The sequence below is a fragment of the Actinospica durhamensis genome (assembly GCF_018139695.1).
GTDB lineage: Bacteria > Actinomycetota > Actinomycetes > Streptomycetales > Catenulisporaceae > Actinospica > Actinospica durhamensis.
On record NZ_JAGSOG010000033.1, the window covers coordinates 1 to 48,476 of the forward strand.

Annotated in this window: 28 protein-coding genes and 1 riboswitch; of the genes, 12 read left to right on the forward strand and 16 right to left on the reverse strand. The window is 70.5% G+C overall.

Going from position 1 to position 48,476, the window contains the following annotated elements; genetic code table 11:
• Nucleotides 1–142 precede the first annotated feature (142 nt).
• Nucleotides 143–260: riboswitch (SAM riboswitch) on the reverse strand.
• A 105-nt stretch (nucleotides 261–365) separates the two neighbouring features.
• From KDL01_RS09635 to KDL01_RS09645, 3 genes are all read right to left on the reverse strand, one after another.
• A complete protein-coding gene (locus KDL01_RS09635; protein WP_212528047.1) occupies nucleotides 366–1,253 on the reverse strand; it encodes a sulfurtransferase in 888 nt (295 codons plus the stop codon).
• A 66-nt stretch (nucleotides 1,254–1,319) separates the two neighbouring features.
• Nucleotides 1,320–1,709: a PPOX class F420-dependent oxidoreductase gene (locus tag KDL01_RS09640; protein ID WP_307846207.1), complete on the reverse strand. Its 390-nt coding sequence runs from the start codon at nucleotides 1,707–1,709 to the stop codon at nucleotides 1,320–1,322.
• A gap of 148 nt (nucleotides 1,710–1,857) precedes the next feature.
• Nucleotides 1,858–3,042, reverse strand: coding sequence for an acetyl-CoA C-acyltransferase (locus tag KDL01_RS09645; RefSeq protein ID WP_212528048.1), 1,185 nt, complete (start codon nucleotides 3,040–3,042; stop codon nucleotides 1,858–1,860).
• Nucleotides 3,043–3,556: 514 nt separating this feature from the next.
• Between KDL01_RS09645 and KDL01_RS09650 the strand changes: the two genes are divergently transcribed.
• The 4 genes from KDL01_RS09650 to KDL01_RS09665 all read left to right on the forward strand — a co-directional run bounded on the left by KDL01_RS09650 (nucleotide 3,557) and on the right by KDL01_RS09665 (nucleotide 19,405).
• A complete protein-coding gene (locus KDL01_RS09650) occupies nucleotides 3,557–15,631 on the forward strand; it encodes a polyketide synthase (protein WP_212528049.1) in 12,075 nt (4,024 codons plus the stop codon).
• A gap of 75 nt (nucleotides 15,632–15,706) precedes the next feature.
• Nucleotides 15,707–17,026, forward strand: a complete 1,320-nt coding sequence (locus KDL01_RS09655) for a hypothetical protein (RefSeq protein WP_212528050.1) — start codon at nucleotides 15,707–15,709, stop codon at nucleotides 17,024–17,026.
• A gap of 12 nt (nucleotides 17,027–17,038) precedes the next feature.
• Nucleotides 17,039–18,460 carry an MFS transporter gene (locus tag KDL01_RS09660; RefSeq protein ID WP_212528051.1) on the forward strand — a complete coding sequence of 474 codons (1,422 nt, stop codon included), beginning with the start codon at nucleotides 17,039–17,041 and terminating at the stop codon, nucleotides 18,458–18,460.
• Between the two features lie 84 nt (nucleotides 18,461–18,544).
• Nucleotides 18,545–19,405 (forward strand): SCO6745 family protein, encoded by an 861-nt coding sequence (locus KDL01_RS09665; protein WP_212528052.1) that lies wholly within the window; start codon nucleotides 18,545–18,547, stop codon nucleotides 19,403–19,405.
• Nucleotides 19,406–19,481: 76 nt separating this feature from the next.
• Here KDL01_RS09665 and KDL01_RS09670 read toward each other — a convergent pair whose 3' ends face one another.
• Nucleotides 19,482–20,312, reverse strand: a complete 831-nt coding sequence (locus KDL01_RS09670) for a MerR family transcriptional regulator (protein WP_212528053.1) — start codon at nucleotides 20,310–20,312, stop codon at nucleotides 19,482–19,484.
• A 140-nt stretch (nucleotides 20,313–20,452) separates the two neighbouring features.
• Entirely contained in the window at nucleotides 20,453–21,574 is a 1,122-nt protein-coding gene (locus KDL01_RS09675; RefSeq protein WP_212528054.1) for a DUF475 domain-containing protein, read from the reverse strand.
• Between the two features lie 360 nt (nucleotides 21,575–21,934).
• On the opposite strand from KDL01_RS09675, the gene KDL01_RS45185 reads away from it, so the two are divergent.
• Complete coding sequence (locus tag KDL01_RS45185) at nucleotides 21,935–22,147, forward strand: YnfA family protein (RefSeq protein WP_212528055.1); 213 nt, start codon at nucleotides 21,935–21,937, stop codon at nucleotides 22,145–22,147.
• On the opposite strand, the gene KDL01_RS09685 is transcribed toward KDL01_RS45185, so the two are convergent.
• Entirely contained in the window at nucleotides 22,047–22,823 is a 777-nt protein-coding gene (locus KDL01_RS09685) for a group II truncated hemoglobin (protein WP_212528056.1), read from the reverse strand. The two genes, KDL01_RS45185 and KDL01_RS09685, sit on opposite strands and share 101 nt — an antisense overlap.
• A gap of 99 nt (nucleotides 22,824–22,922) precedes the next feature.
• On the opposite strand from KDL01_RS09685, the gene KDL01_RS09690 reads away from it, so the two are divergent.
• Nucleotides 22,923–23,588, forward strand: a complete 666-nt coding sequence (locus KDL01_RS09690; RefSeq protein WP_212528057.1) for a TetR/AcrR family transcriptional regulator — start codon at nucleotides 22,923–22,925, stop codon at nucleotides 23,586–23,588.
• A 19-nt stretch (nucleotides 23,589–23,607) separates the two neighbouring features.
• Here KDL01_RS09690 and KDL01_RS09695 read toward each other — a convergent pair whose 3' ends face one another.
• Nucleotides 23,608–24,006 (reverse strand): hypothetical protein, encoded by a 399-nt coding sequence (locus KDL01_RS09695; protein WP_212528058.1) that lies wholly within the window; start codon nucleotides 24,004–24,006, stop codon nucleotides 23,608–23,610.
• Between the two features lie 124 nt (nucleotides 24,007–24,130).
• Between KDL01_RS09695 and KDL01_RS09700 the strand changes: the two genes are divergently transcribed.
• The gene (locus KDL01_RS09700; RefSeq protein WP_212528059.1) at nucleotides 24,131–24,988 is read left to right on the forward strand and encodes a MerR family transcriptional regulator; all 858 of its coding nucleotides are present in this window, start codon (nucleotides 24,131–24,133) and stop codon (nucleotides 24,986–24,988) included.
• A 59-nt stretch (nucleotides 24,989–25,047) separates the two neighbouring features.
• Here KDL01_RS09700 and KDL01_RS09705 read toward each other — a convergent pair whose 3' ends face one another.
• The 7 genes from KDL01_RS09705 to KDL01_RS09735 form a co-directional block, all read right to left on the reverse strand.
• Entirely contained in the window at nucleotides 25,048–25,971 is a 924-nt protein-coding gene (locus KDL01_RS09705; protein ID WP_212528060.1) for a quinone oxidoreductase family protein, read from the reverse strand.
• A gap of 273 nt (nucleotides 25,972–26,244) precedes the next feature.
• Nucleotides 26,245–27,564 carry a carbohydrate-binding protein gene (locus KDL01_RS09710; RefSeq protein ID WP_212528061.1) on the reverse strand — a complete coding sequence of 440 codons (1,320 nt, stop codon included), beginning with the start codon at nucleotides 27,562–27,564 and terminating at the stop codon, nucleotides 26,245–26,247.
• 262 nt (nucleotides 27,565–27,826) lie between these two features.
• Nucleotides 27,827–30,025: a carbohydrate-binding protein gene (locus tag KDL01_RS09715; RefSeq protein WP_212528062.1), complete on the reverse strand. Its 2,199-nt coding sequence runs from the start codon at nucleotides 30,023–30,025 to the stop codon at nucleotides 27,827–27,829.
• Nucleotides 30,026–30,453: 428 nt separating this feature from the next.
• Complete coding sequence (locus tag KDL01_RS43230; protein WP_246576204.1) at nucleotides 30,454–33,843, reverse strand: carbohydrate-binding protein; 3,390 nt, start codon at nucleotides 33,841–33,843, stop codon at nucleotides 30,454–30,456.
• A 375-nt stretch (nucleotides 33,844–34,218) separates the two neighbouring features.
• On the reverse strand, nucleotides 34,219–35,091 hold the full coding sequence (locus KDL01_RS09725) for a carbohydrate ABC transporter permease (RefSeq protein WP_212528063.1): 873 nt from the start codon (nucleotides 35,089–35,091) through the stop codon (nucleotides 34,219–34,221).
• Nucleotides 35,084–36,070 carry a carbohydrate ABC transporter permease gene (locus tag KDL01_RS09730; protein ID WP_212528064.1) on the reverse strand — a complete coding sequence of 329 codons (987 nt, stop codon included), beginning with the start codon at nucleotides 36,068–36,070 and terminating at the stop codon, nucleotides 35,084–35,086. The genes KDL01_RS09725 and KDL01_RS09730 overlap by 8 nt, the downstream gene beginning before the upstream one ends.
• A gap of 103 nt (nucleotides 36,071–36,173) precedes the next feature.
• Nucleotides 36,174–37,517: an ABC transporter substrate-binding protein gene (locus KDL01_RS09735; RefSeq protein ID WP_212528065.1), complete on the reverse strand. Its 1,344-nt coding sequence runs from the start codon at nucleotides 37,515–37,517 to the stop codon at nucleotides 36,174–36,176.
• Between the two features lie 215 nt (nucleotides 37,518–37,732).
• On the opposite strand from KDL01_RS09735, the gene KDL01_RS09740 reads away from it, so the two are divergent.
• From KDL01_RS09740 to KDL01_RS09755, 4 genes are all read left to right on the forward strand, one after another.
• Entirely contained in the window at nucleotides 37,733–38,977 is a 1,245-nt protein-coding gene (locus KDL01_RS09740; protein ID WP_212528066.1) for an ROK family protein, read from the forward strand.
• Between the two features lie 57 nt (nucleotides 38,978–39,034).
• The gene (locus KDL01_RS09745; protein ID WP_212528067.1) at nucleotides 39,035–40,237 is read left to right on the forward strand and encodes an ROK family transcriptional regulator; all 1,203 of its coding nucleotides are present in this window, start codon (nucleotides 39,035–39,037) and stop codon (nucleotides 40,235–40,237) included.
• Nucleotides 40,238–40,789: 552 nt separating this feature from the next.
• Complete coding sequence (locus tag KDL01_RS09750) at nucleotides 40,790–42,058, forward strand: ricin-type beta-trefoil lectin domain protein (RefSeq protein WP_246576205.1); 1,269 nt, start codon at nucleotides 40,790–40,792, stop codon at nucleotides 42,056–42,058.
• 183 nt (nucleotides 42,059–42,241) lie between these two features.
• The gene (locus KDL01_RS09755) at nucleotides 42,242–43,852 is read left to right on the forward strand and encodes a lectin (RefSeq protein WP_212528069.1); all 1,611 of its coding nucleotides are present in this window, start codon (nucleotides 42,242–42,244) and stop codon (nucleotides 43,850–43,852) included.
• 80 nt (nucleotides 43,853–43,932) lie between these two features.
• On the opposite strand, the gene KDL01_RS09760 is transcribed toward KDL01_RS09755, so the two are convergent.
• Nucleotides 43,933–45,054: a glycoside hydrolase family 19 protein gene (locus tag KDL01_RS09760; protein WP_246576206.1), complete on the reverse strand. Its 1,122-nt coding sequence runs from the start codon at nucleotides 45,052–45,054 to the stop codon at nucleotides 43,933–43,935.
• Nucleotides 45,055–45,397: 343 nt separating this feature from the next.
• Between KDL01_RS09760 and KDL01_RS09765 the strand changes: the two genes are divergently transcribed.
• Complete coding sequence (locus KDL01_RS09765) at nucleotides 45,398–47,317, forward strand: arabinofuranosidase catalytic domain-containing protein (RefSeq protein WP_212528070.1); 1,920 nt, start codon at nucleotides 45,398–45,400, stop codon at nucleotides 47,315–47,317.
• On the opposite strand, the gene KDL01_RS09770 is transcribed toward KDL01_RS09765, so the two are convergent.
• Nucleotides 47,304–48,476 (reverse strand): CocE/NonD family hydrolase (locus KDL01_RS09770; RefSeq protein ID WP_212528071.1); only part of this gene is annotated, 1,173 nt, incomplete at its 5' end. The two genes, KDL01_RS09765 and KDL01_RS09770, sit on opposite strands and share 14 nt — an antisense overlap.

Sequence of the window (48,476 nt, forward strand, 5' to 3'; positions counted from 1 at the left end):
GAACGGATCAGCGACAGAGGGCGCTGGCCCGGCGGGCCAGATCCACGTCCAGACGGGAGACGAGCAGCGGCAGGCGGGGGACGGCGGTGGCGGGGTGTACGCGCTGCACGGCGCCGGGTCTCCCTCCGCGGTAAGTAAAGGAACTCTGCTCGTGCCGGGGGAGGGCCTCCCACGGCCGGGGCTTCTCCTGGTCACCCCGCACACGGCGGTGAAGGGTCGCCGACCGGCAAACCAGGGTTCTGCGCCGGTGCTCGTTGCCTGAGCGCCAGGATAAGAGAGCCCGCTCGGGCCGTCAACGATCAGGTGCGGCTGCCGCCGGAGCCGAGGCCGCGGTGGTCATGGTCTCGGCTCGGGCGGGGAGCAGGTCAGAGGGTTGCCTCACCCGCGGCGGGCGACGGGGTGCGGCCGGGGCCGGTCTCCACCTGGCGGGTCTCGTCGCGGCCGTAGGCGGACCAGCCGCCGACGTACAGTCGGCCGCGGCCCAGGCCGGTGTGTTCCAGGGTCAGCAGGTTGTGGCAGGCCGTCACTCCCGAGCCGCAGTAGGAGATGACCTGCGACGCGGTGGTGCGGTCCACGCCCGCGGCGTCGAAGTGGTCCCGGATCGTCTGCGCGGGCAGCAGGCGGCCGCGGGGATCCAGGTTCTCGCGGCAGGGGACGTTCACCGCGCCGGGTACGTGTCCGGGCCGGGGATCGACAGGGTCCTGCTGTCCGATGAAACGGTCGCGGTTGCGCGCGTCGAGCGTGAGCGCGGCCGGCCCGGTCAACTCGTCGGCGTCCGCGAGGACCTCGGCCGGCCAGGGGCGCACCGAGAAGTCGCCGCTGTCTGCTTCCGGCTCCGCCGCGCTCAGCGAGTCGGGGTGCGCTTCCAGGTAGGCGTCGAGACCGCCGTCCAGGATCGCGGCGCGGCGGCCGGTGGTACGCAGCATCCAGACCAGCCGGGCCGCGATGACCCCGCCCTGGTCGTCATAGGCCACGACGATGTCGTCGTCGCCGATCCCCAGCGTCCGCATGCCCTCGGCGAACACCTCGGGCGCGGGCAGCGGGTTTCGGCCGGCCTCCGCCGTGGCCGGTCCGGTCAGCCACGCGTCCAAGTCCACGAAGACCGCGCCGGGCAGGTGCCCGCCCTCGTAGGCGGCTCGGCCGGAGCGGCCGTCCAGGTACCACCGCACGTCCGCCAGTACCAGGCGGCGGCCCCGCAGGTCATCGAGCTCTTCGACCCGCACGAACGGCGGGATGTCCGTAGGTTCAGTCATGACTCGAATCTAGCCAACGTCCACAATGTGAAGAAAAACGTCTCGTATAATGGATGGTCCGGCGTGCTACTGGGAGGTGGTGTGCGTGGGCCTGAGGTAGATGCGCACGCGCACGGGCGCGTCGCCCACCGGCCCGTCCATCGGGAGTCCGTAGCGCTTGGCCAGCACGTCGAAGAACTCTCCGGCCGTGTCGGGCTCGATCCGCTCGACGCTCCCGCGCACTTCCAGGTAGCGGTACGGCGCGTCCGGATCGTTGATGGAGACCGCGGCGTGGGGTCGGGCCACCAGCTCCTTGTACTTCGCGCGCGTGGTCGAGGTGGTGAAGGAGAGGTGTTCGCCGTCCCAGAGGAACCACATGGGGTTCACGTGCGGCGTACCGTCGGACCGCAAGGTCGCCAGGTGGCAGAACAGCGGCCGTTCGAGCAGGTCGGCGTGGCTGGCAGGAATCACGGACACGATGTCTCCCGAAGAGGGGCGGGGGGCTTGGGAAACCGAGTCCACCATGTCCGGAAGCCGGCGGCCAGACCCGTTCCGGAATCGCAGCGATCAGCGAACGAGATCGCGGGTGCGTCGACGTCGGCCGCGTGTCAGGCCACTCGACGCGTCAGGCCACTTCGACGATCAGCGCGTCGCCCTGGCCGCCGCCCCCGCACAGGGCCGCGGCCCCGATCCCGCCGCCGCGGTGGCGCAGGGCATTGATCAGCGTCACGGTGATGCGCGCTCCGGTGCAGCCGAGCGGGTGGCCCAACGCGACGGCGCCGCCGTTGACGTTGACGGCGTCCTCGGAGATGCCGAGGTCGTCGACGCCGGCCATGGCGACCGATGCGAACGCCTCGTTGAGTTCGTAGAGGTCGAAGCTCGACGGGTCGAGCCCGATCTTGGCCGCGGCCTTGCGGATGGCGTTGGACGGCTGCGGCAGCAGCGACAGCGGTCCGGCGGTGGCGCCCCAGGACTTGACGGTGGCCAGCACCGGAAGACCCAGCTCCCGCGCCTTGCCGGTCGAGGTGAGCACGAGCGCGCAGGCGCCGTCGGAGATCGGTGACGCGTTGCCGGCGGTGATGGTCCCCTCGCTCGAGAACGCCGGCTTGAGCCGGGCGAGCGCCTCCACGTCGGTGTCCGCACGAATCCCCTCGTCCTGGCGCACCACCACCGGCTCGCCCTTGCGCTGCGGGACCTCGACGGGGACCACCTCGTCCTCGAACGCGCCGTTCTTCCACGCGGACGCGGCGCGCGCGTGGGACCGGGCCGCCCACTCGTCCTGGCGTTCGCGCGCATAGGCGTGCGAGGCCGCCTGGTACTCGTCCGTCGTCAGGCCCATCAGCTTGTGGTCGAAGGGACAGGTCAAGCCGTCGAACGTCATGCTGTCCTTGAGGCTGCCGTCGCCCATCCGATACCCGAAGCGCGCCTTGTCGAGCACGTAAGGGGCGTTCGACATCGACTCCATCCCGCCGGCGACGACGATGTCGTACTCGCCCAGCGCGATCAGCGAGGCCGCGCGGGCGATCGCGGTCATCCCGGACAGACAGACCTTGTTGATGCCCTCCGCGGGGACGCTGAGCGGTATGCCGGCGCTGAACGCGGCCTGACGCGCCGTGGCCTGGCCCAGTCCCGCCGGGAGCGCATGCCCGATCACCGCGTACTCGACCAGTTCGCGCGGCACGCCGCCGCGGTCGAGGGCGGCTCCGATGGCCCTGCCGCCGAGCTCGGTGGCGGCGAGGGAGGAGAGTCCTCCGCCGAACCTGGCCAGGGGGAGGCGTGCGTATCCGACGACGGCGGCGGAATGGAACATGGTCGGCTCCTTGCGGGGGTGAAACGGCGCTCGTATCTTTGAAACGTATTTGGAACACGGCAACGACGCAACGGCGTACCCCTGTGGTGCCTCACGTGATCAGCCCCAAGGCGAACGGGGCCCGGGCACTCGCGTGAATTCGGGTCGAACAGTGGGTTCGTGCATTGCTTCGTCATCAACGGTCTGTTTTCATTCTGCGAAATAGGCACGCGCCCGAAGTGGCGGACGGTGCGCCAGTCCGGCACCGGGCCGGAACCGCAGTCGCGAAACCGGCCGCGCTGCTCCTGCTGCCTGGCATACAGCCAGGTCAGCTGGCTTACCGCAGCGTTCCGGCGTCGAGTCGGAGCCTCGCTGCGGTCTTGCACGTTGACACGTGGTCGGGTGCGCCATAGCTTGGTTCGAAGCAGTGCTCTGGGATGATCGACAGGCTGCGCGTGCGGGGGTCTCGGATACGAGAAGTGCGTCTGACGCGGCTACGAGTTCGGATCAAACTATCTCGCATGGGAGAACAGCTTTGCCTGCTCTGAACTTCATCCTGATCGGTGACACGGGGGCCCTCGCTCGCTGCGGCGAAATCCTCATGGAGAAAGGCCACCGGATCCGGGTGGTGATATCCGGCGACGCCGAGGTCCGCTCCTGGGCGGTCAAGGCCGGAATCCCCAGTTGTGAACTCGATGACGCGCTCGTCCTCGCGCCGCGGCTCGAGTGCGATCTACTGCTGAGCGTCGGCAATCACGCCATCGTGCCCGCCGCGCTGCTGGCCTGCGCGAAGCGCATGAGCGTCAACTACCACTACGGCCCGCTGCCCGAGTACGCGGGCCTGAACGCGCCGTCCTGGGCCGTCGCCCACCGCGAGCGCGAGTACGCCGTGACCTGGCACCGGATCGGCGAACTGGTCGACGGCGGCGACATCCTCAAGCGGATACCGGTGGCGGTCGAGCCCGGTGAGACCGCGTTGTCGCTGGGCCTGAAGTGTGACGAGGCGGCAGTCGGCAGTCTGGCCGCGCTGATCGACGAGATCGCCGAGGACCGCGTCACCGGCGTCTCCCAGGACCTGGCCGCACGCCGCTACTTCTCCCGGCACACCCAGCTCCCGGCCGAGGGCCTGATCGACTGGACGATCGGGGCCGACGACATCGTCGCGTTGGTCCGCGCCACCGACCACGGGCCGTTCGACAGCCCGCTCGTGTGGCCCAAGGTGGACCTCAACGGGCACATCCTCGCCGTCCGCGCGGCGCACCCCGGCGCAGCCTCCCCCGGTACCTCGGCCGGGGAGGTCCTCGCATGTGACGACGCGTCCGGCCTGCAGGTGGCCACGGCCTCCGGCACCGTGCACCTGACCCGGCTGTGCACGCTGGAGGGCGCGCCCGTCGCCGTCAGTGCACTGACGACGGGCATGTCGGTGCGGCCGGGACTGATCCTCGCGGCGCCCGGCGACGCGCTGCGCACCGCCATCACCGAGGCCGGGACCGCGGCGTCGAAGGCCGCCGGCTACTGGCGCGAGCGCCTGGCCGGCGACGCCCACCCGTTCCGCCTTCCGTTCACGCCGCCGGTCTCCTCCGGCGCGCAGCAGCGCGTCACCGCGCGGTATCGGATACCCGGCGGAGTCCCAGCTCTCCTCGGCGCGCTCGGCACCTTCCTCGGCCGGGCGAGCATGACCGAGAACCTCGTGCTCGCGGTCGCGGCGCCCCGCGACGGAGTCGATGCCGCATACCGGGACCTGTTCGCCGCCTGGCTGCCCCTGCGTGCCGCGTTCGACCCCGCCCGCACGGTGGCCGAGAACCTCCAGGCGGTCGCCGAGGAATTCCGCCTCGGCCAGGAGAAGGCATGGCTGCGCCGCGACTTCATCGGGCGCGACGCGACGCTCCGGAACCTTTGGGAATCCGGCGATCTGACCCCCGATGTGGCTGTTTCGTGGCCCGGCGCGACCGCGGGCGCGTCCACGTCCGCTGAAGGTACCGGCGCACTCGGCCCCGCCCTGGAACTGGCCCTGCGCGAGGACGGGGAGACGGTCGAATTCCTCTTCGACGCCCAGCGCATCGCCCGCCAGGACGTCGTGCGACTCGCCGGGCAGCTGAGCGACTGGTGCGACCGGCTGCCCGCGCTGGTGGAGGAACCGCTGGCGTCCGTCGACGTTCTCGCCGGGCCGGAGCGCATGTCGCTGATCGACGCGTTCAACGCCACCGGTGACGACGCGGCTCTGGGGCACCGTCTGCACGAACTGTTCGAGCAGGCAGCCGAGAGCCACGCCGGCGACGTCGCCGTGATATGCGCCGAGACGCAGCTCACGTATCGGGAGCTCAACGCCGATGCGAACCGCGTCGCGCACGCATTGATCGCGCGCGGAATCGGGCGCGGCGACTTGGTCGGCCTCGCGCTGGACCGTTCCCTCGACCTCGTCGTGTCGCTGCTGGCCGTGCTGAAGACGGGTGCGGCCTATGTGCCGATCGACCCGGCGTTCCCGGCCGGACGCATCCGCCAGATGGTGGACAGCGCCGACCCCAAGGTCATCCTCACGCCGGCCGTGACACCGGTGAACCTCGCGTTCTGGGCGGCGCTCTGCCTGCCGATCGATGACGCGCGGACGCAGGCGGAAGCCGGCACGGACAACCCCGGCGTGCAGGTGGATGCCGACGACCTCGCGTACGTCATCTATACGTCCGGTTCGACGGGTGCGCCCAAGGGTGTGGAGATCAGCCACGGCGCGCTGTGCAACTTCCTGCTGTCCATGCGGCGGCAGCCGGGCTGCGCCGAGACGGACCGGCTGCTCGCCGTCACCACCATCTCCTTCGACATCGCGGCCCTGGAGCTGTTCCTGCCGCTCTTGTCGGGCGCCACGGTGGTCATCGCCCAGGCTCACGAGACGATCGACGCCGGCGCGCTGCTCGCCCTGATGCGACGTCACGCGCTCACCATGATGCAGGGCACGCCCGCCACCTGGCAGCTGCTGCTCGACTCGGGCTGGCACGGCGACCCGCGCTTGGCCACGATCCTGTGCGGCGGCGAGGCGTTGCCGCGTCAGCTGGCCGATCGGCTGCTCGACTGCGGCGACGCCGTGTGGAACATGTACGGCCCGACGGAGACCACTGTTTGGTCCAGCGTCTGGCACGTGGCGGACGGCGACGTCGTCATCGGCACCCCGATCGCCAACACCCAGCTCTACGTCCTCGACGCGAACCTGATGCCGGTGCCGGCGGGCTTCCCGGGTGAATTGTGCATCGGCGGCGCCGGTGTGGCGCGCGGCTACCACGGCGACGCCGAGCAGACCGGGTCCCGGTTCGTCGCCAACCCGTTCCACCCCGGCTCCCTCTACCGCACCGGAGACGTGGCCCGCTTCGTCGCACCGGACGCGCTGAGCGTGCTCGGTCGCAACGACGGCCAGGTCAAGCTGCGCGGCCACCGCATCGAGCTGGGCGACATCGAGGCGGCGCTGGCCAGCCACGAGGAGATCGCGCGTGCGGTCGTCATCGGCCGCGACGAGCAGCTGGTCGCCTACTGCGTCCGCGGCGGCGCGCCCTCCGCCGTGCCGGACGAACCGGCGCAGCGCGCGGCACCGGCCGAGTGGGCCGGCGCCTGGGACCGCGCGTACGAGTCAGAGGCCGACGACGCCGCGTTCAACCTGGCCGGCTGGCACAACAGCTACGACGGCCTGCCGTTCTCGGCCGCCGAGATGCGCGAGTGGCAGCGCGGCTCGGTCAACCGCATCCTGTCCTACGCGCCGCGCAACGTGTTCGAGATCGGCTCCGGCAGCGGTCTGATGATGTTCGGTATCGCGCCGCACTGCGCGGCCTACCACGCCGTCGACGCCTCCGCGCGCGCGGTGGACTCCACCCGGCAGCACCTGGGGTCGCTGCCGCACGTCACCTGTGAGCACCGCCCGGCGCACGACCTGCCCGACGTGGCCGAGGGCGCCTTCGACACCGTGATCGTCAACTCGGTGGCCCAGTACTTCCCGAACGCCGCGTACCTGACCTCGGTGCTGGCGTGGGCGACCAGGGCGGTGACCGAGGGACGGGTGTTCCTCGGCGACATCCGCGACCTGTCGCTGCTGCGGATGTTCCACGCCGACGTGATCGACTTCCGCGCGGGCGGCGACATCGAGCCCGACGAACTGGCCCGCCGCGCGGACCAGGCCGTCGCGGCCGAGCGCGAGCTGACGCTGGCACCCGCGTACTTCGCCGAGCTGCCCTCGGTGTTCCCGCAGATCACCCGGGTCGAGATCGCCCTGCGCGACGGCCACCACATCAATGAGATGACCCGTTATCGCTACGATGTGACACTCCATATAGGCGGCAGCGCGGACGTCGCGACATCCGGTGCCGAGCACAGCTGGCCGACACGGCAGCTCGATCTCGCCGCGCTGCGCGACCTCGTGGCGGCCGAAGCCGACGGCGGGCCGCTGCGCATCGACGACATCCCCAACGGACGACTCGGCGACGTGCACAGCCGGGTCGCCGCGGCCCTCGGTCACCCGGCCGAACCGCCGGCGTCCTGGGTGGACCCGCGGGATCTGACCGCCCTGGCCGACGAGGCGGGCGTGAGGCTCGCGCTTGTGCCCGCGAGCTCCGGCGACCCGTGGGCCTTCGACGCCCTGTTCTGGCAGCCCGGTCAGACGCCGGACCTGAGCCCGCGTCAGAGCGCCACCGCCGTCGACCGCGCCGCGCCGCATCAGCCCGCGTACACGAACGTGCCCGCGGTGGGGGAGCAGGCCAGGACCCCGCTCGGGCGGGTGCTGCGGCCGTGGCTGGCCGAACGGCTGCCCGCGTACATGGTCCCGGCGTTCTTCGTCGAGCTGGATCAGTTCCCGCTCACGCCCAACGGCAAGATCGACCGCGCGGCGCTGCCGGATCCGGTGGCCGAGTTCGAGGCGACGGCCAAGCCGGCCACCGAGCTCGAGCGCGACATCCTGGCCGTGTGGTCCGAGGTTCTGGGCCACGACCACATCGGCGTCAACCAGAACTTCTTCGAGATCGGCGGCAACTCCCTGCGCGTCGTGCGCGTGCAGACCCAGCTGGAGAAGCTGCTGGGCCGGCCGGTCTCCGCGGCCAAGCTGTTCGAGCACTTCACCGTCAAGGCCCTCGCGGCGCACCTGGCCGGCGCCGCGACCACCCGCAAGGCTCCGATCCCGGCCCGTCGGCGCTCTGTCGACGAACCCATCGCCATCGTGGGCATGGCCTGCCGGCTGCCCGGCGAGGTGACCAGCCCGGAGGAGTTCTGGGAGCTGCTCGAACGCGGCGTCGACGGGATCGTGGAGGTTCCGCCGGACCGGTGGGACGCCGCGGCCATCTACGACCCCGACCCGGAGGCGCGCGGCAAGTCCATCTCCAGCCGTGGCGGCTTCGTCACCCCCATCGACCTGTTCGACGCCCCCTTCTTCGGCATCTCCCCGCGCGAGGCCAGGGCGATGGATCCGCTCCAGCGCCTGATGCTGGAGACCACGTGGGAGGCGTTCGAGCGGGCCGGGTACACCTTGGAGGAGCTGCGCGGCAGCCAGACCGGCGCGTTCGTCGGCGTCGGCAAGAGCGCGGGGTACCGCGAGTACGGCATCACCACGGGCGGCAGCATCGCCGACCTGGACGGGTACGTGGGCCCCGGCTCGGCCGGCGCCACCGCCTCGGGCCGGCTCTCGCACGTGTTCGGCCTCGAAGGCCCCACCATGACCGTGGACACGGCCTGCTCCTCGTCCCTGGTGACCACCCACCTGGCCGCCAACGCGCTGCGCAACGGCGAATGCGACCTGGCCGTGTCCGGTGGCGCGACCCTGATGCTCACCTCCAACATGCACGTGGAGTTCAGCCGTCTGCGCGGCATGTCGCCGGACGGGCTGTGCCGGTCCTTCTCCGCCGACAACGACGGCACCGGATGGAGCGAGGGCGTCGCCGTCGTCATCCTCAAGCGGCTGTCCGACGCGCAGCGCGACGGCGATCCCGTCCTGGCCGTGCTGCGCGGCACCGCGGTCAACCACGACGGCCACGCCGCCAGCCTGACCACGCCCAGCGGACCCGCCCAGCAGCAGGTCATCCGCGCGGCCCTCGGCGCTTCGGGCCTGCAGCCGGAGGACATCGACTACCTGGAGGCGCACGGCACCGCCACCCGGCTCGGCGACCCCATCGAGGGCACCGCCCTCGGCGAGGTCTTCGGCGGCAGCCACCCCGCCGAGCCGCTGTGGGTCGGCTCGGTCAAGTCCAACCTCGGCCACACGCAGGCGGCCGCGGGCCTGGCCGGCGTGATGAAGATCGTGCTCGGCCTGCAGCACCACCTGATCCCGCGCACCCTGCACGTCTCCGAGCCCTCACCCGCGGTGGACTGGGCGGGCGCGAACATGGCCCTGGTCCAGCAGGCTCAGCCGTGGCCGCCGAAGGACCGGCCGCGCCGCGGCGGGGTCAGCTCTTTCGGCATCGGCGGCACCAACGCGCACATCATCGTGGAGGAGCCGCCCGCCCCCGTCGAAGCGGACAAGCCCGCGGCGCCGCTGCCGCCGACCCTGCCCTTCCTCGTCTCCGGCTTCACCGACACCGCCCTGCGCCAGCAGGCGGAGGCGCTGCACCAGCACCTGGGCATGAACATCCAGGACCGCCTCGTCGACGTGGCGTACTCGCTGGCCGCGACGCGCAGCCACTTCCGCAAGCGGCTCGTGCTGATGGCCAGGGACAAGGCCGACCTGCTGGACAAGCTCGGCTCCTACGCCCGCAGCGGCGAGGTCCCGGCCGACGCCGTGCGCACCGGGGACCGCAGCGAGGATCCGCGACTCGCGCTGCTGTTCACCGGCCAGGGCAGCCAGTGGTCGGGCATGGGCAAGGACGTGTACGCGACCTACCCGGTGTTCCGCGCGGCGGTGGACGAGATCGCCGCCCACTTCACCGAGCTGGACCGGCCGCTGCTCGACGTCATGTGGGCCGACGACAGCGAGGACGCCGCGCTGCTGCACCGCACCGACTTCACCCAGCCGGCCCTGTTCACCCTCGAGGTGGCGCTGTGGCGGCTGTGGCACAGCTGGGGCGTGCGGCCGGACCTGTTGGCGGGTCACAGCATCGGCGAGCTCGCGGCCGCCCACGTCGCAGGGGTCTTCGACCTGGCCGACGCCTGCCGCCTGGTGGGCGCCCGCGGCCGGTTGATGCAGGCGCTGCCCAGCCGTGGCGCGATGGCGTCGCTGGAGGCCACCGGCCCCGAAGCCGAAGCCGCGCTGGAGGAGCTGGGCCTGGCCGGCAAGGTCGACCTGGCCGGCCTCAACACGCCGACCCAGACCGTCGTCTCCGGCGACGCCGACGCCGTGCAGGCCCTGGTCGCGCACTTCGCCGCGCACGACCGCCGGGTCAAGGAACTGACCGTCTCGCACGCGTTCCACTCGCACCACATGGACGGCATGCTGGCGCAGTACAGGGCCGTCGCCGAGACCGTGGCGTTCCACCCGCCCGCGCTGCCGTTGGTCAGCAGCCTGACCGGGGTCTCGGCCGCGCCGGGCGAGCTGGAGCAGGCCGAGTACTGGGTGCGGCAGGTGCGCCACGCCGTACGGTTCGGCGACAGCGTCGCGACGCTCCACCAGGAGGGTGTGAACATCTTCCTGGAGCTCGGCCCGCAGCCGGTGCTCTCCGGCATGGGTGCGGCGTGCCTGGCCGACGAGACCGGGCTGGCCTGGGTTGCGTCGCTGCAGGCGGGCAAGGACGGCTCCTCCGTCCTGCAGCGCGGCCTCGCCGACCTGCACGTGCTGGACGCGCCGATCGACTGGCGCGGCTGGTTCGCGCCGTTCGGCGCCGCGATGGTGGAGCTGCCGACCTACGCCTTCCAGCGCGAGCGGTTCTGGTTCGATCCGCCGGCCCCGCGCTCGGTCGGCGCGGGCCTCGACGACACCGACCACCCGCTGCTCGGCGGCCTGGTCCGGATCGCCGGGACCGACTTGACGGTGTTCACCACCGTCGTGGCCTCCGACGAGCCGGCCTGGGTGCAGGACCACCAGATCATGGGCACCGTCCTGATGCCGGGCACCGCGTACCTCGAGGCCATGCGTGCCGCCGGCGACGCCAGTGCGCCCGGCGACTGGGACGTGGCCGACGTCGGCTTCCTCTTCCCGATGGTGCTCACCAAGGGCACGTCCGCCCGGCTCCAGGTGACGGTGGGTCAGGAGTCCGACGGAGGCCGTGCGGTCCAGGTCTACAGCGCGCCCGACCGCGAGGACGGCGAGTGGCAGCTGCACGCCGAGGGCCGGATCGTGCCCGCGCAGCCCGGCCCGGGCGTCACGGTGACGCTGCCGCCGGCCGGGGCCGAGCGCCTCGACGTGTCCGCGCTGTACTCCGATCTGGACGAGCTCGGCTACGAATTCGGCCCGTTGTTCCAGGGCATCAAGGAGGCCTGGCAGGTCGACGGGATGGTCTGGGCCCGCGCGGCCCTGCCCGAGGACAGCACGCACACCGCCGGCGACTACGTGCTGCACCCGGCCCTGATGGACTCGGCGATGCAGACCCTGCTGTTCAGCATGCGGCTGCAGAACACCGACCCCGACGACGTGCTCGTGCCGTACGAGGCGCAGCGCATGTCGATGCGGCGCAGGGGCCTGTCGGAGGTCTGGGTCCGCGTCGCGCGGTTCGAACTCGGCGAGGGCGAGTTCCGCGCGTCCCTGGACTTCTTCGACCCGGCCGGCGAGAACATCGGCGGGCTGCACGAGATGCACGCGCGGCGGGTGGACCGGGCGGTGCTGCGCCGGCTGGCCGCGGCCGGAGTGGACCGGTTCCAGTTCGAGGTCGACTGGAAGCCGGTCGGCACCGACAAGGTCGAGATCGGCGGCTCCTGGGGCCTGCTGTCCCCGGCCGGCGACGTGGCCTGGGGGCGCGAGGTCAAGACCGCCCTGAGCCGGGCCGGGGTCCAGGCGTTCAAGGTCCGCGACCTCGAGGAGGCGCAGGACCTGGACGGCGTGCTCTGCCTGTGGGATGCCGCAGACCCGACCCGGGCACTCGAGCTGGCCGGCAAGGCGCTCGCCCAGCTGCACGAGGCGGCCGAGTCCGGATTCGTACCGCCGCTGGTCTGGCTGACCCGCGGCGCGGTGGGCACCGACGCCGACGACATGGCCTCCGGGCTCGCGTCCGCGCCGCTGTGGGGCCTGATGCGCACCGCCCGCAGCGAGAATCCGGACCTGGCACTGCGTCTGATCGACCTCGGCGACGAGGAGCCCGACCTGCAGGCGCTCGCTCCGGCACTGATGCTGGCCGCGGAACCCGAATGCGCCCTGCGCCACGGCCAGGCGCTCGTCCCGCACCTGCAACGGGCCGGCGCCGGCGGCGAGCTGACGCTCCCGGCGGAGGGCCGCTGGCAGCTGGAGATCGCCGCCAAGGGCCGTCTGGACCAGCCGTTGACCGTCCGCAGAGTCACGCCGAAGCCCCTGGCCGCCGGGGACATCCGGGCCGAGGTGAAGGCCACCGGCGTGAACTTCCTCGACGTGCTCAACGCGCTGGGGATGGTGGAGCTGCCGGTGTTCGGCATGGAGTTCGCCGGCGTCGTCACCGAGGTCGGCTCCGGGGTCAAGGACCTGAAGGTCGGCGATCCGGTGCTGGGCCTGGGCCAGGGCTCGTTCGCCTCCGAGGTGTCCACGGACGCGCGCTGGGTGGTGCGCATCCCGGACAACCTGAGCTTCGAGGAGGCCGCCACCATCCCGATGACGTTCCTGTCGGCGTGGTTCGGCCTGCACGAGCTGGGCGCGCTGCGGCCGGGTGAGCGGGTGCTGATCCACGCGGCCGCGGGCGGCGTCGGCATGGCGGCCGTGCAACTCGCGCAGCTGCACGGGGCCGAGGTGTACGGCACCGCCAGCGAGCCGAAGTGGGCGGCGCTGCGCGAACTCGGGCTCGACGACGACCACATCGCCTCGTCCCGGGACCTGGGCTTCGTCGAGTCCTTCGGCCGCACCGCGCCCGGACGCGGCTTCGACGTCGTGCTCAACTCGCTGGCCGACGAGTTCATCGACGCGGGCCTCGGGATGCTGGCCGCCGGCGGCCGCTTCCTGGAACTCGGCAAGATCGACCTGCGCGAGCAGGCCTGGGTGGACGAGAACCACCCGGGGGTGAAGTACCGGGTCTACCACCTGCTCGAGGCGGACCCCGACCTCATGCACACGATGCTGGTGTCCCTGGCCGAGCTGCTCGGGGCCGGCAAGCTCAAGCCGCTGCCGCTGCGCACCTTCCCGATCACGGCCACCTCCGACGCCCTGCGCTTCATGGCCCAGGCGCGGCACGTGGGCAAGGTGGTGCTGGTTCCCACGGAGCACAAGGAGTTCATCCGGCCGGAAGGGGCCGTGCTGATCACCGGCGGCCTCGGCGCACTCGGCCGGCACGTCGCCATCTGGCTCGCGACCACGCACGGGGTCCGCGACTTCGTGCTCACCTCGCGCCGCGGCCCGGACGCCGCCGACGCCGAGGTGCTGGTGGCCGTCCTCGGCGCGCTCGGCGCCACCGCGACGGTGGTCGCCGCCGACGCGGCCGACGGGGACAGCATGAAGTCGGTGCTTTCGCTCTTCGACGCGGACCGTCCGCTGCGCGGCGTGGTCCATGCCGCGGGCGTGCTCGACGACGGCGCCCTCTCGGCTCTGACACCGGAACGGCTCGCGACCGTGTTCCTGCCCAAGGTGGACGGCGCCTGGCACCTGCACCGCCTGACGCAGGATCTGGACCTGGACTTCTTCCTGCTGTTCTCCTCGATCTCCAACGTGCTCGGCGCACCGGGCCAGGGCAACTACGCGGCCGCCAACGCGTTCCTCGACACGCTCGCGCACCTGCGCCGGGCCCAGGGCCTGCCGGCCACCTCGGTGGCATGGGGCCCGTGGGACGGCGACGGCATGGCCGCCGGACTCAGCGAGCGCGACCAGGTCCGGATCGCCCGTACGGGCCTTGACGGAATCTCCGCGGACGAAGGCCTGGAACTGCTCGAGGCGGCGGTGCGCAGCGGCCGCGCGTTGACGGTGGCGGCCGCGCTGGATCTCGGCCGCATCCAGACCTACTACGTGGAGCAGGGAGGCGTGCCGCCGCTGTTGCGCTCGCTGCTGAGCTCCCACTCCGGTGAGAACAGCCAGCGCGCCAAGGGCGACGGCGGCGCCGGACTGCGCCGGCTGTTGGGCCAGACCACGCCCGAGGAGCAGGTGAACGTCGTCCTCGACCTGGTCCGGGGCGGGGTGGCCAAGACCCTGGGCTTCGCCTCGCTCTCCGACGTGGACGTGAACCTGCCGCTGCAGGACATCGGCATCGACTCGCTGACCGCCGTCCTGATGCGCAATCAGCTCGCGGACATGACCGGCCTTGCGCTGCCGGCCAAGATCGCCTTCGACCACCCGGACCTGACGTCGCTGTCCCAGTTCCTGCTGGCGAAGCTGCAGGAGCGCGGCCTCGACGCACCGGTCGAGGCGTCCGCCGACACGGGCGGGAGCCCGGCCGAGCCGGCCAACGCGGCCGGCCTGGACATGGCGCCGGTACGCAAGGGCTACCTCGACCCGCAGCTGCGCTTCGACAACGCCCGCGACACCCTGGACCGTCCGGAGTCGGTGTTCCTGACCGGCGCCACCGGCTTCGTCGGCGCATTCCTGCTGCGCGAACTGCTCGAGGCCGGCATATCAGCGCACTGTCTGGTCCGGGCACCCGATCCGGAGGCGGCGACGCAGCGACTGGTCACCGCCCTGTCGAGCTATGGGATGTGGGACGAGCGCTACGCGTCGCTGCTGCACCCGGTGGTGGGCGATCTGTCCCAGCCCCTGTTCGGACTGTCGCAGGAGACGTTCGACCAGCTCGCCGACGAGGTCGACGCCGTCTGCCACTCCGGCGCCCTGGTCGACTGGATGCGGCCGCTGAACGAGTACATCGGCCCCAACGTGATCGGCGTACACGAGGCACTGCGGCTGGCGTCGCAGGGCCGTGGCAAGGCGGTGCACGTCATGTCCACCTTCGGCACGCTGCCCCGATACCTGGGCTTCGAGGTCAAGCCGGACGAGGCGGAGTACGGCTACGTCACCTCCAAGTGGATGGCCGAGCAGATGGTGATCGCGGCGCGCTGGCGCGGCGCCAAGGCCTCGGTGTACCGGCTGCCGTTCGTGGGCCCGTCCGCGGGCACCGGCCACTTCCGGCTCGACCGCGGCGACTTCCTGCACAACCTGATCGTCGGCTGCATGGCCATGGGCAGCTACCCGACCACGAACGCGAGCATGGCGGCCGTCCTGCCGGTGGACTACCTGTGCCGGACCGTCGCGGCGGTGCTGACCGAGGAGCGCGAGCACATCGGCCGGGACTACGACTTCGTCAACGCCGAGGCGCCGAGCTTCAACGCCTTCTTCGAACTGGTCGCCGCGGCCGCGGGCGAGGGGGAACTGGTGCCGTTCGACGCGTGGAAGCGGCGCGCGCTGGACTACGCGGCCGCGCATCCGACCAGCGCGATGGCCCGCATCGGCGCGCTGGTGGACGGCCTGACGCCGGACAACCTGACGCTCACGTTCGGCGCCGGCCTCACCGGCGAGCACGTGTTCGGCGGCGCCGACCACCCCGCCCCGCGGCTCGGGGAGCAGTTCGCGGCGATGTACGTGGACCGCATCACCGCCGCCGAGACGTCCGCGGCCGTCACGGCCTGACCCACAGCGCACCACCGGACGGAGCCGGCCGGCGACGGGCGGCTCCGGCCCCGAACACCAGGAGGATGGAACGGTATGAGTGCTCAGTCCGAGCTGAAGCAGGCGAACGAGCCCGTCATGACGGGCACCTATCAGAAGAGCGGCACCTTCCTGCACTCCTCCGCCGGTGCGCACGCCGAGAAGCTGATGCCCGTCCTGGAGAAGTATCCGGTGAGCCAGGAGGAGGTGGACTCGCGGCTGCCGCCCAAGCGCGTGCTGAACCCGAGCTGCTTCCACCCCGAGGAGACCCCGACCGTCGTCGAGCAGATGAACCTCGACGACGACCTCGCCGAGAACCTGGCCCGGCAGCTGCGGTGCCAGGCCGTGATCCAGGAGAGCTTCGCCGCGGCGTCGATCGGCAACTACTTCCCGCTCTCGACGATGTTCGAGAACTGCGTGCTGTTCATCCCGTCGGCCAAGCGCTTCTACGACCTCAACCAGGAGATCGTCCACAAGCACTTCCCCGAGGTGGAGACCGCGGTGGTCAACGCCTTCGTGGTCACCGCCAACAAGCGCTCCTACGGCACCCACTCCGCCAGCGGCATCGCGTTGCAGATCCCGTCCCTGGTGAAGAAGCGGCTGGGCTTCCCGACCGAGTACCGCAGCTTCCACACCGCGCTCACCCCGACGCCGCTGGACCGCCAGCCGTTCGTGATCTTCGAGGATGCCGAGGAGGAGGCCCCCAACCTCCAGTACGCGTACGAGAAGATCCTGGAGTGCGGCGTGGACAAGGAGGAGAAGGCCGCCGTCGACAAGGCCCTGTACCTCTTCCTCGAAGGCAAGCTCTCCGAGATCGACCTGCCCACCGTGCGGGACTTCATGATGGCGAAGTACTGGGAGAAGCGTTACGCCGACACTCCGTCCCCCGGCTACTACTGCGACTCGCGGGTCGGCGACGCCCTCGTGTTCGACAACTACCGGGCGCACGGCGACTGCACCCTGCCCGGCTCGCCGAACGACCGGCTGACCATCGACTTCCGCTGCTTCAACAAGGTGCACTACCCGGCCGGCATGTCCGGCGGCCTCGACTTCATCGTCGACCCGGACGAGCGCGACTACCAGATCAAGCGCAAGCGGGACTCGATCGAGTTCCTGCTCCTGACGCTGGGCTACGAGAGTATCGACGAGTTCCTGCGGCTGGTGTTCGGCGCGCGCGGCACGGACGAGATCAACCCGTTCGAGCTCATGACCGACCTGCAGTTCGGCGTCTACAACAAGTCCAGGTACCACCTGCTGGACCAGAACCTCGACGACCACTACGAGCGGGTGGAACGGCTCTACGCGCGGATCGAGCAGACCGGCGAGTACATCCTGCCGCAGAGCGCGAAGCAGCGTCTCGAGGCGCTTGCGCAGTAGAGAACAACAGCCATGACCGAGATCACCGCCACGTCCACCGACGCCCCCACCGAGGCGTCCGCCCGAGGACTGCTGGCCATCGTGCTCACCGGGGTGTTCATCGCCACCCTGGATGTGGCCATCGCCAACGTCGCCGCGCCGCGCATCGGCACCGACCTGCACGCCACCGGCGCCGACCTGCAACTCGTGGTCGCCGGCTACATGATCACCTACGCCGTCCTGATCGTCACCTGTGCGCGCCTGGGCGACCTGGCCGGCCGCAGGAACATGTTCCTCGCCGGCGTCGCGCTCTTCACGCTGGCGTCCTTGGCCTGCGGCGTGGCCTGGGCGGCCGTGCCGCTGATCGTCTTCCGGTTCGTGCAGGGCGCCGGCGCCGCGCTGATGGTGCCTCAGGTGCTCAGCCTCATCCAGCTGCATTTCAAGGACGGCGCCCGGGCCAAGGCCCTGAGTACCTACGCCGCGGTGATCGCCTGCGGCGCGATCGCCGGCCAGATCGTCGGCGGCGTCCTGGTCAACGCCGACCTCTGGGGCAGCCAGTGGCGGCCGGTGTTCCTGGTCAACGTGCCGATCGGCCTGGTACTGCTGGTCGCCGGCGCGCGGGCGCTGCCCAAGGACAACGGCCATCCGGGCCGCAGACTCGATCTGCCCGGCCTCGCCACCTTGTCCCTGGCCGTGTTCGCCCTGGTGCTGCCGTTGGTCCTCGGCCACCAGCTGGGTTGGCCGACGTGGACCTGGGTGAGCCTGGCGCTGTGCGCGGTGTTCGTGGCGCTCTTCGTCCTGGTCGAGCGTCGAGCGTCGCGCACCGGCGGCTCGCCGCTGATCCGCGGCGACCTGCTGCGCGCGCCCGGCATGCTCGTCGGCGCGTCGGGCCTGCTCGCCGCCACGGCCAACTACGCCGGGATCCTGTTCCTGATCACGCTCTACGTCCAGGAGGGCCTGGGCCACGGCGCGCTGGTCGCCGCCATGGTGTTCCTGCCCAGCGCGGTCGCGTTCGGCTTCGCCAGTCTGAGCTGGCGAAAGCTACCCGCGGCGTGGCACCGCTCGCTGGCTCCGGCAGGCCTCGGTCTCACGACCCTGGCGTTCCTCGGGCTCGCCCTCACCATGCGCGGCGGCCATATCAGCGTATGGATGGAACTGTGCATCCTGTGCTTCGGACTCGGCATGGGAACGGCGTTCAGCCCCATGTTCACGATCGCGTTCTCGAAGGTGCCCCCGATCTACGCCGCGGACGCCAGCGGCGTGCTCACCACGGTGAACCAGCTCGGCCAGGTCATCGGCGTCGCGGTCTACGGCTCGGTGTTCCTGAGCCTGTTCCACACCCCGTCCGACGCGCCGCACGCGGCCCTGGTCACCACGCTGGTGATGGCCTGCGGAAGCGTGTTCGGCTCGCTGATCTCGCTCGGCCTGCCCCGCAACACCCCGAAGGGAGCCTGACCGCGTGCGCCGGCCCGGTCGCCGGGGACGTGACCTCGCTCACATCCCGCCTGCCGGCGACCGGATCGGTGCATGCTGATTCCCATGAGCACTCACCCCGCACGGCGGCTCTGGCACAGCCTGGAGGCGCTTTACCAGCCGGCCCTGTTGGTGGACGACACCCGCGACGCCGGAGCGGCTCTCGGTCTGCGCGGATTCTGGATGGCCTTCCTCGCCTTCCGGGCGGCTCCGCTCGGCGCGGTGAGCGCCGCGACCGCGACCGCGGCGTTCGGCGGATTCGCGCCGGGCAAGGTGGCCAAGGCCATCCCGGGGGCCTGGGCGACGGCGTCCCCGGCGGACTGCGTCGCCAGCCGCAACGCGCTGGCCGGCAAGCTGCTGCGCAGCGCGGGCGTCACCGAGGAGGCCGCCGCACCCCTGGTCGAGCGGCTGGCGGCGTTGCCCGCGGCCCTCGAACCGACGGGCCGTCCGCTCGGCGCCGCCAACGCCGCCCTCCCGCTCCCGGAAGATCCGATCGCGGCGCTGTGGCAGCTCGCCGGCACGGTCCGCGAGTACCGCGGCGACGGCCATGTGGCCTCCTGGGTCGCCGCGGGCGTGAGCGGCCTGGAGTCCCACCACCTGCTCACCGCCGGCCGCGCGGCCGACGTGGCGATGATGCGCGAGATACGCGGCTGGACCGCCGAGGAGTGGTCCGCGGCGGCCGAGGCGCTGACCGCCCGCGGCCTGCTCGACGCCACCGCGGGCACCCTCACCGACACCGGCCTGCGCCTGCGCGCCCAGGTCGAGCGGCAGACCGACGAGCTCTCCTGGTCCGGCGGCATGTCCGTGCTGGGTGAAGACGGCGTCGCAGAGATCTGCGCGGCTCTCGCTCCGGTGGTGAGATCCGTCCGCGACTGCGACATGGCGCCCCTGCTCACCCTGCTCGCCCCCGACGTCGACGAGGCCTGAGCCGCCACGCCGACCTCGGTGTTCTTGGTCGGGTTCTCTGTCGGGTTCGGGTTCGGGTTCGTATTCGGGTTCGGGGTCAGCGCAGCGCCACGGCGAATTCGCCGGCCGGGGTGGTGCGCTCCCCGGCGGGGCTGAAGATCAGCAGGCTGCGCACTCCGCCGGCCGTGGGGCGCTCGTTCTCGGAGGCCCAGGCGAACAGGGCCTGGATGGCGAGTTCGGCCTCGCTCGCCCTGCCCCAGGTCCCGGGGCTGGCCTGGGCGATGAAGACCTCCTGGTGCGCGGGCTCGGTGCGCAGGGCGAGGTCGGGGAAGTCGGCGGCGAGGGCGGCGGCCTGGTCGTCGGGGACGGGCCAGCAGAACTCCACCGGCCCGTCGCTGTCCGCGCTGACCTCGCCGTGGAAGATGGTGAAAGGGGCTCCGGCGACGCCCTCGACGCGGGCGACGCCGCCTCGGGCCATGCGCGTGATGAAGAACTCCCGGCTCACCTGTATCACTTCGTCCTCGTGCACCCGGCGCACGACGCTGAGCAGGCTGCGGGCGGGAACGTCGCGGACGGCGACTTCGTACATGGCGGGCTTCTTTCCGTGAAGACGGGCAACGAGGTGGCCGACCAGTTCTCGCCGAGTGGCGTGTTCCGCCTCGGTCTCGGCCCAGTAGCCCCGGATCCGCTCGGCGGCCGACGCGGCGTCCAGCGTCAGCACGTCCCTGATCCGGGCCAGCGGCAGGTCGATCCGGCGCAGCAGGGCGACGAGGCGGGCCCGCTCGAGCTGCGCGTCCGCGTACCAGCGGTACCCGGTCGCCGGGTCGACGTGCTCGGGCACCAACAGGCCGAGTTCGTCGTAGAGGCGCAGGGCCTTGGGTGAGAGCCGGGAGAGTCGCGAGAACTCACCGATGCTGACCAGGCCCATGGACGGCTCCTTCGTTCCGGGCGGGTGCCCGGTCGGCTTCAGTCTGCGGCTTGCCCAAGGGTGAAGGTCAACAGCGCGCCGGACGGGGAAACGGGAGCGGAAACGGGAGCGGGGAGCGGGCCGGGCCGGAGTCCGGCCGCTCAGGCCGCGGGGCGATCCCCGCCGCGGCGCACGTCGCGCACCTCGGCCAACGGCCCGCCGGCCCCGCGGTCCCTGCGCTGCTGCGCGCGCCGTGCCCACAGCGAGTTCGCGACCGCGGCGATGATCACCCCGGCCCCGACGGCGGCCGTCAGCACGTCCGGCACGTCGTGCCAGACCTGGACCATCAGCAGCACCGCGAGCATCCCGATCGCGTAGTACGCGCCGTGCTCGAGATACCGGTACTCCTCCAGCGTCCCGCGCCGCACCACGAACACCGTCAAAGCCCTGATGTACGCGGCGCCGATCGCGAGCCCGATCGTGATCAGCGCGATGTCCAGGGTCACCGAGAACGCGCCCATCACCGAGTCGAACGAGAACGTCGCGTCCAGCAGCTCCAGGTACGCGAACAGGAACAGCCCGGCCCGCCCGGACACGGTGGAGCGCGGGCGCGAGGCGCCGTCCGCGTCCGCCCGCCGCGCGATGACCTGTCCGGCCCCGTCGACCAGCAGATACACCATCAGGCCGGCGACCGCGCCGGAGACCACCTTCAGCGCGTGCCCGCTCGCCACCGTGCCGGCCGCGGACAGCGCGAACCCGAGCACCACCACCTGCGCGATGCCGGGGATCCGGCCCAGGCGCCGCAGCGGGCGCTCGACCCAGCCGATCCACACCTGCTCGTGTTCCTCGAACACGAACCCCAGGAAGATCATCATCAGGAACGCGCCGCCGAACGCCGAGATCCCCGGCTGCGCCGCGAGCAGCAGATCCCGGTACCGCGCCGGATCGCGATACGCCAGATCCAGCGCGGATCCGGGCCCGAGCCGGGCACCGGCGCACACGATCGCGAGCGGCACCAGCAGCCGCATCCCGATGGCCGCCACCACGATCCCCACCGTCAGGAACATCCGCTGCCAGAACCGGTTCAACCGGGCCAGCACCGTCGCGTTCACGATCGCGTTGTCGAAGGAGACCGCGACCTCAAGCACCCCCAGCAGCGCCACGATCGCCAACCCGTGCGTTCCGCGGATCAGGAACCCCGCCACCAGGCAGCCGGCCGCCACCACGTGCGCCACCCCGAAGACCCGCAGGCCGTCACCCCGACGCACCCCGATCACCGCCATCGCAGCCTCCTGTCGTTCCGGCCCTCGTGCCGTCCGCCGCGGCCCGGGGTCGAGCCGTAGCCCGCTGCCCACGCTAGCGAATCCCATCCGATCAACGCACTATCCGAGAGCGGGGCATTGTGAGCCGGGCATCGTGAAACGGGCTTCGTGGAACGGAAGGAGCGGGCCTTGACCTTCGAGCCGGGTCGAAGCTCTACCGTCGGTGCATGGATCAGATGCGGATCTCGAGGCCGGCCGAGACGCGGAGGCGGACGGCGCCGCGATCCAGGGCGGTGTCCGCTTAACCCGGCCGGTCGAACGCGCCGGCGAACTGACGATCGGCCTGACCGAGAACGACGCGTCGAAGGAAACGGATCCCACGTGCTCATCACCCGCTCCATCGCCCTGTTCCTGCTGGCCGCCGTGTCCGAGATCGGCGGGTGCCGGCTGGTGTGGCTAGGCGTGCGCGAGCACCGCGGATGGTGGCCGGCGGTCAGGCGGCGGGCTTCGCGGCGGGCTTGTACGGCAGGGCCACGCCCCAGCCCCAGTGCGGGATCGGCGCGTCGTAGGCTTCGCGGCCGGGCTGGGAGTTGATCTCGGCGAGCCGGGTGCCCCACTCGATGTAGGACGCGAACGCGGCGCGGAAGGAGGGGTCCGCGGGCAGTCCGACCCGGTCCGCGGCGTCCATCAGGAGGTTGACCCAGCGTCGGCGTTGCGGCTCGGTGATGTGCTTGCCGAGGTGGCGGCTGACCATGTGCCGGTAGTCGCCGCGTTCGGTGCTGTAGGCGTCGGGGCCGCCGAAGACCTCGCCGAGCCAGAGGGCGACGAAGTGCGGGTGGTGCTCGTCCATGCCCTTGAACAGCGGGTAGAGCAGGTCGTCCTTGAGTACCTCGCCGTAGAAGGACTCGGTGAGTCGCTCGAGCGCTTCGGCGCCGCCGAGCCAGTCGTAGAGGCTCGGGACCGATCCGCCCTGGCCCGACACGGTGGTCGGGGTGTAGTGGCGCATCTCTTCGATGTTCGGGAGGTACGGCTTGATCGCGTCGAGGAACGGCGGGAAGTGCGCGCCGGTGCGGAAGCCCTCGAGGTGCTCGGCCGTGGAGGTCCAGGTGATGCGCAGGATGTAGGAGTCGGAGTCCTCCTCGCAGCGGGAGAGTTCGTAGTCCACACACTCCGGCGCCATGGCCAGCTGTACGGCGGCGCGCGCGTAGTCGAGTTCGAACTTCTCGGCGGTATCGGCGGGGATGCGGTAGCGGATGTATTCGACGGTCATGAGATGCCCTTCGCGTGCACATCAGCGTGCGGGTCCCGGAAGCCCGGCGGCCAATTCCAATACACTACAGTATTGCATTGTTCCGCGTATGATGGCGGGATGCCCCGACCTGGACCCCGAACCGGACCCGGACCTGGATCCGGACCCCGATCTGAACCTCGGCTCCCCGAGACCGGGCCGGCCGCGGGCCGCCCGGGCCGGAGCCGCGACGCCGCGATCGACGAGCGGATCCTGGCCGCCGCGCGGCGTCAGCTGTCGGTGCTCGGCTACGAGGGGATGTCGATCGCGGCCGTGGCCCAGGAGGCCGGGACCACGCGGCAGGCGCTCTACCGGCGGTGGGCGGACAAGGCGGAACTGGCCTGCGACGCGGTGGCGGCGATCGGCGAGGAGCCCGGCGCGTCGGCGGCGGCGCAGGACCCGTTCGCCGCGCTGGTCGCGGAACTGGCCGACTTCCAGCGCGGCGTCTCCGGGCCCGGGCGACTGTCCCTCGTCGGCACGATGCTGCAGGAGACCACTGATCCCGTGGTCCTCGAGCGCTACCGCGCCAGGGTGATCCGCCCGCGCCGCCAGCGGCTCGCCGCCGTCCTCAAAGCCGCGCAGCAGCTCGGCATGATCGACCCGGACGCGGATCTGACCGTCGCCGTGACCATGTGCACCGGCAACTGGTACGGCCGGGCCCTCGCCGGCGACCCGGTACCCGCGGACTGGCCGCGGCGCACGGCCGCGCTGGTATGGCGTGCCCTGGGCGGACAAGCGCGGCCGTGACGACGGGTCGCCGCCGTCGTCACGCGGCGGCGAGAGGCTGCACGGTCAGGTGGTAGTCCTCGCGGATCAGACCGTGCTCGTCCAGGACGAGGAACACGCGTGCGGCCCAGGCGACCTGCCCGGTCTCAGCACCCTGCCGGTGGATCAGCTGGATGGTGAACATGGTGACGTCGTCGTGCTCGGCCACGTCGTCCGCGGCCGTCACATGGAAGGTGCCGCTCGCCACGAACGCGTCGTGGGCCTCGGTGATCCTGGCGTCGAGCGCGGCGTGTCCGGTGAAGCGCGTACCCTCGACGAACTCGACACCGTCGCTCGCCCAGAGCTCTGCGATGGCGGCCCGACGCGCCCGGGGCTCCGGCTCGCTCCACACGGCCAGGTAGCGGGAGACGATCTCGTGGGTCTTCGGCTGGATGTTCATGGTTTCGCATCCCTTCGCCGGCCGGGGTGGCCGTCGCGAGAACACTCGCCGCTGCCACGGGGGGAGGGTCAAGCCGGAATCGACGCAGGACTCTCCCACGGGGGGAGGGCGCACAATGGGCGCCATGGTCACCTACCTCTCCATCGGCGACTTCTCCCGCGCCACCCACATGACCGTCAAGATGCTGCGCCACTACCACCAGATCGGCCTGCTCGAGCCCGCCGACGTCGATCCGCACACCGGCTACCGGCGCTACACCGCCGCGCAACTGCCCACCGCCCAGGTCATCCGGCGTTTCCGTGAGCTGGACATGCCGCTGGAGGAGATCCAGGGCGTGCTCAGCGCCGGCGACCTGGCGACCCGCAACCAGCGCATCGCCTCCCATCTGCGCCGCCTCGAGGAGGAACTCGGCCGCACCCGACGCGCCGTCGCCTCCCTGCGCGACCTGCTCGCCCCCGGCCCGTCCGACGCCCCCGGCGGCATCGCGCTGCGCAGCGTTCCTGCCGTCCCCGCGGCCGCGATCAGCGAGGTCGTCGACGCGCAGGACTCGGTCGACTGGCTGCAGGGCGCCCTCGGCGAGCTCTACGCCACGCTGGCCGCGCAGAACGCCGCCGCCGACGGGCCCTGCGGCGGGATCTTCGAGGACGCCGTGTTCACCCACCACCGCGGCCGGGCCACCGTCTTCGTTCCCTGCTCCGCCCCGTTCCGGCCGCTGGGCCGGGTGACCGCGGTGCGGATACCGGCCACCGAACTCGCGGTCATCACCCACGCCGGCCCGCCCGCCGAAGTGGACCGCGCCTACGCCGCCCTGGCGGCCTACGTCTCCCAGCACGCCCTGGCCGTCGCGGGCCCGATCCGCGAGTACTACCTCGCCGGCCCGCGCGACACCCCCGACACCGCCCGGTGGCGCACCGAGATCGGCTGGCCCGTGTTCCAGACCACCGCGGCCGCGCAAGCCGCCGACGATGCCGGCGGATCCTGATGCCGCCCGACATCGCCCGGCTGCGCGCCACGGTCTGACCCGCGCGAACGGCCTCGGCCCTACGGGACCAGGACGACCTTGCCGAGATTGCTGCGGGACTCGATGATCTCGTGAGCCTGCGCCGCCTGCGCGAGCGGGATGCGCGCGTGGATCCGGGGGCTGAGCTTCCCGTCCCGGTAAAGCGTCCACAGCTCCTCACGCCAGCGCGCGTAGAGCTCGGGCTTGCCACGGGCGATCGCCGCCATCTGGAAGCCGATAGCCGAAGCGCTGCGTGCCAGCAGTTCGTACGCGTCGATCACGCCCCCGCCCGAGCTGAAGGCGACCAACCGTCCGCCCGGTGCCAGCGCGCGAACCGCGGGGCCGAGCAGGTCGCCGCCCACACCGTCGAGAACCACGTCCACCGGCTCGCCCCAGGACGCGTCCGGGTAGAGCACCACCTCGTCCGCACCGGACTTCCGGACGAAATCGGCCTTCTCCGCACTGCTGACCGCCGCGACCACCCGGGAGGCGCCGTGCGCCTTGGCGTACTGGACCGCCAAGGATCCGACGGCACTGGCCGCAGCGGTGACCAGCACCGCATCGCCGGGCCTCGGCGCGGCGGCTTCGAAGGCCCCGCGTGCGACGAGGCCGCTGCGTACCAGGGCCACCGCCAGGACGGCATCGGCCCCGTCCGGGACGTGCGAGGCCATGGCCTGGTGGACCACGGCCATGTCCGCGTAGCCGTAGGAGAAGCAGAGTCCGGTGACGAGATCGCCCAGGGCGAAGCCCGAGACGCCCTCGCCCACGGCGGCCACCGTTCCGGCCACCTCGCCGCCGAGCGGCGTCGGCGCGTTCCCCTCGCGTACCTTGCGGACCGCGGGCAAGGTGACCCCGATCGCCTCGTTGCGCACCAGCAGCTCGCCCGGACCCGGCTCGGGAGCGGGTACCTCCTCGACGAACAGGACCTCGGGGCCGCCGTTGACCTCGTACCGCACACGACGCATACGCACCTCCGTACTTCTGGGCCCTTTCAGGCCAGAACGTTGAGTTATCCGACGGGTGTGTCAGCGTAGTGGGAAGCGACGGGGCGAGTCCAACGAGATCCACTGCCGTGAAGCCGCCGGTCAGGGGCCGGCAGATCTGCGTTTCACCGTCGGCCGGGGTGGCCGTTCGCCCGGCGGGCATGAGGAAGCGGGCCGCGCACGGTGTGTGTGCGCGGCCCGCTCAGGGTTCTACGTCAGGGCTCAAGGTCCAACATCAGAGCCCGGGGTCCTCCATCAGAGCCCGAGGTCGCTCAGGAACTGGTTGGTGTACTGCAGCGGCGAGCTGCTGGAGATGGAGTTGCAGGTGGCGGACGCGTACGTGTCCGAGCAGGGCGTGTCCCGGTCGAAGGACCAGAAGTGCAGCCCGGCCAGGCCGTTGTTCTTCGCGTACGACGTCAAGGTGTTCACGTCCGCGATGGTGAAGGTCTCGGCGGTGTTGTCGTTCATGCCGATCATCGGCGTGACGGCGATCTTGCTCGCCGGGATGCCGTAGGTGTGCTCGAGGTTCGTCACCGCCTGGATCGAGGACTGCGCCATCTCGCAGCTGCCGGAGACGACGACGCAGACACTGCTGGAGGCGCTGCCGAAGTCCATGGTCATCAGGTTGATGACGTACTTGCTCAGGCCGGAGCCGAGCACGGACTGGACGACCTCGTTGCCGAGCGAGTTCACGCCGCCGTAGCTGCCGTCGGAGGCACCCAGCGTGGCGATGGTGAAGGAGAACTGCAGGTTCGGGTACTGCGCCTGCGCTCCGGCCGCGGCGGCGACCAGGCTCGAGATGTCCGACTGGCTCTGGCCGCCTTCGATGTCGAAGTCGATGCCGACCAGGTGCGGGCTGGCGTAGCGGGCGATGAAGGACTCCATGCCGGCCGTCGAGGTGCAGGTGAAGGTTCCGGCCTCACCGCCGGTCGACACGACGTAGTTCAGGCCGGCCGCCTGGAGCTGGGGTACGTTCTCCGCGGCGAAGCTGGCGCCCGCGACGCCGCCCCAGTTCTCGCTGCCGCAGGCGCCGGTGGCGAACGCGAGCGTGAGCGCGGGCAGCTTCGACACGTACTGCGACACCACGCTGCCGGAACCGACCACCGGCAGCGCCGAGCCCTCGACGGCCGACTGCATCTGGTCGGTGTTCCAGTTCATGTTGATCGTGACGTCTTTGTACGGGCTGAAGAGCAGGCCGCTGGCCGAACCCGTTCCGGTGCCGCCGGTGCTGCCGCCGGTGGGGGTGGGGGTGGGGCTGGAACTGCTGCCACCGCCGCTTGAGCCGCCGGTACACGAGCCGTTGGAGGTCCACGGCTGTCCGGAACCGCTTCCGCCGTTGTTGGTGGCCGGGTCGTTGCCCTGGGTCCACCAGTTGGCGGTGTAGTTGATGCCGTTCTCACTGGCCTGCATGCCGGCGGTGTAGACGGCGCTGGAACTCCACGCCGCGGCGCACGTGCTTGCCGCCTGTGCGGCGGGCGCCGCGGCGACGACCGCGATGACCGTCCCGCCGCCGACCAGCCCGGCCGCCGAGCCGGCCAAGAGTGCTGTGTGCAGAATCCTTCTTGCGACGCGCATGAACCCTCCAAGGGGGGAGAGAAGCTGTGGGATGTGCGCACCTCGCCGTGCCGGTGGGGCGACACGGTGAGCTTTTTGTACGTGCGGCGAGCGGATTGGTCAAGACCAATTGGCAGATTGGTACAGACCAATCGGTAAACGCGGCGGACGGAACGGTGCAAATCCCCATACCGGGGACGGGAAACCCGGCGCGTGCGGACTTGCGATCCGCCCGCCCCGGAGACCGCTTCGGCCTCGGGGCGGGCGGATCGCGCCGCACCGCCTACGAGATAGTCAGGTAATTGATGTTCCAGCCGCCGTTGTCCTGATCGAGCGTCAGAGTCTGCGTGCCGGCCGGGAGGGTGACGGTGGCGGTGACGGTCGTCCAGGTCTGCCATCCGCCGGTGGCGGCGATGTTCACGCTGCCGCTGAGGTTCGTGCCGGAGGCGTTGGACAGGTGGAACGCGTCGGTGACCGCCGAGGGCGCCGCGACGCGGAAGCCGACCGTGTGCGTTCCGGCGGTGGCGACGTTGACGGTGTATTTGAACCACTGTCCGGTCGCGGTCCAGCCGAGGTCGTAGCCGCCTCCGGTGTCCGTCGTCGTCTCCAGGTCCACGCCGTCGGATCGGTAGCTGTTGCCGGAGCCGTTGACGGAGGTGACGTTGTACGCCACGCCCTGCCCGCCCGTGTCGTAGTTCTCCGCCTGCACCGTGCCGGGCACCGCGGCCGCGGTCCCGCCGTACGGGCCTTCCGAGGACACGAAGGTCACATAGTTGATATTCCAGCCGCCGTTGTCCTGGTTGAGGGTGAGGGTCTGCGTGCCGGCCGGGAGGGTGACGGTGGCGGTGACGGTCGTCCAGGTCTGCCATCCGCCGGTGGCGGCGATGTTCACGCTGCCGCTGAGGTTCGTGCCCGAGGCGTTGGACAGGTGGAACGCGTCGGTGACCGCCGAGAGCGCAGCCACCCGGAAGCTGAGCTGGTAGGAGCCGGCGGTGGCGACGTTGACGGTGTATTTGAACCACTGTCCGGTCGCGGTCCAGCCGAGGTCGTAGCCGCCTCCGGTGTCCGTCGTCGCCTCGAGATCCACGCCGTCGGATCGGTAGCTGTTGCCGGAGCCGTTGACGGAGATGACGTTGTAGGCCACGCCCTGCCCGCCCGTGTCGTAGTTCTCCGCCTGCACCGTGCCGGGCACCGCGGCCGCGGTGCCGCCGTACGGACCCTCGGCGCTGAGCACCGGTGCGGTCGGGCGCACGTTGGTCAGCGCGATCTGGCCCTTGAGCATCCGGCCGCCGTCGTTGGTCAGGCGCAGGTAGTAGTCGGCGGAGCAGGCGGTGCCGTCCTGATCGAGGGACTGCAGGCCGGAGTTGGTGGGCACGCCCGCCTGGGTGGCGGCGGTGTTGAGGATCTGGTTGCCCTCGCCGTACTCGTCGAACATGGAGATGTAGATCCCCTGCGCTCCGACGCGCACCATGTTGTAGAACTGCTCCCACATGAAGTCGCCGTGGGCGCGCTGGTTCGCGGAGAGGTCGCCGGGCAGGACGCAGGGCTGGTAGTCGATGCCGTTGGAGTTGCAGTAGGCCTGGTCGCCGACGTTGACGTTGGTGTAGAAGCTGTCCGAGTCGGCGGCGGTGCCGATGCGCCCGACCATCCAGGGCGAGATCATGTTGAAGGCCGAGTAGGTGCTGAGGTACCCCGCCCGCGAGTCGCTCACGCCGGTGCGCCAGTAGGTCGGCACCCCGCCCATGACGTAGCAGCCCTGGCTCTGGAACCACTGGATCACCGAAAGGCACGCGGAGGCGGACCAGGGGTGGTTGGTGTCGTTGAACCCGAAGCCCCAGATCCCGACGACCGGCTTGCCGTTCTGGTGCGCGTAGGCCGAGGACGAGGTGTACTGCGCCATGTTGGCGGTCCAGTCGGCCGGCATCTCGGTCTGCATGTTCGTCCAGCTGCTGGCGTCGTACATGATGTAGAACTTCCGGCCGTACGCCTGCGCGGCGGTGTTGACCATGCCGGTGACCTCGTTGCGCGACGGGCCCTCCGAGCCGTTCGGGTCGAAGCGCTGCAGCGCCGCGGTGTCACAGCCGTTCGCCTGCATCAGGCTGAAATGGGTGTTGACCACCTGCTGGTCGACCGAGGAGAACAGGGTGGCCGGCTGGCCGTTGCCGAGGTTGGCGTACCCCGTCTGGTAGCCCTTGGCGTAGCCGGTCATGTCCGGCCAGGCCTTGATGTTGTTGTTGCTCGGCGAGGGCGCCTGCGCCTCGTTGTTGCTCCAGTGCCACCAGGCGTCGATCGGCGCCCCGTCGCCGATGCAGGCGAACCAGCCCTGGTAGCCGACGGTGATCTTGCCGACGACGTCGCCCGCCGCGCTGGCCGCGGGCGAGGCGGCGTAGGCCGTGGCCGCGTCGGCGAGCTCCGCGACGGCGGCCCCGGCCATCGGGATCGCGGCCGTCGAGATCAGCAGCTTCCTGCGCGTGATACCCATGATCGCATTCCTTTCTCCAAGCGAACCGCCGAGTGCAACTCGCCGGCATGGACGGCTGGAATTCGCAACGGAGCGTCGGGTGGGTGTTCCGTCGTGCTTGCGCAGGAGTGGGCCGGGCCCTGGTAATGGAGATCCGCTCGCGCAAGCCTGAGCGTATTGATTCAGGGCCCTGTCGCGCTGTGGGTCGCGCCGGGCCGCACGATGTACGTTGCAGATTGGCCTAAACCAATTCGCGCGTCAAGGGTCGGCTGCATTCGTCATACGTGCAGTTGGAAGGCGCGTAGACGGCCGGGCGCCTGTTTTCGGGCAGCCTGAATCGAACCCTTGATAATAAGCCTACTGAAACGTTATCGCGCGCCGAATCGGTAGGCGGGTGCGGGATGCACGAAAGTGTTTCGCGCACCCCGCGCCCGGCTCACTCGTCGGGATTACTGGACGAGTTGGAAGGACTGTGCGGCCGTGCCGTTGCACGTGTACTGCTGCAGCTGCACTCCACTGGCGGTGGAGGCGCTGGGCGTGTCGATGCACAATCCCGAGTTGTCGGCGGTGAAGGTGTAGTAGCCGCCGGTCTGCGGATTGGCGGCGAACAGGGCGTTGGTGTTGCCGGTGCCGCCGTAGTTCCAGGTCTGGAGCAGGTCGCCGCTGGCGGTGGCCCCCACTCCGCCGGTGATGTTCCAGCTCTCACCCTCGGACTGGGAGTTCTCGTTGACCACCTCGTAGTAGCCGCTCACCGAGGTCGGTGCGAACTGCCACCGCTGGCTGGTCGCGCCGGTGCAGGCCAGTTGCTCCACGGCGGTGCTGTTGGCGGTGGACCCGCCGGCGGCGCTGGCGCACAGGCCCGAGTTCTGGTTGACGACCTCGTACCAGGCCGAGGTGTTGATCCCGCCACTGCCGGAGGAGGCGAAGGTCAGATAGTTAAGATTCCATCCGCCGTTGTCCTGATCCACCGTCAGCGTCTGCGTTCCCGCGGGCAGGGTGACCGTGGCGTTCACCGTGGTCCAGGTCTGCCAGCCGCCGGTGGAGGCGATGTTGACGTCGCCGCTCAGGTTGGTGCCGGAACTGTTGGCGATGTGCAGGGCATCGGTGACCGCGTTCGGTGCCGCCACCCGCAGGGCGACGGTGTACGTGCCGGCGGTGGCCACGTTGACGGTGTACTTGGTCCACTGTCCGGTCGCGGTCCAGCCGAGGTCGTAGCCGCCGCCCGTGTCCGAGGTGGTCTCCAGGTCCACCCCGTCGGAGCGGTAGCCGGTGCCCGTGCCGTTGACCGAGCTGAAGTCGTACGCCACGCCCTGCCCGCCCGTGTCGTAGTTCTCGGCCTGGACGGTGCCCGGAATCGCGGCCGCGGTCCCGCCGTACGGGGCCTCCGAACTGCCGCCGCTGCCGGCGATGCCGATCTGCACCACGCCGCCGAGCGACTTGTACGCCGTGGCCTGAGTCCCGGTGAGCTGGGCGAACGCCAGGGACGTGGTGAGCGAGGAGGTCTGCTCGACCAGGTAGGACGAGCCCGCGGTCACCGGCACGCTCAGCGTCGCGGCGGTGGTCGGCGACACGACGACCGCGCCGCTGGAACCGTTGACCACCTCCACCTGCTGCCCGGACCAGGGATTGCGCACGCTCATGGTCTGGGTGGTCCCGGCCTGGATGGCGACCGTGGTGATGGTGCCGCTCTCGACCTGGACGTCCACCTTCGAGCCGCCCTGGATGAAGACGGTGCCCGAGCCGTCCCAGCCCGAGGGCCAGGCCGGTGCGATGCGCAGGGTGCCGTCGTAGTCCGTGGCGAGCGCCTCGTCGACGGTCGTGGCGACGTTCGCGGCCTGCTCGATGTAGGGCTCGTCGGTGCTCGGCGGGGCGAATGCGCCCATGCCGTCGATGTAGAGCTGGTAGTGCTCGGTGGTCGCGGTCAGGTCGGCGGCCACCTGGCTGGACATGTCGAGCCGCGCGGCGTCCACGGCGTCGAAGTTCCAGTCCGCCGACGTGGTGCCGTTGGGACGGCTGTTGTAGGTGCGGTCGGCCAGGGCGGTCAGGTTGTCGCCGTTGACGGTGGTGTTGTCACCGATCACGCCCCACGGCCAGACCGGCTCGAGGCCGATGTTCTCGCTGTTGCGGAGCGTGGCGGACGGCTGATACGAGTCCGCGATCACGTCGGTGCCCGCCGCGTCGAGGGAAGCCACCGCGGAGGCCGAGGTCGGCTGCGCGTTGAGCAGCGTGGACAGGCTCGACTGGCTCGCCCGCGCGTACGGCTCGATCTCGGTCTCGGCGGTCTTGAGCCGGGACACGAGCGACGCGTCGGTGTTGAGCAGGGTCGCGGCCTGGACCACGGCCGGGAACAGGGCCTGGTCGGCGACGAGGTCGGTGGTCGGGTCGGTGACCGCCCACTGGGTCTCGTGCGCGTTCGCGGTGGCGTGCAGGTATCCGTCGGAGCCGAGGTTCTGGTAGTTGAGCAGGAAGGTCGCGGTCTGCTCGAGGATCGGGTAGTAGGTCTGCAGGAAGCTGGTGCTTCCGGTGTCCTGGTACTGCTGCCAGATCCACATCGCGAGTTCGGCGCCGCTGGTGACGTTCTCCGCGTTGTAAGACGGGCTGGACGCGGTCGCGCACGAGGCGTTCGAGGAGTTGCCGCCGCCGTTGTAGTAACCGTTCCCGTTGAAGCGCATGGTCTCCGGGATACAGGCGCCGGCCAGTCCGCCCATCTGCGCGCTGGTCCAGGATTCGATCGCGGGCAGGTCATTGAGATACATGGTGAAGATCGGGAGGTTGAGCGCGTAGTTCCCCGAGCTGAGGTTCGCCGCGATCTGGCCGCGCAGGTTCCACAGCCAGTACCCGGCCGGGTACCAGTCCTGCTGGTCCTCGTCGTAGGCGAACATGTCGTCCACGCCCGCCTGGCTGCCCGGGTAGGCGCCGGACTTCATGGTGGCGGCCTCCTCGTACAGATACAGGGTGCGCAGATTCTCCATGTACTGCGCGGTGCCGTCCGAGGAGTTCATCTCGATCAGGCCGCTGCCGGCCCAGTAGCCGTTCCACCACGAGGACTGCGTCGCCAGCAGGGAGGAGGCCGCGGTCGTGGTGTCGCTGCCGATCAAGCCGGTGGCAGTGCTCTGCGCATTGCCGCCGGTCCAGGTGGGCGCGGCGATCACGACGCGGAACGAGCCGTCCGCGTTCGGCGTGAAGGCCACCTGCACCTCCTCGGAGTTGACCACCGACGCGGTCACGTTCGACCCGCCCGCGGTGATCGCGGCCATCGCGCCGAAGGTCTGTCCCGAGTTGCCGGTCTGGCTGTTGTCCACCCAGGTCTGCGCAAGGCTGCCGACGGCCCCGGACGCGGCTGTCGTGGGCGTGCGGCCGCTCCACAGGTTCAGCGTCGCGGTCTGCTGCGTGCTCGGATTTGCACCGGTGACGTTGACGATCAGCTCGTCCTTGCCCTCGGGAACCCAGGCCTGCATGGTCATCCCGCCGCCGGACTCGTCGAGCACGCCGTTGTACAGGTCGAGGCTGCCGGTGAAGTTCGAGGCCGAGGTCATCGCGGCCAGGCCGGGGATCTGCACCTGCCCGGGGGAGAGCCGGTAGGGCATGGTGTCACTGCGGTTGAGCTGCGCGGTGAAGCCGTTCGCGGCCCATGCCGCCACCCCGAGCGAGCCGTTGCCCAGGGGCATCGACTGCGTATCGGAGGTGTTGGGCTTGCCGAGGAACACATCGGAGCGGGAGACGATCCCGCCCACGTTCTCAGAGAAGGCGCCGTTCTGCCACGCGGTGGTCGAGGTCGCGGCGGAGGCGGTGGGCGCGAGGGCGCCCGTGGCGGTGAGCAGCGAGGCCGTCAAGGCCAAGGCGGCGGTCGCCGCGAGGGGGCGGAGGGGACGTGGAGCACGCAAGGATCGGTCCTCCGAAACAGGTGTGGATGGGGACGTTGTCTCCGGTGGGCACGGAAAGGCGAGTCCAGTGGGGGTGCCGCGGACACGTGTGGGTTCGGATCAGATGCGGCAAACGCTTGATGCGGCCCTGGCGCTCGTGGCTGCTCAGGGCCTCGTCGCTGTACTCGCAGAGTGGAGAGCGCTCTCCAGCCCGTTAGGCTAGCTCTCCGCAGGACCCTTCCGCTAGGGGTCGGCTACGAGGTCTGAGATTCCGGTCACGGTGGGTGCATGCGTGCGGGGCCCCCACGGCGTCGATCACCGTGAGGGCCCCGGGTGCTTTTCGACGGGTCGCTACTTGACTGATCCGGCGGTCAGTCCGGCGACGAGGTAGCGCTGGAGCAGCAGGAATCCGACGACCACGGGGATGCTCACGACGAGTGAGGCGGCCATGATCTGGTTCCAGTACACGTCGTTCTCGGAGGCGTAGTCGCGTAGGCCGACGGCGAGTGTGCGGCTGGTGTCGTCGGTCATGACCGAGGCGAAGAGCACCTCGCCCCACGCGGTCATGAAGCAGTACACGGCGACGGTGATGATGCCGGGCCGGGCGGCCGGGACCACGATCCGCAGGAGGGTGCTGAGCGGGCCGCTGCCGTCGACCGCGGCGGCCTCGTCGAGTTCGCGGGGGATGGAGTCGAGGTACCCGACGAGCAGCCAGACCGAGAACGGCAGGGTGAAGGTGAGGTAGGTGATGATCAGCCCGAGGCGGGTGGTGGACAGCTCGATGCCGGTGGCGTTGCCGATGTTGACGAAGATCAGGAACAGCGGGAGCAGGAACAGGATGCCCGGGAACATCTGCGTCGAGAGCACCGTGATCCGGAACAGCTGCCGGCCGGGGAAGCGGTAGCGGCTGACCGCGTAGGCGGCGAACACGGCGATGACGACGGAGATCGCGGTCGCGCTGCTCGCGACGATGGCGCTGTTGGCGAAGTAGTGCGCCAGCGGCACCGTGCTCCACATGTCGACGTACGGGCTGAGGGTGACCCGGGACGGGATCCACCGGAACGAGGACTCCACGTCCACCAGCGGTTTGATCGAACTGGTGATCATCACGTAGAGCGGGAGCGTGGTGAACGCGACGAGCACGGTCAGACAGATCCGGCGGGTCCACAGGAACGATTTCGGGGGAGCCGTGGGGCGTCGGCGCACGGCGGGACGGTCAGGCATCGGCACTCCTCGCGCGGCGGGTGGCCACCAGATACCCGGCGGTGACGATGAGCAGGAACAGCAGCAGGAGCACCGACATCGCCGAGCCGGAGCCGAAGTTCCAGGTCTGGAAGGAGGTGTCGTAGATCTGCAGTGAGAGCAGGTCGGCCTGCTGCGGCGGGACGTTGCCGAAGAGTACGAACGGGGTGGAGAAGTCGTTGAAGTTCCACAGGAACAGCACCAGGACCAGCACCTGGTTGACCGGCCGCAGCGAGGGCATGGTGATCTTGCGGATGCCCTGCCACACCCCGGCGCCGTCCACCGCGGCGGCCTCGTACAGGTCGGTGGGGATGGACTGCATCCCGGCGGTGACCACCAGGAACGCGAACGGCCAGGTCCGCCAGACCGCGGTGATCACCAGCGCGGCGAAGCTGTTGCCGCCGATCAGCCAGAACGGCACGTGCGAGGTCAGGTGCAGGTCCCGCACGATGATCTGGTTCACCGCGCCGTGGTCGCGCTGGAACATGAACTCCCAGGTGATCGTGGCGGTGTAGGCGGGCAGCGCGTACGGGATGAGGAAGTAGGTGCGCAGCGTGCCCCGGCCGCGGAACGGGTTCTGCATCAGCACCGAGGCCCCGGTGCCGAGGAACCAGGAGATCGCGACCACCAGCACGGTGTAGCCGAGCGTGACGTAGAACGAGTGCAGCAGCTGCTGCCCGATCGCGGAGTTGAACTTCAGGGCCAGCCGGTAGTTGGCCAGTCCCGCGTCCGGGGCGGAGGACCAGTTGCGGATGAAGAAGACGGTGAGCTGCTTGAAGCTGATCCAGATCCCGACCAGCATCGGGACGATGTGCACGAGCAGTTCGAAGCAGACGGCGGGCGCGAGCAGCAGATAGGGCAGGGCCTTGTGCCGGGCCCGCGACCAGGTCAGCGGTTTGCGGCGGGCGCGTGCCGCGGGCGGCGGGCTGGGCGGACGGTCGGTTTCGGCGGCAAGGGCCATCGTGCGGGATTCCTTCCGGGCTGCGGACGGCGGGGGATGCGCGGCGAGGTGCCGCCGTGCCCTGGGGTCAGGGCACGACGGCACCTCTGAGGGGCGCGAGAGGTCAGCCGCCGGCCGCCATCTGCTGCTGGGCGCTGTTGAGGGTGGACTGGATGAGCGAGTCGGTGATCGCGGTGCCGCTGGCCGCGTCCGCGTACAGGGTCTTGAGCGCCGCGCCGATCACGGTCTCGAACTGGCTCTCCTGGGCGATCTCCGGCATCGCGGTGGCGGAGCTGGCCAGCACGTTCTGGAACACCTTGTCGTCCGCGGTCTGGAAGGCAGGGTCGGTGTAGGCGTCGGTGACCGAGGGCAGCGAGCCGTAGGTCTTGTTCAGCGAGATCTCGGTCTGCTGGCTGGTCATGAACTTCACGAAGGCGAGCGCCGCGGCCTCGTGCTTGGTGTTGGCGAACACGGACAGGTTGATGCCGCCGACCATGGAGTCGATGTGCTGGGCGCCGGCCGGCGCGGTGGCCGGGAACGGCAGCGGCGCGACCCCGTAGGCCGAGGACTGCATGCCGTACTTCGCCAGGTTGGCTCCGGCGGGCTGCCACATCAGCATCGCGGCCTTGCCGCTGGCGAACTCCTGCAGCGCCTCGGTGCCGTTGGAGTTCTCCGCGTCGCTCGGGTTGGTGATCTTGTCGGTGCCCATGAAGCCGACCAGTTCCTTGATCGCGGCGACGTTCGCGGGCGTGGTGAAGGTCGGGTTGCCCGAGGAGTCGAACCAGGAGCCGCCCTGCTGCTCGCTGAAGACGAACGCGGCGTGCGCGTTCTCGGGGGTCTGCGCGGCCTCGAGGGTCAGGCCCCACTGGCTGCCGTGGGTGAGCTTCTGCCCGTCGGCGATCAGCTGCTCCCAGGTGGTGGGCGCGCTGGTGATGCCGGCGGCGGCGAACTCGACCTTGTTGTAGTAGAGGCCGTACGCGGTGGAGTAGATCGGCACGCCCACCGGGGGCTTGCCGGCCGCGCCGGTGGCGGCCAGGGCGCCGGGCAGGAAGCGGCCGGTGTCACCGATCTGGCTCATGATCTGCGAGGTGATCGGCAGGAAGGCGCCGGTGGCCTGGAGCGAGGCGGACCAGGTGTTGCCGATGTTGACCACGTCGGGGCCCTGCCCGGAGGCGGTGGCCGCGAGGATCCGGTTGAGCAGGTCGTTCCAGCCGATGACCTGCAGGTCGACCTTCACCCCGGTCTGCTTGGTGAAGGCGTTGAGCTCGGGTGTGAGGACTTGGACATCGTCGGCGATGGAGCTGCCCTGGTCGCTGGCCCAGTAGGTGATGGTCTGTCCGCTGATCGAGCCGGTGGGCGAGGAACTCCCGCCCCCGCCGCTGCTGCTGGAGCAGGAGGACAGGGCCAGGGCCGCGGCGATGACGGCGGCGAGCGCGGCGAAGCGATGGTGACGCGCGGTTTTGTGCATGGGACACCCTTCTTCAGGCGTCCGCCGCGAGGGCTTACCGAGGTACCGGGAAGGCGGCGGATATGCGGATTGAGCCCCGTGCGGGGGGCGGCGGTAGGCACCGTCCCCCTTCTTTCACAACTTAGTTCGTGTTCCGATTTAACTTCCGCAGTACTCTGCCGTCAAGAGTTCGACGTCTGACGCGGGTGCGTGGGACGGGTGACCGGGAGGGGTGCATGGCCGAACGGCGCGGACGCAACGTCCGGGACGTGCGCAGATCGAACAGGTCGCTGCTGCTGCGCCACCTTTACTTCCACCCTTCGAGCAGCCGGCTGGACCTGAGCCGGGCGACGGGGTTGAGCGCGGCGTCGGTCAGCAGCGTGGTGGCCGAGCTGATCGAGGCTCAGGTGGTGATCGAGTCCGGTGCGCTGGAGTCCGACGGGGGACGGCCCCGGATCCTGCTCGACGTCGCGGCGCCGCGGTTCCAGGTGATCGGCGTGGACGTGGGGGAGACCCGGATCCGGGTGGAGCGCTTCGATCTCGGGCTCACCGAGCTCGCCCGGGCCGAGATCCCGATGCCGCAGGGACGCGAACCCGGCCGCTGCGCGCCGGGGGACGTGGTCGCCGGGGTGGCCGAGGGGCTGGCCGTCGTCGGATTGCCGGACCCGGACAGCGGGGTGCGCGTGCTCGGGATCGGGATCGGGGTCCCCGGGATCGTGGCGGGGCGGCCGGAGTCGGTGGTGCACTGCCAGACGATCGGCTGGGACGCGGTTCCGCTCGAGGCGCTGCTGCGGGAGGTGACCGACCTGCCGTTGTTCATCGACAACGGCGCGAATACGCTCGGCCAGGCGGAGATGTGGTTCGGGGCCGGGCGCGGGGTGAGCGACACGCTGTTCCTGCTGATCGGCTCGGGCATCGGCGCGTCGGTGATGCTCGACGGCGTCGCCTACCGCGGTTCGAGCACCAGCGCGGGCGAGTGGGGGCACATCACCGCGGCGATCGGCGGGCGGCTGTGCCGGTGCGGGGCACGCGGGTGTCTGGAGGCGTATATCGGGGCCGAGTCGATCATCGCGCGCTACGCCGAGGCGGCGCCCGCCGCCGACGCCGCGTCGGCCGCCAGCGAGGAGGACGCGCTGCTGCGGATCCTGGCGGCGGCCCGGCGCGAGGAGTCCGAGCAGGGCCGCGCGGCGCGGGCGGTGCTGGCGGAGACGGCGCTGCACCTGGGTGTGAGCATCGGAAATCTCATCAACCTGTTCAATCCGGAGCGGATCATCATCGGCGGCTGGGCGGGCCTGCTGCTGGCCGGCGACCTGCTGCCCGGGGTCCGGGAGGTGGCCCGCGCGCACGCGCTGCGCCATCCGTTCTCCAAGGCCGCGATCGAGGTCGGCCGGCTCGGCCCGGACGCGGTCGCGCTCGGCGCGGCGACGCTGCCGGTGGCCCGGTTCCTGCACACCGCGGGCGTCGGGCCCCGTTCTCATTGAGGCCACGTATATTTCGCCTCTATCAGTCATCCGAGTCTCGAGGCGGGTGGGGAACCGATGCACGACCGTAGGCGCGCGACCGTGAAGGACGTACGGCGGGGCAACAGGTCGGCGGTGTTGTGGTGGCTCTACTTCCACCGGGCGTGCACCCGCCAGGAGCTGGGCGCGGCGACCGGGCTGAGCGCGGCGTCGGTGACGAGCGTGGTGCGCGAGCTGCTCGACGAGGGCCTGGTGGCCGAGGCGGGATCGCAGGATTCTGACGGTGGCCGGCCGCGCACGCTGCTGGAGGTCGACGGGCGCTACGGGTTCGTGGTCGGCGTCGACGTGGGCGAGACCCGGGTGCAGGTGGGGCTCTACGACCTGACCCTGGCCGAACGGGCGAAGGCCGAGTGCCGGCTGGACCCGACCGACCACGCGCCGGCCGTGGTGGTGCGCGCGGTGGCCGAGGGCCTGCGCACCGTGCTGGCCGACGCGGGGGTGGGTCAGGACGCGGTGCTCGGCGTCGGGGTCGGGGTGCCGGGGATCGTCGAGCAGGGCGAGCAGGCACTGGTCCACGGTCAGACCTACGGCTGGGACGCGGTTCCGCTCGAGGCGATGCTGCGGGAGATCACCGATCTGCCGCTGCGGCTGGAGAACTGCGCGAAGACGACCGGACAGGCGGAGCTGTGGTTCGGCGCCGGGCGCGGCACGCGCAGCGCCGTGGTGACGATCCTCGGCTCCGGCGTCGGCGCGTCGCTGATCACCGGCGGCGGCATCTACCGGGGCGCGACCTCCAGCGCGGGCGAGTGGGGCCACATGAAGATCGTCGCGGGCGGCCGCGCGTGCCGCTGCGGCTCGGCCGGGTGCCTGGAGGCGTACGTCGGCGCGGAGGCGATCATGGACCGCTTCGGCGCGGCGGTCTCGGCGTACCAGGACGAGGAAGCCGCCATCACCGCGCTCGCCGCGGACGACTCGCCGGGTGCGGCCGCCACGCTGGCGGAGACGGCGGAGTATCTCGGCATTGGTATCGCGAACCTGATCAACCTGTTCAACCCGGAGCGGATCATCATCGGCGGCTGGGCCGGACTGCTGCTCGGCCCCCGCCTGCTCCCCGCGATCCGCACCGCCGCCGGCCGCCACGCCCTGCGCCACCCGTTCGCCGCCACCTCGATCGAACTCGCCCTGCTCGGCCCGCGCGAAGGAGCACTCGGCGCCGCGACCCTGCCCCTCGAAAGCCTGCTCGACGGCGCACTCCGGTTCCGCAGGGCGGCGGGTCGGTAGGCGAGGCGTGGCGAGCGCCTGATCGACCCCTGAGTTCTCGACACCGTGTCGGCGGTACCGGGGCCGCGCCGTCGCGCCCGCCGACGCCTTGAATCCGAGGTCGGACGGGCGGATCGCGGCCGGGTCGCCGGTGCGGCGCGCCGCGCCCGGTTCCGAAACTTCCGGAAAGCCTTGACGGGCTTATTGGTTTAGACCACCGTACGAGGCGTCACCCCGCGGCCGGGGTGCGAGGCGCGGGACATCCGATCCCTGCGTCAGGGTCCGCACGCGACCCGCGGCGGGCTGCGCGCCCCCGAGGCCGCGCCGCGGATCGGTTCTTCGCTGGTCCACGGCTCACTCCGGGCCGCCTGGAGGCTTTCTCCTCACAGAATCGGGATCCTTATGAAACCTGGCAACATCGGAGGTCACGACCCTCGCGGGCCGGGCCGCGGGACGCGGGTGCGCGGGGCGGTGGCGGGCGTCGGCACCCTAGCGTTGGCGCTCGGCGGCGTCTTGGGCGTGGCCAGCAGCGCTCAGGCAGCGAGTTCCATGTACGTAGCTCCGTATGTGGATATGTCGAACTCGCAGGAGAGCGTGCTCAACACCGTCATCTCCTCGGACAAACTGCAGGCCTACACCGCCGCCTTCGCCATCGGCGAGGGCTGTAGCGACATCTGGGGCGACACCCTGCCGATCGGCTCCGACCCGACCATCGGCGGGGAGATCTCCTCGGCCAAGGCGGCCGGGGCGCAGGTCATCGTGTCCTCCGGCGGCTCGGCCGGTGAGCCGCTGTCGTTCACCTGCGGCACGCAGAGCACGATCGACGCCGGGTACCAGGCGATCATCAACGACTACGGCACCGACTACCTCGACTTCGACATCGAGGGCGCGGCCATCGCCGACACCACCGGCATCGACCAGACCTTCCAGGCCATGAAGGACCTCAAGGCCTCGAACCCGAGTCTGGTCTGGTCGGTCACCGTCCCGGTCCTGCCCACCGGCCTGGACAACTACGGCACCGCACTGCTGCAGGACGCGAAGAACGAGGGCGTGACCATCCCGGTCGTCAACATCATGACGATGGACTACTACGAGGGCGACCTCGAGATGGGGCAGGCCGCGATCAGCGCGGCCGAGGCCACGCTGAGCCAGATGAAGGCGGTCAACTCCTCGTACACGTACGCCAACGTCGGTATCACCCCGATGATCGGCGTCAACGACGACGGCTCCACCTTCACCCTGTCCGACGCCTCCACGGTGGCGAGTTGGGCCGCGTCCAACGGCATCGGCCGCCTCGCCTTCTGGTCGGTCGACCGCGACCAGGCCTGCCCGGGCGGAGCCACCGGCGGGTCCGCCTCGTCCACCTGCAGCGGCGTCTCGCAGGGCACCGGCGCGTTCACGGCCGGCTTCCTGAGCAGCGGTGGCGGTGGCAGTAGCGGCGGCGGCAGCGGCGGCGGAACCGGTGCGACCGGCGCCGTCACCGGCTACCAGGGCCTGTGCCTCGACGTGCGCTCGGCCTCGACCGCGGACGGCACCGCGGTCCAGGTCTACACCTGCAACGGCACCAACGCGCAGCAGTGGACGGTCGAGTCCAACGGAACCCTCCAAGCCCTCGGCAAGTGCCTCGACGTCACCGGCGCGGGCACCGCCAACGGCACGAAGGTGCAGCTCTACACCTGCAACGGCACCGGAGCGCAGCAGTGGAAGGCGCAGTCGAACGGCGAGCTGGTCAACACCAACTCAGGCTCCTGCCTCGACGACACCGGCTACGGCGGCTCCGGCACCCAGGTGCAGATCTGGGCCTGTGCCGACACCTCCAACCAGCAGTGGCACCTGCCGTAACACTGTGATCATCAGATCATGATCATCAATCCTTGACCAGCGCGACCGTGCGGCCCGGGCCCACACCGGGCCGCCCGGCCCCGCGCTCACCCACGCCACACCCACACGCACACCACCCACACGCACACCACCCACACGCACACCACCCACACGCACTCGCTCAGCGCGTTCGAAGGAAGAACCATGACGATCTCTCGACGCAGGCTTCTGTCCACCGCCCTGGCCGGGACCACGGTCGCCGCCGTGGGCGGAACCGAACTCATCTCGGCCTTCACCAGCCCGGCCAGCGCCGCATCGCCGGCCGGCGACGTGGTGGGCAAGATCACGGTCGGCTATCAGGGCTGGTTCGCCTGCATCGGCGACGGGGCGCCGATCAACGCCTGGTGGCACTGGAGCAACAACGAGGCCCAGGCCCCGTCCCCGAGCAACAACAACATCAAGGCCTGGCCGGACATGACCGTCTACAGCAAAGGCTATGAGACGGCGTACGCGAATCTCGGCAACGGATCCCAGGCCACCCTGTTCTCCTCCTACGACCAGTCCACGGTCAACGAGCACTTCGCGCTGATGGCGGCCAACGGCTGCGACACCGCGGCGCTGCAGCGCTTCGACCCGAACGGCTCCGAGGGCCCGACCCGCAACGCCGTCACCGCCCGGGTGAACACCGCCGCCCAGGCCAACGGCCGGAAGTTCTACATCATGTACGACGCCACCGGCTGGACCAACATGTCCACCGAGATGCCGGCGGACTGGACCGCCAACATGGCGCAGTACACCTCGTCCTCGGCCTACGCGCACCAGAACGGCAAGCCGGTCGTGGGCATCTGGGGCTTCGGGTTCAACGACACCAACCACCCCTGGGACGCGGCCACCTGCCTGTCCGTGGTCAACTGGTTCAAAAGCCAGGGCTGCTACGTCATGGGCGGCGTCCCGACCTACTGGCGCACCGGCGTCAACGACTCGCGCTCCGGCTACTCGAGCGTGTACGCGGCCTTCAACATGCTCTCGCCGTGGATGGTGGGCCGGATCGGCAGCGCCGCGGACTCGAACAGCTTCTACAACAACGTCAACGTCGGTGACCAGTCCTACTGCAACAGCAACGGGATCGACTACCAGCCCTGCGTCCTGCCCGGCGACCTCTCGGCCCGCCAGCGCGTGCACGGCGACTTCATGTGGGCGCAGTTCTACAACATGGTGCGGGTCGGCGCGCAGGGGATCTACATCTCCATGTTCGACGAGTACGGCGAGGGCAACCAGATCCTCAACACCGCCGCCACCCAGGCCGCCGTGCCCACCAACTCCGGCCTGCTCTCCCTCGACGAGGACGGCACCGCCTGCTCGGCCGACTACTACCTGCGGCTGACCAACGACGGCGGCCGGATGCTCAAGGGCCAGATCGCGCTCACCGCCACCCGGCCGACCGTGCCCAACCCCGGCACGTCCACCACGGGCGGCTGCGGCTCGATGACCGGCAACCAGCAGATCACCGTGAACCAGTCCATCACCTCCTGCGACGGCAGGTTTCTGCTCGTGCTCGGCGGCGACGGCAACCTGGTGCTCTACGAAGGCAGCACCGCGCTGTGGGCCTCGGGTACGGCCGGCAAGGCCAGCGCCCGCGCCGTCATGCAGGGTGACGGCAACTTCGTCATCTACGACGCGAGCGGCAACCCGCTGTGGGCCAGCAACACCGCCGGGAACAACGGCGCCTCGCTCTCCGTGCAGAACGACGGGAACACCGTCATCTACAGCGCGACCGGCGCGGCCCTGTGGAGCACCGGAACAGCAGGCCACTGACCGCCAAGTACCCGACATGCGCGGGCCCGCCTCCCCGACAGCCTGTGCTGCCGGGGAGACGGGCCGGTCGGATCGGCGCGTCAGCAGGTGAGGTTGCTGCCCGGCGAGACGCCGAGGATGGAGGTGAAGGACTCGTAGTCGTTGACGCGGTCCTGCATCTCGGAGGTGGCGCCGCCGTTGCACTCGATGTCGTTGATGGCGCGGATGGTGGCGCCGAACCCGTCGCCGTCGGTCATGGCGCTGTGCGAGGTCTCGGAGCCGCCGCCGGTCCCCGTCATCCAGTACCACAGCGCGGTCTCCCAGGAGATCGCGGAGTTGGTGGAGACGAGGTTGGGGTTGTCGAGCAGGTCGACGCCGAGGGCGTTGCCGGCCGCGTAGTAGTTGAAGTTCCAGGAGATCTGCAGCGGGCCGCGACCGTAGTAGGCGTAGGTGCCGGCCGGGCAGCCGTAGGATTCGGAGGCGCAGTAATCGCCGGACTGATCGATCTCGTTGATGTAGACCAGGCCGCCGGTCTCGTGGTCGACGTTGGCCAGGAACGCCGCGGCCTCCTGCAGCTCCACCGTGGTGCCGCCGGTCGTGGCGAACGACGGGTACGCGCTGAGCGCGGTGACCAGCCCGCTGTAGGTGTAGAACGAGTTCGCGTTCGGGAACATCTGGTTGAACTGGGCCTGGCTCACCACGAACCCGCCGGCCGTGCTGCCCTGGCCGGGCAGGGTCCAGGACTGGTTGGCGCCGCCGGTGCAGTCCCAGATCTGGACCTGGGTGCCCGAGCCGCCCCAGCCGGTGTCGTCCAGGCACTTGCCGGAGTTCGGGTTGACCAGGGTGCCGTTGTTGCCGGGCTGCCAGACCTGCGCGACGGTGCCGTTGCAGGTGTAGAGGTCGACCAGGGTGCCGTCGGCGGTGCCGGCCGCGTCCACGTCCAGACACATGCCGAGCACTTCCAGGCTGCCGTTCGACTCCACCGTCCACTGCTGGGCGTTGGTGCCGTTACAGGTATAGACCTGGATCGGGTTGTACTCGGCGGTGCTGGCGCTGCGGTCGTCGAGACACAGCCCCTGGTAGCCCGTGACGGCCCCGGTGCCCGCGGCCTGGGCGACGCTCGCGGCGGCCACCCCGAGGCCGGCCAGGAGCGCGAGGGCTCCGAGCACGGCGACGGCGCGGCGCCGGAGGGCGCGTGTGAGTGGGTGCTTCGTCGGTTTCATCCGGTGGGTCCCTCGCTTCATGGCGTGGTGCGGAGTCGAGCCCTGATTCGAGTGCGCGACCACGGAGCCGTCGGCGGCCTCTGCCACGAGCGTGGGGTGGTGGGGCATGGCAGCGCTGCGCCGGGCCCGGCGTGCGCGCGAGGCGTCGCCGGGGTGGTGATCCGCGTATACGGGGCCTGCTGTGCCGCGCACCCGTACGGTGCTGAGAGTGGTCTAGTCCAATCGAGTTGTCAAGGCTCCGCGCCGCGTCGTCGGCCGCGGCGCCGGGTGATCCCGCTCCGCTCGGCAGGCGGGCTGAAACCACTGCGGGGCCCACACCACTGCCGGGCTGAAGAAAATCACTATGACGGAGGTATTCGTGCACGTTCCCTTCTCGATCCGACGCGGCTGGCGGCTGCTGTTCGCCCTGCTGCTCGCGGTGGCGATCGCGGTGCCGGTGTCCGGTACGGCCGCACCGCGGGCCGCGGCCGCCACCTCGACCCTGCCCTGCGACCTCTACGCCTCCGGCGGCACGCCGTGTGAGGCGGCCTACAGCACCACGCGGGCGATGTTCGCGTCCTACGACGGGCCGCTCTACCAGATCCAGCGGGCCTCGGACGGCACCACCCTGAACATCGGCCTCGAATCGACCGGCGGGGTGGCCGACTCGGCGCCGCAGGTCTCCTTCTGCTCCGGTACGACCTGCACCATCACCCTGCTCTACGACCAGACCGGCAATGCCAACAACCTGCCGATCTCGCCCGGCACCTCCTGTTCCGGCTGCTCGGGCGGCCTGGCCGGCCCCGGCGCGAACGGCGCCGACATCGGTGCGAACGCGATGGCGCTGCCGGTCACCGTCGGCGGACAGCCGGCCTACGGGGTGCTGGTCAACGACATCGGCACCGGCTACCGCGACGACGCGGTCAAGAACGTGCCCACCGGCGCGCAGCCCGAGGGTATGTACATGCTGACCTCCTCGAACCTCACCAGCGGACTGTGCTGCTTCGACTTCGGCTCGGCCGAGACCAACGACTCCGACGACGGCGACTCGACCATGAACGCCATCTACTGGGGCACCGCCTGCTGGACCGGCGGCTGCTCGGGTTCCGGGCCCTGGGTCGGCGGCGACCTGGAGAACGGCATGTACTTCAGCGCCGCCGGTCCCAACCCCTCGAGCATCCCGAGCGAGACCGGGTCCTTCGTCTCGGCGTGGGAGAAGAACAACGGCACCACGAACTTCACCCTGAAGTACGGCAACGGGCAGTCGGGCGGGCTGACGCAGGCGTACTCCGGCGCGCTGCCCAACGGCTACAACCCGATGAAGGTGCAGCCCTCGATCGAGCTCGGCACCGGCGGGGACAACAGCCCGAAGGGCAAGGGTGAGTTCTTCGAGGGCGCCGTCACCGCGGGCTTCCCCACGGACGCCACCGAGAACGCCGTCCAGGCCGGCATCGTCGCGGCCGGCTACACGAACAACACCACCACGTTCGCGCCCGACACCGAGTCCGTGATCAGCCTGCACGCCCACGCGAACGGGAAGTACGTCGACGCGGCGAACAGCACCACCTCGCTGATCGCGGACGCGTCCTCCATCGGCACGAACGAGACCTTCGACATGTTCCTCGACGAGAACGGCACGGTGAACCTCAGGGCGCACTCCGACGGGGACTGGGTCACCGCCGAGAGCGACGGGAGCTCACCGCTGATCGCGAACCGCGGCGCCGCAGGCCCCTGGGAGACGTTCTACCTGATCCACAACAGCGACGGCAGCGTCAGCTTCCGCGCCTACAACGACCAGAAGATCGTCACCGCGGAGAACGCCGGGGCGTCGGCGCTGATCGCCAACCGCACCGCGATCGGCCCGTGGGAGGAGTTCGACCTCGTCTACGACACCGTCCCGATCAGCCTCCGGGCCCACGCGGACAACGACTACGTCACCGCCGAGAACGCCGGCGCCTCCCCGCTGATCGCGAACCGCACGGCGATCGGAGGCTGGGAGACGTTCAACCTCATCCACAACAGTGACGGCAGCGTCAGCTTCCTGTCGCAGGCCGACAGCGACTACGTCACCGCGGAGAACGCGGGCGCGTCGGCGCTGATCGCCAACCGTACCGCGATCGGTCCGTGGGAGGAGTTCGACCTCATCGCGAACAACGACGGGAGCATCAGCTTCAAGTCCCACGCGAACGGCAAGTACGTCGACGCGGCGAACAGCACCACGTCGCTGATCGCCGACGCCTCCTCGATCGGCACGCCGGAGGAGTTCGACCTCATCTTCGACTGACGACCGGCAGGACGAGCCTCGAGCGCCGCGCCGGGTCGTGGAAGACGATCCGGCGCGCGCCGCTCGGGGCGAGGTCCCAGCGAGGGAAGCAGCTCCCGGTCACCTGGAGGCGGATGCGGTGCCCGGGCTGGAACACGTGTGCGGTCGACCACAAGTCGATCCGATGCTCCTGTGCGCCCGCTCCGTGGGCGCGCAGGATGCCGTCGGTGATATTGCGGGAGACGCCGTCGGGGGCCACGTCGCACAGGCGGGCCACCCAGTCGGTTACGTCCGCGGTGGATTCTCCGGCCAAGTCCACCCGGACGCGTCCCATGACCTCGAGCGGCAAGGCCAGAGGTGCGCTGGTGTAGACGAGCACGTCATCACGCTTCTCCACCTGCTGCTGGTCGTACGGCCCGGCAGGGAATTGCGGCGACAACAGCACCGCGCCGCCGTGCGTCGTCACGGGACTGCTCGGGTCCGTGCGCAGGCGGGCCCCGGTCGCCTCCGGTTCGGGCGCGTCCGACGACAAGACACCGCCGTCGTGTAGAAACCACGACGTGTCGGCGGCCGCCGGGGGCCAGTGCGGCATCCGGCGCCACGTGTCGGCGCCCGTGACGAAGACCAGGACGGATTGTTCCGACGCCGTCGGATGGGGCTCGAGTTGGCGGCCGAGCCAGTCAAGTTCCCGGTCCAGCAGTGAATCCGCGCCGTCGATCGCCGCGGCGTCGGCGGCCGCGCCGAAGTCGATCTCGCCCACGCGGCGGGTCTGATTGTCATGCGACCACGGGCCGACGATCAGGGAGACCGGCGTCCCGTCCCTGCGTGCCCTGGCATAGGCGTCGAGGCTGCCTTGGAGGAAACAGTCGTACCAGCCGGCCACGATGAAGGCGGGGACGTGCGCCGGTGCGTCGGTGCCGGCGCCTGGGGGAGCGGGCTCGGCGTGTCGGGGGAGGGGCAGGTTGAGCCGGCTTATCGCATCGCTGTCGGGAAATGCGTCGAGCGCGTCGTCCAGCTGCGCGAGTTGTCGGCGCAGCTCGTCCGGCCGGTCTGCCAACCGCCGCTCCAGAACGTTGACACCGAGGGTCGACGTCCACTGCGTCACCAGTCCGAGCTCGTGCGCGCCGCCGCGTGCGAGTAGGCCGTCGTACGGGTCCGCCCAGGTGAACTCGGGTATGAC

Bases quoted from the DNA above. Each gene is read 5' to 3' on its own strand.
- KDL01_RS09635 (WP_212528047.1), bottom strand. From the start codon at position 1,253: ATGACTGAACCTACGGACATCCCGCCGTTCGTGCGGGTCGAAGAGCTC.
- KDL01_RS09645 (WP_212528048.1), bottom strand. From the start codon at position 3,042: ATGTTCCATTCCGCCGCCGTCGTCGGATACGCACGCCTCCCCCTGGCC.
- KDL01_RS09655 (WP_212528050.1), top strand. From the start codon at position 15,707: ATGAGTGCTCAGTCCGAGCTGAAGCAGGCGAACGAGCCCGTCATGACG.
- KDL01_RS09660 (WP_212528051.1), top strand. From the start codon at position 17,039: ATGACCGAGATCACCGCCACGTCCACCGACGCCCCCACCGAGGCGTCC.
- KDL01_RS09665 (WP_212528052.1), top strand. From the start codon at position 18,545: ATGAGCACTCACCCCGCACGGCGGCTCTGGCACAGCCTGGAGGCGCTT.
- KDL01_RS09670 (WP_212528053.1), bottom strand. From the start codon at position 20,312: ATGGGCCTGGTCAGCATCGGTGAGTTCTCGCGACTCTCCCGGCTCTCA.
- KDL01_RS09675 (WP_212528054.1), bottom strand. From the start codon at position 21,574: ATGGCGGTGATCGGGGTGCGTCGGGGTGACGGCCTGCGGGTCTTCGGG.
- KDL01_RS09685 (WP_212528056.1), bottom strand. From the start codon at position 22,823: ATGACCGTCGAATACATCCGCTACCGCATCCCCGCCGATACCGCCGAG.
- KDL01_RS09690 (WP_212528057.1), top strand. From the start codon at position 22,923: ATGCCCCGACCTGGACCCCGAACCGGACCCGGACCTGGATCCGGACCC.
- KDL01_RS09695 (WP_212528058.1), bottom strand. From the start codon at position 24,006: ATGAACATCCAGCCGAAGACCCACGAGATCGTCTCCCGCTACCTGGCC.
- KDL01_RS09700 (WP_212528059.1), top strand. From the start codon at position 24,131: ATGGTCACCTACCTCTCCATCGGCGACTTCTCCCGCGCCACCCACATG.
- KDL01_RS09705 (WP_212528060.1), bottom strand. From the start codon at position 25,971: ATGCGTCGTGTGCGGTACGAGGTCAACGGCGGCCCCGAGGTCCTGTTC.
- KDL01_RS09710 (WP_212528061.1), bottom strand. From the start codon at position 27,564: ATGCGCGTCGCAAGAAGGATTCTGCACACAGCACTCTTGGCCGGCTCG.
- KDL01_RS09715 (WP_212528062.1), bottom strand. From the start codon at position 30,025: ATGGGTATCACGCGCAGGAAGCTGCTGATCTCGACGGCCGCGATCCCG.
- KDL01_RS09725 (WP_212528063.1), bottom strand. From the start codon at position 35,091: ATGCCTGACCGTCCCGCCGTGCGCCGACGCCCCACGGCTCCCCCGAAA.
- KDL01_RS09730 (WP_212528064.1), bottom strand. From the start codon at position 36,070: ATGGCCCTTGCCGCCGAAACCGACCGTCCGCCCAGCCCGCCGCCCGCG.
- KDL01_RS09735 (WP_212528065.1), bottom strand. From the start codon at position 37,517: ATGCACAAAACCGCGCGTCACCATCGCTTCGCCGCGCTCGCCGCCGTC.
- KDL01_RS09740 (WP_212528066.1), top strand. From the start codon at position 37,733: ATGGCCGAACGGCGCGGACGCAACGTCCGGGACGTGCGCAGATCGAAC.
- KDL01_RS09745 (WP_212528067.1), top strand. From the start codon at position 39,035: ATGCACGACCGTAGGCGCGCGACCGTGAAGGACGTACGGCGGGGCAAC.
- KDL01_RS09750 (WP_246576205.1), top strand. From the start codon at position 40,790: ATGTCGAACTCGCAGGAGAGCGTGCTCAACACCGTCATCTCCTCGGAC.
- KDL01_RS09755 (WP_212528069.1), top strand. From the start codon at position 42,242: ATGACGATCTCTCGACGCAGGCTTCTGTCCACCGCCCTGGCCGGGACC.
- KDL01_RS09760 (WP_246576206.1), bottom strand. From the start codon at position 45,054: ATGAAACCGACGAAGCACCCACTCACACGCGCCCTCCGGCGCCGCGCC.
- KDL01_RS09765 (WP_212528070.1), top strand. From the start codon at position 45,398: ATGACGGAGGTATTCGTGCACGTTCCCTTCTCGATCCGACGCGGCTGG.